The 57,671-nt window shown below is 43.8% G+C and carries 42 protein-coding genes (2 of these 42 running past the window's edge); 23 read left to right on the forward strand and 19 right to left on the reverse strand.

Features of this window, described 5'->3' with window-relative positions; translation table 11 throughout:
- On the reverse strand, positions 1-2,110 hold the 5' portion of the coding sequence (locus DN068_RS03050; protein ID WP_110997409.1) for a B12-binding domain-containing radical SAM protein. It extends 86 nt beyond the left edge of the window; the window shows 2,110 of its 2,196 coding nt (coding positions 1-2,110); its start codon is at positions 2,108-2,110; its stop codon lies off the left edge, out of view.
- 301 nt (positions 2,111-2,411) lie between these two features.
- On the opposite strand from DN068_RS03050, the gene DN068_RS03055 reads away from it, so the two are divergent.
- A complete protein-coding gene (locus tag DN068_RS03055; RefSeq protein ID WP_110997410.1) occupies positions 2,412-3,740 on the forward strand; it encodes a DEAD/DEAH box helicase in 1,329 nt (442 codons plus the stop codon).
- A 323-nt stretch (positions 3,741-4,063) separates the two neighbouring features.
- On the opposite strand, the gene DN068_RS03060 is transcribed toward DN068_RS03055, so the two are convergent.
- Positions 4,064-4,780 (reverse strand): LytR/AlgR family response regulator transcription factor, encoded by a 717-nt coding sequence (locus tag DN068_RS03060; RefSeq protein WP_110997411.1) that lies wholly within the window; start codon positions 4,778-4,780, stop codon positions 4,064-4,066.
- Complete coding sequence (locus tag DN068_RS03065; RefSeq protein WP_110997412.1) at positions 4,780-5,829, reverse strand: sensor histidine kinase; 1,050 nt, start codon at positions 5,827-5,829, stop codon at positions 4,780-4,782. The genes DN068_RS03060 and DN068_RS03065 overlap by 1 nt, the downstream gene beginning before the upstream one ends.
- Positions 5,830-6,427: 598 nt before the next feature.
- Between DN068_RS03065 and DN068_RS03070 the strand changes: the two genes are divergently transcribed.
- The 6 genes from DN068_RS03070 to DN068_RS03095 all read left to right on the forward strand — a co-directional run bounded on the left by DN068_RS03070 (position 6,428) and on the right by DN068_RS03095 (position 12,938).
- Positions 6,428-7,771 carry a TolC family protein gene (locus DN068_RS03070; protein ID WP_110997413.1) on the forward strand — a complete coding sequence of 448 codons (1,344 nt, stop codon included), beginning with the start codon at positions 6,428-6,430 and terminating at the stop codon, positions 7,769-7,771.
- Positions 7,772-7,808: 37 nt separating this feature from the next.
- Positions 7,809-8,993 carry an efflux RND transporter periplasmic adaptor subunit gene (locus tag DN068_RS03075; protein ID WP_110997414.1) on the forward strand — a complete coding sequence of 395 codons (1,185 nt, stop codon included), beginning with the start codon at positions 7,809-7,811 and terminating at the stop codon, positions 8,991-8,993.
- Positions 8,990-9,739: an ABC transporter ATP-binding protein gene (locus DN068_RS03080; RefSeq protein WP_110997415.1), complete on the forward strand. Its 750-nt coding sequence runs from the start codon at positions 8,990-8,992 to the stop codon at positions 9,737-9,739. Before DN068_RS03075 ends, DN068_RS03080 begins: the two co-directional genes overlap by 4 nt.
- An 11-nt stretch (positions 9,740-9,750) precedes the next feature.
- Entirely contained in the window at positions 9,751-10,980 is a 1,230-nt protein-coding gene (locus tag DN068_RS03085; protein ID WP_110997416.1) for an ABC transporter permease, read from the forward strand.
- Between the two features lie 464 nt (positions 10,981-11,444).
- Positions 11,445-12,125 carry an RICIN domain-containing protein gene (locus DN068_RS03090; protein WP_110997417.1) on the forward strand — a complete coding sequence of 227 codons (681 nt, stop codon included), beginning with the start codon at positions 11,445-11,447 and terminating at the stop codon, positions 12,123-12,125.
- Positions 12,126-12,251: 126 nt separating this feature from the next.
- On the forward strand, positions 12,252-12,938 hold the full coding sequence (locus tag DN068_RS03095; RefSeq protein WP_123985214.1) for an RICIN domain-containing protein: 687 nt from the start codon (positions 12,252-12,254) through the stop codon (positions 12,936-12,938).
- 78 nt (positions 12,939-13,016) lie between these two features.
- Here the strand turns inward: DN068_RS03095 and DN068_RS03100 are convergent, their stop codons facing one another.
- Positions 13,017-14,135 (reverse strand): S1/P1 nuclease, encoded by a 1,119-nt coding sequence (locus tag DN068_RS03100; protein WP_110997419.1) that lies wholly within the window; start codon positions 14,133-14,135, stop codon positions 13,017-13,019.
- A 326-nt stretch (positions 14,136-14,461) separates the two neighbouring features.
- Here DN068_RS03100 and DN068_RS03105 point away from each other — a divergent pair, with 326 nt between their 5' ends.
- A complete protein-coding gene (locus DN068_RS03105) occupies positions 14,462-15,319 on the forward strand; it encodes an MBL fold metallo-hydrolase (protein WP_110997511.1) in 858 nt (285 codons plus the stop codon).
- A gap of 19 nt (positions 15,320-15,338) precedes the next feature.
- On the opposite strand, the gene DN068_RS03110 is transcribed toward DN068_RS03105, so the two are convergent.
- The 4 genes from DN068_RS03110 to DN068_RS03125 all read right to left on the reverse strand — a co-directional run bounded on the left by DN068_RS03110 (position 15,339) and on the right by DN068_RS03125 (position 21,065).
- The gene (locus DN068_RS03110) at positions 15,339-16,817 is read right to left on the reverse strand and encodes a T9SS type A sorting domain-containing protein (protein ID WP_110997420.1); all 1,479 of its coding nucleotides are present in this window, start codon (positions 16,815-16,817) and stop codon (positions 15,339-15,341) included.
- A 23-nt stretch (positions 16,818-16,840) separates the two neighbouring features.
- Positions 16,841-18,316 (reverse strand): T9SS type A sorting domain-containing protein, encoded by a 1,476-nt coding sequence (locus DN068_RS03115; protein ID WP_110997421.1) that lies wholly within the window; start codon positions 18,314-18,316, stop codon positions 16,841-16,843.
- 125 nt (positions 18,317-18,441) lie between these two features.
- Positions 18,442-19,089 (reverse strand): response regulator, encoded by a 648-nt coding sequence (locus tag DN068_RS03120; RefSeq protein WP_110997422.1) that lies wholly within the window; start codon positions 19,087-19,089, stop codon positions 18,442-18,444.
- Complete coding sequence (locus DN068_RS03125) at positions 19,086-21,065, reverse strand: tetratricopeptide repeat-containing sensor histidine kinase (protein ID WP_110997423.1); 1,980 nt, start codon at positions 21,063-21,065, stop codon at positions 19,086-19,088. The genes DN068_RS03120 and DN068_RS03125 overlap by 4 nt, the downstream gene beginning before the upstream one ends.
- 167 nt (positions 21,066-21,232) lie before the next feature.
- Between DN068_RS03125 and DN068_RS03130 the strand changes: the two genes are divergently transcribed.
- Positions 21,233-25,996 carry a beta strand repeat-containing protein gene (locus tag DN068_RS03130; protein WP_110997424.1) on the forward strand — a complete coding sequence of 1,588 codons (4,764 nt, stop codon included), beginning with the start codon at positions 21,233-21,235 and terminating at the stop codon, positions 25,994-25,996.
- A 411-nt stretch (positions 25,997-26,407) separates the two neighbouring features.
- Here DN068_RS03130 and DN068_RS03135 read toward each other — a convergent pair whose 3' ends face one another.
- The gene (locus DN068_RS03135) at positions 26,408-28,396 is read right to left on the reverse strand and encodes a site-specific recombinase (protein WP_165836265.1); all 1,989 of its coding nucleotides are present in this window, start codon (positions 28,394-28,396) and stop codon (positions 26,408-26,410) included.
- Between the two features lie 78 nt (positions 28,397-28,474).
- Here DN068_RS03135 and DN068_RS03140 point away from each other — a divergent pair, with 78 nt between their 5' ends.
- Both DN068_RS03140 and DN068_RS03145 read left to right on the forward strand, forming a co-directional pair.
- Entirely contained in the window at positions 28,475-30,355 is a 1,881-nt protein-coding gene (locus DN068_RS03140) for an Nramp family divalent metal transporter (RefSeq protein ID WP_110997426.1), read from the forward strand.
- A 301-nt stretch (positions 30,356-30,656) separates the two neighbouring features.
- Positions 30,657-32,207 carry a hypothetical protein gene (locus tag DN068_RS03145; RefSeq protein WP_123985215.1) on the forward strand — a complete coding sequence of 517 codons (1,551 nt, stop codon included), beginning with the start codon at positions 30,657-30,659 and terminating at the stop codon, positions 32,205-32,207.
- A gap of 321 nt (positions 32,208-32,528) precedes the next feature.
- Here the strand turns inward: DN068_RS03145 and DN068_RS03150 are convergent, their stop codons facing one another.
- The 4 genes from DN068_RS03150 to glyA form a co-directional block, all read right to left on the reverse strand.
- On the reverse strand, positions 32,529-32,792 hold the full coding sequence (locus tag DN068_RS03150) for a hypothetical protein (RefSeq protein WP_110997428.1): 264 nt from the start codon (positions 32,790-32,792) through the stop codon (positions 32,529-32,531).
- Between the two features lie 310 nt (positions 32,793-33,102).
- Positions 33,103-35,340, reverse strand: a complete 2,238-nt coding sequence (locus DN068_RS03155) for a hypothetical protein (protein WP_207798843.1) — start codon at positions 35,338-35,340, stop codon at positions 33,103-33,105.
- Positions 35,341-35,572: 232 nt separating this feature from the next.
- The gene (locus tag DN068_RS03160; protein WP_123985217.1) at positions 35,573-37,219 is read right to left on the reverse strand and encodes a T9SS type A sorting domain-containing protein; all 1,647 of its coding nucleotides are present in this window, start codon (positions 37,217-37,219) and stop codon (positions 35,573-35,575) included.
- Between the two features lie 426 nt (positions 37,220-37,645).
- Positions 37,646-38,914: a serine hydroxymethyltransferase gene (gene glyA, locus DN068_RS03165; protein ID WP_110997431.1), complete on the reverse strand. Its 1,269-nt coding sequence runs from the start codon at positions 38,912-38,914 to the stop codon at positions 37,646-37,648.
- Between the two features lie 274 nt (positions 38,915-39,188).
- Between glyA and DN068_RS03170 the strand changes: the two genes are divergently transcribed.
- From DN068_RS03170 to DN068_RS03185, 4 genes are all read left to right on the forward strand, one after another.
- A complete protein-coding gene (locus DN068_RS03170) occupies positions 39,189-39,587 on the forward strand; it encodes a hypothetical protein (RefSeq protein WP_110997432.1) in 399 nt (132 codons plus the stop codon).
- A 6-nt stretch (positions 39,588-39,593) separates the two neighbouring features.
- Entirely contained in the window at positions 39,594-39,998 is a 405-nt protein-coding gene (locus DN068_RS03175) for a hypothetical protein (protein ID WP_123985218.1), read from the forward strand.
- A gap of 229 nt (positions 39,999-40,227) precedes the next feature.
- Positions 40,228-40,626: a hypothetical protein gene (locus DN068_RS03180; RefSeq protein WP_110997434.1), complete on the forward strand. Its 399-nt coding sequence runs from the start codon at positions 40,228-40,230 to the stop codon at positions 40,624-40,626.
- A gap of 184 nt (positions 40,627-40,810) precedes the next feature.
- Entirely contained in the window at positions 40,811-41,644 is an 834-nt protein-coding gene (locus DN068_RS03185; RefSeq protein ID WP_207798844.1) for a carbonic anhydrase family protein, read from the forward strand.
- Positions 41,645-42,656: 1,012 nt separating this feature from the next.
- Here DN068_RS03185 and DN068_RS22475 read toward each other — a convergent pair.
- The 6 genes from DN068_RS22475 to DN068_RS03215 all read right to left on the reverse strand — a co-directional run bounded on the left by DN068_RS22475 (position 42,657) and on the right by DN068_RS03215 (position 46,223).
- Positions 42,657-43,097, reverse strand: coding sequence for a hypothetical protein (locus DN068_RS22475; protein ID WP_394342321.1), 441 nt, complete (start codon positions 43,095-43,097; stop codon positions 42,657-42,659).
- A 108-nt stretch (positions 43,098-43,205) separates the two neighbouring features.
- Positions 43,206-44,108 carry a 3-hydroxybutyryl-CoA dehydrogenase gene (locus DN068_RS03195; protein WP_110997437.1) on the reverse strand — a complete coding sequence of 301 codons (903 nt, stop codon included), beginning with the start codon at positions 44,106-44,108 and terminating at the stop codon, positions 43,206-43,208.
- Between the two features lie 217 nt (positions 44,109-44,325).
- On the reverse strand, positions 44,326-44,760 hold the full coding sequence (locus DN068_RS03200; RefSeq protein ID WP_110997438.1) for a lipocalin family protein: 435 nt from the start codon (positions 44,758-44,760) through the stop codon (positions 44,326-44,328).
- Positions 44,761-44,833: 73 nt separating this feature from the next.
- Positions 44,834-45,244 carry a hypothetical protein gene (locus DN068_RS03205; RefSeq protein WP_110997439.1) on the reverse strand — a complete coding sequence of 137 codons (411 nt, stop codon included), beginning with the start codon at positions 45,242-45,244 and terminating at the stop codon, positions 44,834-44,836.
- Positions 45,245-45,397: 153 nt separating this feature from the next.
- Positions 45,398-45,793, reverse strand: a complete 396-nt coding sequence (locus DN068_RS03210) for a hypothetical protein (protein WP_110997440.1) — start codon at positions 45,791-45,793, stop codon at positions 45,398-45,400.
- Between the two features lie 37 nt (positions 45,794-45,830).
- On the reverse strand, positions 45,831-46,223 hold the full coding sequence (locus tag DN068_RS03215; protein ID WP_110997441.1) for a hypothetical protein: 393 nt from the start codon (positions 46,221-46,223) through the stop codon (positions 45,831-45,833).
- 243 nt (positions 46,224-46,466) lie between these two features.
- Between DN068_RS03215 and DN068_RS03220 the strand changes: the two genes are divergently transcribed.
- The 8 genes from DN068_RS03220 to DN068_RS03255 all read left to right on the forward strand — a co-directional run.
- Positions 46,467-49,079, forward strand: a complete 2,613-nt coding sequence (locus DN068_RS03220; protein WP_110997442.1) for a transglutaminase-like domain-containing protein — start codon at positions 46,467-46,469, stop codon at positions 49,077-49,079.
- A 139-nt stretch (positions 49,080-49,218) separates the two neighbouring features.
- The gene (locus DN068_RS03225) at positions 49,219-51,474 is read left to right on the forward strand and encodes a penicillin-binding protein 1A (protein WP_110997443.1); all 2,256 of its coding nucleotides are present in this window, start codon (positions 49,219-49,221) and stop codon (positions 51,472-51,474) included.
- A gap of 83 nt (positions 51,475-51,557) precedes the next feature.
- Positions 51,558-52,772, forward strand: coding sequence for an HD domain-containing protein (locus DN068_RS03230; protein WP_243630074.1), 1,215 nt, complete (start codon positions 51,558-51,560; stop codon positions 52,770-52,772).
- A 59-nt stretch (positions 52,773-52,831) separates the two neighbouring features.
- The gene (gene lpxD / locus DN068_RS03235) at positions 52,832-53,905 is read left to right on the forward strand and encodes a UDP-3-O-(3-hydroxymyristoyl)glucosamine N-acyltransferase (RefSeq protein ID WP_110997444.1); all 1,074 of its coding nucleotides are present in this window, start codon (positions 52,832-52,834) and stop codon (positions 53,903-53,905) included.
- Positions 53,906-53,956: 51 nt separating this feature from the next.
- The gene (locus DN068_RS03240; RefSeq protein ID WP_110997445.1) at positions 53,957-55,372 is read left to right on the forward strand and encodes a bifunctional UDP-3-O-[3-hydroxymyristoyl] N-acetylglucosamine deacetylase/3-hydroxyacyl-ACP dehydratase; all 1,416 of its coding nucleotides are present in this window, start codon (positions 53,957-53,959) and stop codon (positions 55,370-55,372) included.
- On the forward strand, positions 55,369-56,169 hold the full coding sequence (lpxA, locus tag DN068_RS03245) for an acyl-ACP--UDP-N-acetylglucosamine O-acyltransferase (RefSeq protein WP_110997446.1): 801 nt from the start codon (positions 55,369-55,371) through the stop codon (positions 56,167-56,169). The genes DN068_RS03240 and lpxA overlap by 4 nt, the downstream gene beginning before the upstream one ends.
- Positions 56,153-56,770: an ABC transporter ATP-binding protein gene (locus DN068_RS03250; RefSeq protein ID WP_110997447.1), complete on the forward strand. Its 618-nt coding sequence runs from the start codon at positions 56,153-56,155 to the stop codon at positions 56,768-56,770. Before lpxA ends, DN068_RS03250 begins: the two co-directional genes overlap by 17 nt.
- A 265-nt stretch (positions 56,771-57,035) precedes the next feature.
- Positions 57,036-57,671, forward strand: the 5' portion of a protein-coding gene (locus DN068_RS03255; RefSeq protein ID WP_110997448.1) for an MFS transporter. The gene runs 576 nt beyond the window's last position; 636 of the gene's 1,212 nt are visible here — the first part of the coding sequence; the start codon lies at positions 57,036-57,038; its stop codon lies beyond the right edge, outside the window.

Genomic DNA, 57,671 nt, shown 5'->3' on the forward strand with positions numbered 1-57,671 from the left:
CGTAATTTTCCTTTACTTGCTGGAGTGTGAAGGTTTTCGCGTTAGCGACGGATAAATCCAGTAACATGTTTGCCAGCCAGGTTCCCTTCTCTGGTTCTACTTTGATGTTCATCACGTCGTTCTTACTTTGGAAGGTCATTGAAGCAACTTCCCAGGTGGCTCCTTTTTTAGATTTGGTAGTAATTTCTAAAGAAGGTTTTTTACCGAGCCAAACTACTTTCGTTGTTGGTTTTGCCTGCATGTCTTCATCCTGTTCCAGTGCTTTAACGATATAATCCGGTTCCACTTTGGTTTTCGGAACTTTAAAATCAAACCATTTTTGCAGCGGATAATCGAAGCATGCGCCATGCATATAATTGAGCAATGATTTTTTCAGTCCATAGCTGAATGTATCATGATCGGCGCCGGTTGGATCAACGTGTACAATATCATTGTTGGCAAATGTGCCAATTGTTTCGGTTTCTTTTTGCACGCCGTAATATGCAGGGTCTAAACCGATGGGACTATGTGCAGTCATGGCAAATTGGTGCCAGAAAGCAGATTGCAGAATGCCTGCCTGAAACATCTGACGAACCATTTCCAGCGAATCAATTGTCTCCTGTGCTGTTTGCGTTGGAAAACCGTACATAAGATAGGCATGCACCATTATGCCGGCTTCGGTAAAATGACGATTCACTTTTGCCACCTGTGCAACGGTAATTCCTTTTTGAATCAATCCCAGTAAACGATCAGAGGCTACTTCCAACCCGCCCGAAACTGCAATACAGCCGGATGTTTTCAGCAACAAACAAAGATCACGAGTGAAAGCTTTTTCGAAGCGGACGTTTGTCCACCAGGTTACTGTCAGTTTTCTGCGAATGATTTCCAGTGCGAGTGCACGCATTAATGCAGGCGGTGCCGCTTCATCTACAAAGTGAAAACCATTTTGTCCGGTCTGTGTCATGATCTCTTCCATGCGATCACAAAGCATCTGTGCGGCAATTGGCTCATAAACTTTGATATAATCGAGCGAGATATCGCAGAAAGTGCATTTTCCCCAATAGCAACCATGCGCCATGGTTAGTTTGTTCCAGCGACCGTCACTCCAAAGGCTGTGCATCGGGTTTACCACCTCAATGGCTGAAATATATTGATCGAGCCAGAAATCACTGTAGTCGGGTGTTCCGACCTGACTTTGTTTGTAATCGTGGCAAGATGCATTGTTGATATAAGTGACTGAACTGTTTGCAATCGTAAACGTGCGCTTTAGATCCTGCAGTGGTTTTTCACCTTCCATGAATGCCAGCAGGTTTTCAAGCGGCGCTTCTCCGTCGTCGAGCGTAATGAAATCATAGAATTCAAACACTCTTTCGTCGGATAAGGAACGAAGCTCTGTATTCGGGAAACCGCCGCCCATGGCGATTTTTACATCTGGATAATTTTTTTTGATCCATTGCGCGCAGCGAAAAGAAGCGTACAAATTTCCCGGAAAAGGGACAGAAACGGCTACCAGCTTTGGTTGTACCGTTTGCATCCGTTCCGCGAGGATATTGATCAGAATTTTATCGATGAAAGTGTATTCCTGTTGCAGCGATTCGTAGAGTTCGTCGAAGCTATTCGCAGAACGGCCCAAACGCTCGGCATAACGGCTGAAACCAAAATGGGCATCTGCACATTCCTGAATCAGATCAGAAAGATCTTCAAGGTACATAGTGGCCAGATGTTTGGCTTTGTCCTGGATGCCCATTGAGCCAAAAGCCCAGTGCAGATCGTCGAGTTGGGCAAAACGGGAAGCTTCCGGAAGGAAGTTTCGCTTGCAGATCAGATGCGCCAACGTAGGATTTTTTCCCTGCAGGAATTGTACCGCAGCGTCGATTGTTTGTATATAATCATCCTGCAACGTCAGTATACGACGGATGTTTTCAGACCATTCCTTTGTTTCGTCAATGGCTGCAAACAGTTGAGTAAGACCTTGTTTGGAGAATAACGCCAACGTAACCTCAATACCCAGATCGGCCTGAAAAGAGGAAATATTCTTAGTATTCAGAAAACCTTTCAGATACGCTGTAGCCGGGTAGGGGGTATTTAATTGTGTAAAAGGAGGTGTTATTAAGAAAACAGAGGCACTCATGCCGCAAAAATACGTTTAAATGTGGGGAATGTGTTTTAATGTGATTGAATGTGGTAAATATGGGTAATGTGTTTTTTTGAGAGAAACAGTTCTCACATTCAAACAGTGCTCCGTATTAGTCGGAATTATCGCATTTAAAAAGCGCATTAAACACATTCCGCACATTCTCCGGAATTATCGCATTGAACAAGCACATTGAGCACATTAAACACATTCCACACATTCTGCGGAATTGTCGCATTGAACAAGCACATTGCCCACATTAAAACACATTCCCCACATTAAAGATTATCTTCGCGCCATGACTTTTGAAGATTTGAACCTGACGACTCCGTTATTGAATGCGCTGGATGATATGGGATATCAACATCCTACGACTATCCAGCAAAAAGCTTTTTCGATCATTAAGTCGGGGAGAGATGTATGTGGCATTGCACAGACCGGTACTGGTAAAACACTGGCCTATCTGTTGCCTACACTGAGTTTGCTGAAATATTCAAAAGACCGTTTTCCGCAAATGCTGATTGTGGTACCGACGCGTGAACTGGTTATTCAGGTTTTGGAAACGGTAAAGCAAATGACAAAATATATGAGCCTTGAGGCGATGGGCGCTTATGGTGGTGTGAATATGAAACCTCAGGCTGCAGCAGTCGAAAACGGTACGGATATCATAGTGGCTACGCCGGGCCGTTTGATGGACCTGATCCTGAATGGGCATCTGAAAACAAAAAATATCAAGAAACTGGTAATCGATGAAATGGACGAAATGCTGAATCTTGGCTTTCGTACCCAGATTACCCGTATCCTGGAATTATTGCCCGAAAAACGTCAGAACCTTCTGTTTTCGGCAACGATTACAGAGGATGTAGATACTATGATGGATGTTTTCTTCCAGAATCCGGAAAGAGTGGAAGCTGCACCGGCAGGTACTCCGCTGGAAAACATCAACCAGATGGAATATGATGTGCCGAATTTCAATACGAAAGCAAACTTGCTGGAGTTGTTGCTGCGCCGTCATGAGGACATGAGCAAAGTGCTGGTATTTGTCAGTACCAAACAATTGGCTGATGATCTTTACGAACGTATGGATCTGATTTTTCCGGAACGTCTGGGTGTTATTCACTCCAATAAAGAACAGAATCACCGCTTCAATACAGTAAAACAATTTCAGAATGGTACCTACCGGTTTATCATTGCTACGGATATCGTAGCGCGTGGTATTGATATTGCGGAAGTAACACACGTAATTAACTTTGATTTGCCGGAAGCGCCAGAAAACTATATCCACAGAATCGGCCGTACTGGCCGTGCAGATAAAAAAGGTATCGCCATTGCGTTTATAACCGAAAAGGAAAAAGAGCTGCAGGAGAACATTGAAGCGCTGATGAATTATAAAATTCCTGTGGTGGAATTACCGGACGGCCTCGTAATATCTGATGTGCTGATTGACTCGGAGATTCCGAAAGTATCTATGCGCAACAGTCTCATCCAACTTCCAAACATTGAAGACACAAAGGGTGCTTTCCACGAAAAATCTGCGAAGAATAAAAAGGTGAATGTGAAGGTGCGCCATGCGGATAAAATGATGGCGAAGTATGGCAAGCCAAAGAAGAGAGGGAAGAAACGTTAATTCGGCAATTAATGTGTTGAATGTGGATTAATGTGGGGAATGTGTTTTACTCGCGTCACTGCGAAAAATGAAGCATTCTGCACGTTAATGATAATGGTCGGTGAGCGCCCTTCGTCTCCGCTCAGGGTGACCCGCGCGGGTGTTTTTTCATATCACGTCGACCTAAGGAGACGTCTCACGTTATGTAGACTCATTTTATCGCGAGTTCCCTCTTTCATCGGGACAAAAGTGAGTAAAACATTCTATTGGCGCCTTTTGCGTCTTCGCGTAAAATAGAGTTAAAGCGCAGGCACTGTCAATTGTCAACTGTCCATTGTCAATTACTAAAGCCATCGATTCATCAAATCTCTGAACACATCCTTGTATTGCTCGCCAACTGTAATATTTACATCGCCGAGGTGAACGGAATTTTTGGTGATGGAATCGATTTTATCCAATGCTACGATAAAAGAGCGGTGAATGCGGATGAATTTTGCCGGTGGTAATTTTTCCTCGATAGAACGCAGACTACTTAATGTGAGAATAGGCTTTTTGCCTTCAGCAAGGTGAATTTTGATGTAATCTTTGAGCGATTCAATATATACGACATCTTCAAAATCGACACGCACCATTTTGTAGTCTGCTTTCACAAACATAAAATTGTCTTCGGGTGTAGCTGTTTTCTGGCTGTGCAGTAAATCAAAATAATGCTCCGCTTTGGTTGCTGCTTTTAGAAATTCTTCATAGCTAAAAGGCTTGAGCAGATAGTCGAGTGCGTCTACTTTATATCCTTCGATTGCAAAATTGTTGAATGCCGTAGTGAAAATAATGCGTGGCGTGTTTGCGTTGCCGGCTAATACCCGCGCGAGTTCTATGCCGTTTAAATCAGGCATTTGAATGTCCAGAAAAACGAGTTGAATATCATCGTTGCGAATTGCAGCGAGTGCCGCAACTGCATTAGAAAAACTGCCCGCCAGTGCTAAGAAAGGCGTTTGCTCAATGTATGAACTCACCAGGCGAAGCGCCAGCGGTTCGTCGTCTACGGCGATACAGCGCAACATTAGCTCAGTTTTATACTTAAATGTACAATATATTTTTGCTCGTCCTGCCGTTTCGTCTCCAGAGTATAGCGGCCAGGGTAGGTCAGTTCCAGCCGGCGTACGGTGTTCTGCAAACCGATGCCTCCGTCTTCCTCTATTTTGTTTGGATTTGCAGCAATCAGCGGATTACTCACCGTCATCGAAAAAACATCATCGTTTTCTTCCAGAATAATATCAATTGTTCCTTTGTCAATATTGCTGACGCCATGTTTAAAGGCGTTTTCGATAAATGGCATCAATAACATGGGGGCAATTGCTTCGTCTTTAAAATGCTGCGGTTTGACATAATGTACCTGCGTGTTTTCACTCAAACGCAAACGCATGAGTTCAATGTAATCGTCAATAAAAGAAATCTCTTTGCTCAGCAAAGTCGTGTCGTGCTGTGCTTCGTACAATACATAGCGCATCATGCGGGAAAGCTTTTGCAGTGCGTCTCTCGAAGCATTGACGTCGATGTAGGAAAGTGAATAGATATTATTGAGTGTATTAAAAAAGAAATGCGGATTGATCTGCGCCTTGAGAAAGGCAAGTTCCGCACTGATTTTTTCTTTCTCCAATTCTTCACGCAAAGCTGTAACCTGTTGCCAGCGCTCATAGGCGACAATAGAAGTACTGATGCCCATGATCAACAGCGAAGTGATCATCATAAAACCATCGAAATTGCCGGGCTTGTGTGGTGGTCGTCCCAGTGCGGTGGACATGGCCTCGTAAAAGTGTAAATGGTCATTGATCCACTGTCCCAGCAGTGTAACAAAGGTGACACTCACAAATGCCCAAAGTATAAACAACCAGATCTTCTTCCGGAAAAGCAATGCAGGTGCGGCGTAAATTGTGTTGGCATAATAAAGTGCAATGAGTATCACTAAATGATAAACCTGTTTGGTCCAGAATACTTCTGGCAGTTTTACGCCCCAGGTAAGCGGCTGCAGCAATAAAAATACAATGCCCACAATGGTCCACAGCAACACATAGTGTCGGGCCCTGCGATGTTTGGTAGCAATTGTATTCATAATACAATTTTAGAGAAATAGCTGCGTACCGGCTATTTTATTCGATGTACAGGGAGTGTTTACCGTTCGCGGGTCAATTATTGCCGTTGAAGTTGAAAGCTTCCCGTGCGATGTTATCCTGAGTGGAGTTGAAGGATGGGCGTGGGTATGATGTTTGATTTTCAGCAAGCAGTATTACCTTGATTTATCTGTACCGGCTTTAATTCATCTTCGAATTCTATCACTTTTTACTTGAACAAAAAGTAACCCAAAAATTCAAGGCTTAAGGAAACGTGGCTAAAATGAAAACGCATATAGCTACAATTATTAAAGCTTACTAGCAGCTTTTGTGCAATTTACCAGCCCGGCTATATCCGGGCATTGAACCTTTGGTAACCATCATAATTGCTTAACGCTGTCTGCATTTCATTTCTTAACGCCAAGTTTCCTTAGGCCGACGGCGTTGCGTAAATCTACCGCCGCATAATAGCCATCAGCGATCTCAGCGGTAAAAACCGGGAGTTTATCGGTAATCCCTTACTCCTGGTATAGTTGTTTTTTGCAGGTAAATGGATCGGCTTTCCTTTGTTTTGAGAACTGTAAAGCAAGAATCAAGGAAATGATGCAAAATGGCTGGTTGAAATATGGTATAAGCGCAACGCTGCTTTGGGCCGCAACAATTGCCGGTGCGCAGGATGCAACAGATACATTGCCCAGTGTCTGGAATCTCAACGATTGTATCGAATATGCCAACACGCACAATTACAATATTAACACACAACGCTATAGCAAAGAAAGCAGTCAGCAGAATCTACTTCTTTCAAAATCCGCTTTACTGCCCAATTTATATGGCAACGGAAGTTTTAGCGTGAATCACACCGGCGCCGGAATAGCTAATCCTTCGCAAGAATCCTCAACATCCACAACTGGTACCGCTTCTGTAAATACTGCCTGGACTTTATTTAACGGAGGTTATCTACGCAAGGATATTCAACAAAAAGAAATTGCCGTACAAACCGCTGGTCTTTCCATCGATGAAAATATCAATAACGTGGAGCTGCAGGTAACGCAGGCATATCTCTACATATTGCTGGATAAAGAAACGATCATTTATAACGAAGACCTCATTAAAACTTCACAGGCGCAGCTGGAACAAATGCAGCAGCAATTTGCTGTGGGAAGTGCGGCTAAAAAGGATGTGATACAGCTCGAAGCGCAACTGGCCCAGGATAAATATAATCTGGTCACCTCAAAGAGTACTGAACGTATAGATAAACTAACGCTGAAAAAATTATTACTACTACCGTCCGAAGTAGATTTCGATATCGTAAAACCGGATACTATTTTTTCTCTGGAATTACTACCGCCATTGCAGGACGTACAAGCAACGGCACTTGATTTCAGGCCAGAGGTAAAGATCAGTGAACTGTCGCTAAAGTCGCAAGAGTTAAGCCTGGCCAAAGCAAAAGCAGGCTATTTACCGACACTTAGTTTGTCAGGTGGTATTGGTACCAATATTGGCAATACTACATCCTACAGTTTAGGCTTTTCGCTCGACAACAGTTTTTATCAACAGGCCGGTGTGAATTTATCTGTTCCCATTTTTACACGTCGTGTAAACAAAACAAATGTCGCACTGGCCAGAATCGGTATCAAACAGGCAGAGCTGGATTTGCAGAATACGAAGGTTACTTTATCACAGACTGTAGAACAGGCATACATCAATGCGGTGAATACGCAGAATCAGTATGTAAGCGCAAAAGAGCAGCTGGTCTACAATACGGAGGCATTCCGGATTTCCAGCGAAGAACTGAAAATAGGATCATTGAATATGGTGGGTTACATACAGCAGCGCAATCTTTATGTGCAATCGCTGCAGCAATTCGTGCAGGCAAAATACAACGCTGCCATGTCATTGAAGATATACAAGTTCTATAAAGGCGAACCATTCACACTTAACTAAACAGAAGCGAATCCAACCAACGAAAAGTATTTGAACAATGAAGAAAAGGAAAATAATTATCTATTCTATTACTGCCGCAGTGCTGTTGTTCCTGGTATGGTTCTTCTTTCTGAAAAAGGAAAAGCAGGAAGTTCATTTCACGCTGGCCGGGCCTACTGTTGGTCATATCGCGGAAACGGTCACTTCCACAGGAACAGTGCAGATTGTAGATACGGTAACCGTGGGTACGCAGGTGTCGGGCATTATCAAATCGATCCATGTAGACTTTAATGATAAAGTGAAGAAAGGCCAGTTGCTTGCAGAGATTGATCCTACGTTATTGCAGGCTACTTACGATCAGATTAAAGGTTCGCTGGCGCAATCGCAGGCCAGTCTTACTTATCAGGCTGCCAATTACAACCGTCAGAAGCAACTATACGAAGTAGGCGCTATCAGCAAATCGGACTATGATAATGCGACTAGCACTTTCAATGCTGCTAAAGCAAACGTGGCGAGCATCACTGCGCAATTAAGATCTGCGAATCAGAATTTAGCGTACACAAAGATTTATTCGCCGCTGGACGGTGTTGTGCTCTCGCGCAATGTCAGCGTCGGACAAACGGTAGCATCTAGTTTCAGTACGCCGACCTTGTTTGTTCTGGCGAAAGACATTACCAAAATGTTAGTCAATGCAAGTGTAGACGAAGCAGATATCAGTCACGTATCGGTAGGACAGAAAGCTACTTTCACCGTTGATGCTTATTTGAATAATGTATTTAACGGAACAGTCGGTACGATCCGTATCGATCCGACAGTTTCCTCCAACGTCGTGACCTATCCGACATTGATCAATGTGGATAATTCTTCCGAAAAACTGATGCCAGGCATGACTGCAACGATTACTATTTTCTCGAAAGAAGCAGACAGCGCATTACTGATTCCCGTAAAAGCCACCAAGTTCACACTGATGGCAGATCCCGGAAGAGATTATAAAGTAGAGCCATTAAAAGAAGCAGTAGAAAAAGGTGGTCATGAAAAAACAGTTTGGGTGCTGAATGGAAATGTGCTGCAGCAAAAGAAAATTACAACAGGACTGAATGATAACACGCATGTACAGGTTTTGAGTGGATTAAATAAAACGGATTCTGTAGTAACGGATATGAACGGTGGCAAAGCTCAGGCTACGACTCAGGGACAATCAGCCAGTCCGTTTATGCCAAAATTCCCAAGCAGAAAAAAATGAGTGATAAAATCCTTGAAATAGATGACCTCAAGCGTGAGTTTGTAATGGGCAGCGAAACAGTACGCGCGCTCAAAGGTGTTTCTTTTGATGTGCTCAAAGGTGAGTTTGTAACCATCATGGGCAGCAGTGGTTCGGGTAAATCAACTTTATTGAATTTGCTGGGTTGCCTGGACAAACAAACTTCCGGCGAATATTTTCTTGATGGTATTGATGTAAAAACGCTTGACCGGAATCAGCTGGCAAAACTGCGCAATTTTAAAATAGGTTTTGTATTTCAGGCTTATAATTTATTGCCGCGGACATCTGCGCTGGAAAATGTAGAATTGCCACTTTTCTATAATTCAAAGATCTCCGGAAAAGAACGCAGAGAACGTGCGCTGCATGCGCTGGAAGCAGTGAAGCTTGCGGACAGGCAACATCATACGCCCAGCCAGTTGTCGGGTGGACAGCAACAGAGGGTGGCCATCGCACGGGCATTGGTAAATGAGCCTGTAATGATTCTGGCCGATGAAGCAACCGGTAACCTGGATACGCGTACTTCTTACGAGATCATGGCATTAATGCAGGAGTTGAATGAGAAAGACCAAAAAACAATCGTGTTTGTAACACACGAACCAGATATCGCGGCATTCAGCAGTCGTACCGTTTTTCTGCGTGATGGAAAAGTGGTAAAGGACTCACCGAATGCCAATAAAAAGAATGCTAAAGATGCTTTAGCTGCACTTCCTGTTTCCGATGACTATTAGAAATTGACGCGATGAACATTTTCAACCTCATAAAAATTGCTTTAAAAGCCTTGCTGAGAAATAAGCTGCGTGCGCTGCTTACCATGCTTGGTATTATTATCGGAGTAGGTGCGGTAATCACCATGATGTCGATCGGACAAGGATCCAAAGACAGTATTCAGTCTTCCCTGTCGGCAATGGGCACCAATATGATCACCATTATGCCCTACAATAATCTGCCCGGCGGCGGCGGTGGTGTGCGTCTGGGCGCGTCTTCCATACAAAGTCTTACGATTGCCGATGTAGAAAAATTGAAACGCGATGTGACTGATGCCACTGAATTTTCGCCGGCGGCTTCGGCATCCGGGCAGGCAATTAAAGGTACCGCCAACTGGCCGACAACGATTCAGGGCGTGGCGCCTTCTTATCTTGATATTCGTAAACTTTCTGTCAATTCAGGCATTGAGTTTTCAGACAACGATGTACGGACTTCTGCAAAAGTTTGTTTGCTGGGACAAACAGTGGTGAATAATCTGTTCGGTCCTAATGTGGATCCTATCGGGCAGATCATCCGCTTCAATAAAATTCCCCTGCAAGTAATCGGCGTATTGTCGCCAAAGGGTTACAATACCTTTGGTCAGGATCAGGATGATATTATTATTGCACCTTACACAACTGTGCAAAAGCGCATTCTGGCTACTATTTATTTTCACGCTATTTATGCATCGGCACGAACTGAATCAGTTTCGGATCTGGCTTCTGAGGAAATTTCCAAATCGTTACGTGAAAGCCATCGTTTACGCGAAGGTCAGGATGATGACTTTGTGGTGCGCACGCAGGCAGATCTTATTAAAACGCTGAGTTCAACGAGTGGTATGCTTTCGGTTTTACTGACAGCAGTAGCTGGTATTTCTTTGCTGATTGGCGGTATCGGAATTATGAACATTATGTACGTATCCGTAACGGAACGCACACGCGAAATCGGGCTGCGTATGTCGATTGGCGCACGTGGCATTGATATCATGTCTCAATTCCTGATTGAGGCTATTCTGATCAGTATTACGGGTGGCTTGATTGGTGTGATACTCGGCATCGCTGCATCGATTTTTATTTCATCGTTCCTGCACTGGCCGGTTATTATTTCGGAAACGTCTATTGTTATTTCCTTTCTTGTCTGCGCATTGACTGGTGTGTTCTTCGGTTATTATCCCGCACAAAAAGCAGCTAGATTAGATCCGATCGAGGCATTGCGGTATGAATAAGTTAAGAAGTCGAAAACAATTGATTGGAAGTGATGAATTAAAAGGAATGTATCTCTGCGAACAAAGAAACGGCACCGTCTCACAATACGAGACGGTGCTGTTTTGTTCTTAATAAAACAATTGGACATTTTTTATCACAACACTTAATTCCACCCGAAAATGAAACTTGTTTTTTTGATGATCCGGTGTGTGGAGATAAATTATTAGCATATCAAATAAATCTATTTTTTAGGAAAATCCCCACCTCCTAGTTAGATGACGCAATGCGGCTTTGATATCCATTTCAACCGTTCTAAAAGTCTTTTTTATTCTGATGTGCTCCTGTACGTTTGCAAACGAATAACATTTGCGGCATCATTTTACGTCAAGCAATTGCAATTACCTCAAAAGCCCCACACGCTGTCAAATTTTGTTTAATAAAATTTCAGGGCTTTCGGCTCATTTTTTAATAACAAGCTAGTATTATGAGAAAACAGAAAAATCTGTTGAAAATTGCATTGCTTGCGTCTATTTCTTTATCCATCGTTTCCTGTAACAAAGGAGATCGAATGGCGACAGACAGTCAAGTAAAAAATCCGAAAAATGTAAAAGGTGCCACCGCCAGGGTTGGTGCGACAACAGGCATAAGCGTGTTGCCACAATCTGGTGTGCAGGACCAGTATTACATTGTTTCCAAAGTATCGAACAGAGCGCTTACCAATCCGGGTTCAATCGGCGTGCAAATGCTGCAGACGGAGCTGGTGTCTCCTGGTACAGTGCCTTCATCAAATGCGGATCTCACAATCGCTTATTATGGCAATGTAACTAATCCTGCGAATTTCGATCCTGGCAGCTATACGGCCTACAGAATTCAATGGGGCAGCATGAATCCAAATACACTTACTAATAGTTTCTGGGACGTATTGTCTAGCTGGCAGGATGGTAGCAGCGCAGTTGTATGGTCGAGGATTGATCAGGATAGTCAGCTATTTGTTTTTCAAAGAACTGGCGCTGCCGATAGCAGCGTGTATATCCGCAATTTGTTCTCAGGGAAATATCTGCAGATCAGAGGAACGCAGGATGTAAATATCACTTCTGGCGCTGTTGTGGAACAGTGGAGCTATTCGGGAAATCCAAATCAGAAGTTTTTTATTAACGTGAGATAGGGATAACCTCGTTGTTTTTAACGGTATGAAACAACCTCTTTTTGCGAAGTGGTTGGAAGCGGCATGCGCAATTTAAACCGTCTATATTTTATCCAATATTAAAGCTTACGTAACAAAGATCAGATTATGAGAAAACATAAAAATTTGTTGAAAATTGCATTGCTTGCGTCTGTTGGCCTTTTTATAATCTCTTGTAACAAGGGAGATCGAATGGGGACGGATAATCAGGGAGAGAAAAATGGAGACACCAAACGGTCAATCGCTGTAGGTGGTGTGTACTCTGGTATGAGTTTATTGCCACAGTCGGGACTGGCAGACGGGTTTTATATCGTTTCAAAGTTGTCTAACAAAGCGATTACCATTGTACCTGAAGGGGTTCAATTGCAGCAAACTGAGTTGACATGGCCGGGTAATGAACCATCATCTGACGCAGATCTGACAATTGTTTATTCGGGTTCGGTGACTAATCCTGCAAATTTTGCGGCGGGTACTTACAATACCTATAGAATTCAGTGGGGTAGTATCAGTCCGAGTACTTTAATTAATGAGTTCTGGAGTTTACAAGGCACGGCAGCTACATGGGGGATGCCAATTGTGTCTATGCCAAGCGCGGAGCTGGATAATCAAAGATTTATCATTCAGCCAACAGGGAATGCAGATACCAGTATATACATTCGCATCCTTAATACCGGTAGATATGTGCAGATTGCAGGCGGTTCAGACGTAAATACCACCGTAGGCGCCAAAGTAGAACAAAGTGATTTCTCAGGAGACTTAAATCAGAAGTTTTTTGTCAAAAAGAGAGCATACTAAACCAAGGTATTTAAAGACTGGCTCAGAACCTGAGCCAGTCTTTTTATTGCTATAAATGTGTGCCGAAATTCGGTTTCATTAGTGATCTGAGAATTTGATCTGCTCCGGTTTAGATACAACGATCTCCGCTTTGCCTTTATATTCCTTCACTTTCCCGGTGATGCAGATATTTTTCCCGTCGAGATATTCTTCCGGTTTGTAAGAAAACAGACCACGGTCGCTGCCGAAGATGACGACTGTAAACCGACTATTTGGATAAGCTGCACCAATATTTAATAACGTGGGTGTACCGTTTGATTTTTCGAGAAATTTCCCGCCAAATACTTTGCCACATACAGTGACCTCTTGCCCGATATGTTGCATCGCTTCTTCCGCGGAAATATTGCTTCCCGGAGCAACAACCTGTGTATTTTGTTGTACCGCTGCTGCATCGCTGAATAATATTTCCAGCACAGCGCCCAAACGTAAACCCGCTTGCAGCAAGCGTTTTTCAATGATGGTTTTATTGCGTGTACAATAGGCTTCATCGATAGCGTTGTTCTGAAAATTATAGACATCACCGAGTAGTGCACGTGATTCATTCATCCAGCGCACCACATCAATTGTTTTCATTTTTGCAATTTCCTCTGCTGACATTGTTTGGTACAATTTCTCGACGTCTGCTGTTGCAATTTTTTGTTGCTGAATGATTTCATCATCCCAAACCCAGTGCAGGTTTGATGGCTTTGAAAGAAAGGTTACTTCCACATTGTTGCCGCCATGATCTGCGCCATAACCTGCATGCAATGGTTGGTGTAAGTCGCCGATCAGGTGAAAAAGTTCCATTACGTCTGTCTTTGCTTGTTCGCTGCAGATGGTCTTTTTGTGCTTTAGTTCGTTGATCGCAATAGTGATTTGGTTGACCACATTTTCATCGTTGTTTGGAACATAGTCTTTTCCTTTTTCCACGTTGACATAATGCCATGGTTTCATGAAATCATAATCGTGATTGGATCGCATTTCGTCCATCCATACACTGGCTTCGTCCGGAGTAGTAGTTCCCAGACAATTTTGTACTTTTTGTTTTACAGATTCTGAAATATGCGCCATTGCAATTTCCGCAACAATCTGGTGGCCGGTTTTTCCCCATGCAAAAAGATATTGAGGAAACAGGAATGTAGCCGCACATGCAGCCCATAATAACAGTGATTTTTTCACGACAGAAAAGAATTATTTATAAACTAAAAATGGTTTGCCCTGGAAGCAAAGGAAGGGACAATAACCGCCTCTACGGCTGGGAATGGGGAGAAATAACCTAATTATAATATGGGTGAAAGCTAATGGTTTAAGGTATAATGCTTTTTTGAAATGTGGATAATGTGTTTGATGTGATTAATGTGCTTGTGTTTTTGTAGATGTTTAATATGCCTAATGTCTTTGATGTCGAATGTTTTTGATGTGCTTTTTTTAAATTTGAAAACAGGAGCCAGCTTTAGGCTTTGGGCGTTGAGCTTTCAGCTTTTTTCACCATTTTTGCAGGCTCTATGTCACTTTATATCGCATCGCTTAACTCAGGTAGTAACGGGAATTGCTATTATATCGGCAACGACCGTGAAGCGGTGTTTATTGATGCTGGTATCTCTTGCCGGGAGACAGAGTTGCGTATGAAACAGCTTGGTCTTTCAATGGACAAAGTGAAGGCAATTTTTGTGTCGCATGAACATTCGGATCATATTTCTGGTATTCCGACGTTGGTAAAGAAATACGGCATCCCGGTGTATATCACGAAAGAAACTTTGCGCAGCCGTAAATTATACCTGGATAAAAAGTTGATTCTTTTTTTTGAGACAGATGAAATAATAACCATCGGCGGATTATCGATCAAGTCGTTTTCAAAAGCACATGATGCAGCCGATCCGCATAGTTTTACGGTTTCGGGAAATGATGTGACGATTGGTGTGTTTACGGATATCGGTGTGCCTTGTCAGAATCTGGCGACACATTTTCAACGGTGTCATGCTGCATTTTTAGAGTCTAACTATGACGAAGAAATGCTGGCGAATGGTCGTTATCCTTACTTCCTGAAAAGCCGCATTACCAATGGTAAAGGGCATTTGTCGAACACACAGGCGAGAGAAGTGTTTGTGCAAAACCGTCCATCGTTTATGTCACATTTATTGTTGTCGCATCTTTCTCATGACAACAATAATCCGGAACTGGTATTGAATCTTTTTAATGAAGTGGCTCCGGATATGCACGTAGTGGTTGCATCCAGACACGAAGCATCGCCTGTATTTCATATTAGCCCTTATCCCCAGTCTTTTTTGACTGTTGCAAAGAAGGAGCGTCTCAGCACGAGTGCCGGTGATGTGCAGCTTTCTTTGTTTATCCCCGGCACCTAACGGATTCCCCTTTCGGGAGCTATGGGTGTACAATTTCTATTTTCTGGTAACTCATTTCGCTGCCATTGTTCATCGTCAGCATATAAAGACCAGCAGCAAGTGCGCTTACATCAATTTTGTTTTTCGATGAAGTAATTTCTTGTTGCAACATGGTACGACCGGTAATATCACTGATGCAGCATTTTATGTGTTGCAGATTAGCAGGTAACGCGAAATGGATTTCATTATTAGCCGGGTTAGGGTAGATGCTGATCGCTGCATTGACCTGGTTGATTGCAGCTACACCCGTTGGATTATAAGTTCCGTACGACTGGCCGTTTTTGCGTGCGTAAGTCATGAGATATTTCCATCCTTGCCCTCCGGATCCGACGCCGTAACAACCTTCACGATCAAGATCGCCAATGCCGTTTAAGGCTTGTATAATATGGTAACATGGTTCAAAGGTGACCACGACATAACCATTTGCCGTAGGTGTTATGTTAGTCGCATCGAATTGGTAGCTACTATTGGAATAGCCATAAAAATCTTTCACCGGATAGTAGTGAATGAAATTAGTTTTATCATGCTCCGGAATATGATAAGTTGCGAGATCGTAGTTCTGGTATAGATACTGTATCTGTGAATGCGTTATCGAAGAAGCACCGCCGTTAGCGTTATATTGATAAATGGTTTCGTCGATGTTTATCTGAATACCGCCTGTGGTATGGTTTACGCTGGTTACAGAATCGGAGAAAAATTCAACCTTGTTGCCAAATACAGTGTACTCGTACTGGAAAAGATCGCCCGCATAAACATCGTAGATGCCCGCGATGGTTGGTCGTCGGTAGTTGGTATACCCGAAAGCAATACCAGGATTGCTGGTAGGATAGGTGTATGGATTTTCACCGGAAGTTTCGGCATAGAGATCGCCAAACCAGCCGAGCTGACGAAATGGAAACATATAGAGGTTTATCACTTTTGCGAAGCCGTGATTTTTACTGAGCCATATTTCCTGGTCATTCAGTGAATCAGTTGTATTAACCGTTCCGTTGTTATAGGCCGTGATGCGTATTTTCTTGATGCTGTCTAAAACGCCCGAGAACGAAAATGTATCGGCGGCATAAATCGTAGCCGTATAAGAGTAGCTTGAAGTATCATCGTACAAGGTCCAACTATCGCCTGCAATGCCTTTTGTTTTAATTACAAGGGTGTCGCCCCAGTAAGAATCAAAAAGCCAGGTGCCATCGCTTTGTGCGATTACATTTTTGCCCAGCCAGCTGCCGCCGTTGCTGTCCAGTATCTGATTTTGGTCGTAGTGGCCTCTTAAGGTCCGGAAAGGGTGGTATATTAAATCAGTGCCTACTGTCGTTACACTATCTATCGTGATTGCGCGCAAATAGTTATTGCTGTTGATAAAATAGGATGTATCGCCGGGGATCAGGCAGCGGTAAGGTGTTTGTGCGTTTGACTGCAGGAAGAATACGCAAAAGCAAAGTGTAAATAGATGTTTAAGGTTCATACTGTTGGTTTTTAAATCGCTTATTAATGCACGATCTCTATTTTTTGATAACTCATTTCATTGCCATTGTTCATCGTCAGAATATAAAGACCAGCAGCAAGTGTGCTTACATCGATTGTGTTTTTCGATGAACTAATTTCTTGTTGCAACATGGTACGGCCGGTAATATCACTGATGTGGCATTTTATGTTTTGCAAGTTGGCTGGCAGCGAAAGATGCAATTCATTGTTTGCCGGATTTGGATAAACATTGACCGAACTATTTGAATGCACTTCCGATATGCCTAATCCGTAGTAGTGTCCGCTTTTAAAAGCAGATGTCATGTAACTTTTCCACTGCCCGTCGGGGTCTGCACCATAGCAACCGCCTACGAGTACATCTCCGATGCCGGTAATTGGGTCCATATAACCCAAACGTGAACACGGTTCAAAAGTGTTTACCTCGTAGCCACTCGGATTCGGTTCAAAATCGATATTGGTAAAATGATAGCCGATGTTGGTATAACCTTGAAAATTATCGACCGGATAGTAAGCGAGTGTCCATGGTTTATTATGTTCGGGAATAAAGTTTTTGAATTGATCATAGTCCTGGCAGGTGTACGTAGTTTGTCCATTGCCCTGTGAGTAGCCCTGCGGTGTATAATGAGAAGTTCCTCTATTTACAAATATTTCAACTCCTGCCGCCGTCAGATTAATGCTCGTTACCGTATCATCGGTGTACCAATAGTTATAATAGTTGTTGCCGTTTTTAAGCGTATAGCTAAAAACATCTCCCGGATGAACGTCATAGATGTTGGCATTAGTAGGGCGCACGTAATGCACGTAGTCGAAACTGGTATATGCCTTTCCCCAGTTGGAGTAGGGATTTTCGTTGGAAATATCCATATACAGATCAGCCCGGTAAGGATTTATTGATTGTCCGGGTGCGTGAAACGGGAACAGGTATAAGTTAAACACTTTAGCAAAGCCATGGTTTCTGCTGAGCCAAATATCCAGACCATCCAGCGAATCATGCGGATTGATGATCCCGTTATTATAGGCTGAGATGTGCATTTTTTTGATACTGTCTAAAACTCCTCCAAACGAAAAAGTATCGGTCGCATAAATGGTAGCGGTGTAAGAAAGGCTGGTGGAGTCATTGTATAATGTCCAGCTATCGCCGAGATCAGCCTGCGTTTTAAGAGTAATGGTATCACCCCAATAGGTGTCGAAAAGCCAGGTCCCATCGTTCTGTGAGATTACATTTTTGCCCAGCCAGCTGCCGCCGTTGCTGTCCAATACCTGATTCTCATAAGGTCCCCTTAGGGTCTGGAATGGATAGTACAGCGTATCATTTCCAGATGAAGCGACGCTGTCTATGGTGATAGCGCGGAGGTAGTGGCTCGTTTGGTTTATAAAAAAAGAAGTATCACCGGGAATAAGACAGCGGTAAGGTGTTTGTGCGTTTGACTGCAGGAAAAAAACACTTAGGCAAAGGATGAAAATGTATCGAAGGGGCATTTGGTTAGGTTTCCGTAAAGATAAATTTTTATGCTAATTTATTTAACGGGAAGGCAAGGTAGGGATTGTCATTGGGGTGTCAGTTGTTTCTGACTGGAACCGAATAATCGCGCAGAGATTCCCCTTTAGTGGTTAGGGGTATCCAGTCCCATCATAATCGCTTTTCGAACCAGTCCTGCCATGTTTTTCACTTCCAGCTTTAATGAAAGATTCAGACGATAGTTCTCAATAGTACGGAGGCTCAGGTTTAGCTGCTCAGCGATCTCCTGACTGCTGCATTCGTTGATGATCAGTTGCAGGATTTGTTTTTCGCGCGGTGTTAGAGAAAATTTGGAAGACGTCTGACGTTTCAATTGCCTGCGAAACTCTTTTAGCTTTTCCAGCATTTCCGGTTTCAGAAACTGTTTGTTCTGGTAAACCGTTTCAATCGCAGTAACCAGCGTTTGTTCGTCGGTGTTTTTCAGCAAATAGCCCAGCGCGCCGTTTTGCAGCATATTGTTTACATACAGTGTATTGTCGAAATTAGTGATCGCCAGTATCCTTACAGAAGGATATGTTCTTACAATTAAAGGCGTTAGTTCATCACCGCTTTGACCGGGCATTTGTATGTCGAGCAGCAGTACATCCGGCAATGATTCTTTCAGACCATTCATCAGGTCCGTGCCATTCTGGTAAGTGCGCCCGATCTCAATGTGCTTATAGTGCGAAAGCATGTCTTTAATGCCATTAATGACCATCAGGTGATCGTCTGCAATATTTATGCGGATGTTCATACGGTTGCTGTTTTTAAGAGTTCATGAAGGTTGAATTCGATATAGGTCGTAGTGCCGTGATCTTTTTCTGATTCTACCGAAAAAATGCCCTGTAATGTTTGTACACGCGATTGCAGATTTTTCATACCGATGCCGCCCGCGGCTTCGTCTGTGTCAAATCCGGTACCATTATCTTCCACCATGATTACTAGCGCATCTTCCAATTGGCGGATCTGAATAGTGACATCAGTAGCCTGCGCATGTTTGATAATATTCTGGATCAGTTCCTGTACAATGCGATAGATGTGCAGTTCTACAGAAGTATCGAATGCACTGATTTCGTTGTGCACTTGTAAGTCCACATGGAGGCCCGTTCCCGAGCTGATATTGGCACAGTAAATACGAAGCGATTGTATCAGCCCATGGCGAAGTAATATATCGGGCATCAGGTTGTGCGCGGTTTTTCTTACTTCGGTTATTGTGTCGTCTATCATGTGCAGGATTGGCTCTGCGTCTACGTTCTTGCCATCTGCTGCTCTTTTTTGTGTCATGCTTAAGTGCATGCGAATGGCAGCGAGCATGCCACCGATTCCGTCGTGCAATTCGCGTGCAAGTCTTGTCCGTTCCTGTTCTTCACCATGCATGATGGATTTCAGTTGCAGGATCTCGCGTTGTTGTTGCAGGATATGAATGCGGTCCGACTGTATTTTTTGTTTGTTACGATAGTTGCGATAAATACCGATGATAAAAAGGAATAGCAAAGCAATGCTGCCCGCAGCAATCGCGATCCAGATATTTTTCTGCTGCAGTTCATTTTGCTGTGTGTTGATAAGTAATTGTTTTTCTGCAAGCGATTTATCTTTCTGGGCAGAATTGTATTTCATTTCAATCTGCGCGATCGCTTTCATTTTGTCCTTGCTGAGCAGACTGTCTTTGAGTTTGGTGTACACGTGATACTTTTCCAGCGCTTCTTTATAGCGGCCGGTTTGCTCGTAGAGATCTGCGATGGCTTCATAAATATCGGCTTCGTTGTCATGAATGCCGGATTGACGCAAACGACTTTCCGCTTTCCGTAAAGCTTCCTCCGCCTTTTGATAATTTTTCAGTTTCAGTTGTACCAGACCAATATGATAATTCGGTTGGATAGAGCCGAAAAGTGGATTGGTACTGTCGCTGACGCGCAGCGATTGTTCAAAATAACTCAGTGCTTTTTCCGGTTGATTGGCATCCAGCATTAAATCGCCGAGGCTATTGAGCTGCGCTTGCTCTTCCTCTTTAAACTTATGCTGGCGCGATATTTCCAGCGCTTCCGAAAAATTCTGATAGGCCAGTTGTGGTTGATTAAGTTTCTGATAAGCTGTGCCTTTATTATTGAGTATGTAGGTGAGGGGATTGTACAATTTGTATTTCCGCGCTACGGCTTCACCTTCTCTGGTATAATCCAGTGCTTTCTGGTATTGGTCTGAAGTGAGCATCACCGCGGCGATATTGGCATACAGGATCGCATAGTTGGCATCAATGATGTTTCGCTGTTTCAGATATTGAAGCGTGAAATATTCTACTGCAGCGGCTTTGTCGTACAAACCCTGGTAATAGTAGGTTGTACCGATGTTGATAAACAGCGTTGTGAGATAAGATTTATTGGTGGATATTTTACAATAAGGATAAGCCTGCTGGTAATAAATATAACTCTGCTTGTAGTTGTCCTGACTCATGGCTGTAATGCCCATATTCATCAGCGATTTTGCAATACCATTGATGTAATGAATCTGTGTGCTGAGTGTTTCTGCTTTCTGCAATAGCGCCATCGAACTGTCTGGTTTTATCCAGCGTAGTTTCATGCCCGCATTGATCAGTTTTTTGATGTAGACAGTGTCCGCAGGTTGCACATCCGTAAATGTCTGCTGCCGCACTTTTTTAAAATCCTGAGCCATGGCGTTTCGGCTGGCAGATACCAGCGAAAAGATCAGGAGAAATATATAAAACAGCTTCCGCATCAGCCTTTCACGTTCAGGTAAAATGAAGGGATTAAAGATAGAAGTTCATTTAAATTTTTTGTTATTTAAAATAGGAGTAGTTCTACTCTATGGCTCGGTTTGGCGAGTAAATACATTTGAAATGATCTGATAGGATCTCCCCTTTGTTCATTATTTATTCCAAACTTATGAGTTACAGACTACGTCTTTGCGCCCTATTAATGGCAATGACCTTGCCGGGCATGCGTTCTTTGGCCCAGCTAAGCGGAACCATCACCGTTCCGAGTTCAAGCTACCCTGATCTCGCGTCTGTAGTCAGCGCCCTCAATACGCAGGGTACTGCCGGAAACGTCACCGTAAACATTCTTCCGGGAAATCCGCAAACGGCACCGGCCGGTGGTTACCAGCTCGGCAGCACATTGTTGAATGCCACTGTTTCCCCAACCAAACCGCTTATTATCAACGGTAAAGGAAACACGGTCACAGCTTTTACCGGAACGGGTACAACAGATGGTATTTTCAAAATTCTCGGAACCGACAACCTGACCATCGATAGTCTTAATCTTTCGGAAAGTGCATCAAACACCACTGCTACCACCGCAATGGAATGGGGTTATGCTTTGCTGAAACTCAATAGTATAGCGCCGTATGATGGATGTCAGCATGTTACAATCAGTCACAGTACTATTTCGTTAGGTACCATAGCAACGGAAGTAACAGGTATTTATGGGAACACACATGTCTCTTCCAGCACAACGGCGCTCGCCGCCGCATCGGCTGTGACGGGAGATGCCAACAGCTACAATAATTTTTACGGCAATACAATCAGCAACTGTCACCGCGGTATCAGCATGACGGGTTTTAATGCGGCCGGCGTGTACGATTATAATAACGTGTATGGTACTACAGCAGGTAATACGGTCACTTTCACCGGTACCTCCACAAACGGTTATGGTATTGCAGTGAAGTACGATAGTCTGGTAAATATTTCCAACAATACCATTGGCACAGCCGCAACAAATGCCGACAATGCTTACGCGATTTATCTGAGCACAGGTAAAGGAAATGCAACGGTAACTGGTAATATCATTACGAATATGCAGAGCGCAGGTACCACACAGACATTAGCTGGTATCTACAACGCTGGTCACGCTGATAATACAGTGGGTGCCACTTTGCAAGTAAGTAATAATACGCTCAGCAACTGGTCGTACGCCACAATGACGACGGGCAATATGTACGGTATCTATCACGCTGCATCGCTGGCGATGGATACGATCAATTTCGTGAAAAACACGGTGAGCAATCTTTCCGGTGGTTCAGGCGTATCTGCTTCTCTTGGCGGTTTTCCACCAGTAACAGCTGCTTATGATATGATCTACGTTACTTCGGGTGCTACGCCGAACATCAATATTAAGTACAACAGTGTAACTGGCATCGCATTGAGCAATACCAATGTGCAGACGTTCTGTATTTATGCGAATGGCAGTGGCCTGGGTAATACTTACATTCAGAACAACTATGTAAATAACATTACGACCGGCGGTTCTATGTATGGTGTTTATGGAAGTGCAGCCACAACCAGAATGGTGTATATCACCGGTAACCGGATCCAGAACATGACCTCAAATGCCACATCGCAGAGTGCCGGTCAGATCTACGGTATCAATGGTCAGAGCGGGGGGGCGAATAGTATTATTGCCAACGATACAATCTCCAACACTTCCAGTATTGCCACGTGTTATGGCATTGGTGCTGCGTTTGTAGTATCACTGGTGCATGACAATATCATCAGCAACATGACAAACACAGGTATTACCAACCTTTATGGTGTGAATATTTCTGGTGGTACAGGACAAGTGTATAACAACCGGATCTATGGCCTGAATATGACGGGTACCTCGGGTGGCGCTTATGGTATTAGCATGAGCAGCAATACAGATACCGGTCTGGCGTATAATAACAACATTTCTGGTTTCACGGTGAGCGCGGGTTTCAGCACTTCAGGTACTGGTGTTGCTCCGGCGTTGTATGGTATTGATGCGTCTGGTGGAGGTAAATACAGGATTTATCATAACACTGTTGATATTGCCACAACGACCACAACCGGTGCGAATTTTAGCGCCGCTGGTGTATATTATAGCAGCAGCTCTATTTATTTTGATCTCCGCAATAATATCCTCAACATTAATTGTCCACCCGTGGGTGCCGGCTATACGACAGCTTTACGCCGCAATAATGGTACGACGGGTACAGTGCCTGCCAATCTTTATGCAGGTAGCGGTGGTAATATTTATTATGTGCCAAATACCAGTCCTAAGTGTTTGTACTATGGCGAAGGTATTACGGCCGCAGGTATGGCCAACCTTTTTGGTCCTGCAAATGATCCTAATTTCAACACATCTTGCGGTGCGTACAAAACCTTTATGGGTAAAGATCTGACGTCTTACACAGAAAATAATCTGGTAGCCGGTTCTGTGCCTGGTACATTTGTGCCTGCAGGTAGTTCTTATGCAAAAAGCGGTGGTATTCCAACAAATTTTCCACCAACCGCAACCGATTATGCAGGTACAACACGTCCGGTAAATACACCAGATGCGGGCGCACTGCAGTTTACAGGCACGGCGGTAGATATAGCACCACCGGTAATTACTTACACTGCTTTGCCAGCTGTGGTATATTGTACTACACCTCCTGTATTAAGCGCCAACATCACTGATGTAACAGGTGTCAACGTAGCGGCAGGAACAGCACCACGTTTATACTACAAAAAAGCTTCAGAGAATAATGCATTCGGCAGCTATCCTTTAGATAACAGCACTTCTTTCAACGGCTGGAAATATGTAGAAGCAACAGGCACTGCGCCCAACTTCTCTTTCACGATCAATTACAACAAACTGGCATCTGCACCGGCGGTAAATGATTCTATCTCTTACTTCGTGGTGGCACAAGATGTTACTGCTGCCATTCAGGTAGGCGTAAGTCATGTTGGTTTTGCACCGGGTTATTGCCCATCAAGTGTCAATCTTACACCTGCTGCCGGTCCGCTGAGTGCTACACCAGTGGCCAGTGGTTACAGAATCGTTGCACCGGTTGCTTACACTGCTACTGCTTCACAAACGCTTTTCTGTACCGGCGGTACCACTAACTTAAGTATCACACCTGTGCCAACCGGTCTTACGGTCCAGTGGCAGGAAGATAACGGTGGTGGTTACAACAATATTTTTGGTGCGACTACTGCGAACTATACTGCGACTGTAAATGCGACTGCAAATTATCAGGCAGTCCTGAGCTGTAGTGGTACCCCGGTGGCTACTTCTACTGCAATTACGGCTTCTGTTACAAACCCAACTGTAGCAAGCACTGCGCCTGCATCTCGCTGTGGCTTCGGTACGGTGACTTTGGGTGCTACCGGCTCTACCGGTACTACGATCAACTGGTACAATGCTGCTATCGGCGGTACTTTACTGGCTACTGGTAATAGCTATACAACACCAACTATCGGCGCAAGCACTACTTATTATGTTGCCGCAAGCAGCAATATCGCGGAAACAACACCGGCGCCTCCGGCAAATAACTCTGGCTTTGGTTTTTATACGGCTACAGTTGGCTGGGGACTTGTGTTTGCGGTAAATAATCCGGCTACGATTAATAGTGTGAAAATGTATCCTTACGCTACTACTTCAGGTCCTGCAACTTTGCAGATTGTTATTACGGACATGTCTAATAACGTAGTGGCAACAGGTCCTGTGTACAACTTTACAGCACCAACTACTGCCGTCGCACAAACGGTGCCGGTAGGTATTTCTTTGACGCCAGGTAATTATAAAATGGCGATGACTGCAACTGGCATTACGAAATTGTACAACGAATACAATGCCGTATTCCCATATACAACCGCTTCCAATTCTGTTTCTATTACAGCTGGCGCAACTGGCGGTACTACGACTACATCGGAATACTACTGGTTTTATAACTGGTCGGTAACGCCTGGTTGTATCAGTGCGCGCACACCAGTTGTAGCAACGGTTACACCGGCTCCGGCTATCGCGCTTCATGCAAGCTCAGCGCCTGATCTTTGTGCCGGCAGCAACGATACGTTGACGGTAACTTCTGCTAACAGTGGCTACACTTATTCATGGGCGCCTGTTTCAGCTACTGGCAGTACACTCATTACATCTCCGGCAACAGACACGGTTTATCATGTTACGGCAACAGACAATACTAGCGGTTGTGTAGCGATCGATTCTGTAGCGATTCATATTGCGCCGGTGCCGCAAGCTATTATCAATTCCACAGGTTCTTCAGTTTGTCAGGGTGATAGCTTAACGCTGAATGCACTGTTCGGTGTGGGGTACACTTATCAATGGATGTTTAACAGCAACACAATCGCTGGTCAGACGGCACAAACATATGCCGTACATAATGCAGGTGCATACACGGTGAAAGTGACACAAGGTGTTTGTTCGGCTGTTTCCACGCCGGTAAATGTTACTGTAAGTCCATTGCCAACGCCAACGGTTACGGACAATGGCACGCAGCTCCAAACCGGTACATTCACTACTTACCAATGGAATCTGAATGGCAATGCAATCAGTGGTGCTACTGGTCAGAATTATACACCGACGCAGGCAGGCAGCTATACCGTAACTGTCACAAATAGCAATGGTTGTGAAGCGGAATCTGCTCCTTATAATTACAACGTAGGTATACCAGGTATTTCAGGTCCGACTGCAGTTTCTGTTTATCCGAATCCGGCGGAAGACCGTGTGCATATCACTGCAGCATTCAAAGTGAATGTAACAGTTACAGATCTGCAGGGTAAAGCATTAATTCAGCAAAACAATGCAGTTGATATTGATCTGAAAAATCTGCCAGGTGGCGTCTATCTGATGCAAATCCGTAACGGAGATAATATCATGGTTAAAATTGAAAAACTAATTAAACGATAGGCCTAAGGCCTAAAGCTTAAAGCCCTCGTGTTATTACATAATAGGAGCAGTTTTAAGCTTTGGGCTTTGAGCCTGAAAGACGCTTTGTATGTACGGGGTCATCTCAGTCTTGAGATAGCCCCTTTTTTTCATTTGACAGTCGCTCTTGTGCGATGAATGCAACGCCCGCGCCCTAAAAAAATTGGGCGTGTCCCTCCGGGTCAGGCTATCCGCTGCAAGTCCTCGCTGCGCTGCGGGCTTTCCGCTGCTATCCTTCACGCGATCGTCATCAGTTATAGACCCGATACAATCAGGCAGAATTCTGTAGACATCAATGGTTTTTCAAAACGCTCGCACCAATATGATAACATAAGCTTTGTGCCATCGCGTGGCCTTTCGACTCTGTTCGAGGTGATAAATACGTGCAAGCTTTTAACTTTTAGTTTTTTTCGGTGGCATAAAGAAATCCCAGGGCCGCATGATGAAATGACGCAGCACCAGCGGAATCAGTCTTGTGTAATGACGGAGATACAAACCGCGCGAACGCAGTGCCACCCAGAATGCCAATCCAAAGCTTGTCATGAAATTGCAGAAACCGATACCCAGTACGCCAATGATTACTGTAATCAATTCGCGAAGCGGCAACTGATTATCTAAGCCGTAAAGACCCATTGCAAACTGCGCAGTAGAGATGGTGATGTGACGAATATCAAACGGGATGCCAAATATTTTTCCGATCACCGGCGCAAAGCCAAGTGCAAAACCCAGGAAAATATTACCAGCCCATCCACCCAGGTTATGATCAATATAACTGGCCAGTTTATTTCTTGTTGGGCCGCTCAGAACCCTGGTCAGCAGCGGTTGCTCGCGGACACGTGCTGCGATATTGCTAAAGCGGACTTTGTTATCCACATAGCCCATTACCAATCCGGATAAAAACAAAAACACACCTGTAAAACATGCGTACAGCCAGGCCAGCGATTTTGTAGGGTTTTGATTATTTAAATAATCCCAGGCTGCCTGTCCTGCTACAAGTTTATGTCCCGATAAATGATGCCAGCCGAATGCGAGCAGATAGGAGAGTGGAAATACAATAATCAGATTGCCGACAAATGAAGCGGTTTGGCTGCGCCATGCCAGTACAAATGACTGCGCTACATTTTCCAGCGGATTTTTATACTTACGTTCATCCAGATAAGAGGCGAGTGTAGAAGCCGTCATGGCAGGTTGTTTGGTGGCCAGCGTTGTATGTGTGACCTGTAGCAATACAAAACCGATTGCGTAGTTGAGTCCATACATGAAATACTCCCAGAACGGAGCAAAAGGTACATGATGCAACAATGTTTTAAACATCGCGATCACGGAGATAATAGCGCCACCGCCCATTGCGGTATTGAAAAATGTCACATACTCGCGGCGTGTAATAGTGATATAATGTTCGCCCGTATTTCCTTTGTGCTCTGCAATCTGGTACGCCAGCATACCGATGTTTTGCTGTAGCAGATCAAATATATTATGGCGACGATTTTCCGCTTCTATGATTTCTTTAAAAAATTGAACTGTTGTTTTTAGTTCTTCTTGGTGATCATCATGACTACTGAGCAGGTATACGATATAACGCATACGCTGAACCTGTTGCCTGGTGCGCCCAAGCAGATATGTTTGCTCGAGACTGGTACCGAAGCGATGACTATTTGCTTTGATTTCTTTTAAAACAGCTTCGCATTCGTTTAGCTTATTAATAATGTTGTCTGAAAGCATTATCCGGTATGCCTCCGTGGCTGAATTGTCGAGTTGTGTAAATTGAAGCGTCAGGTTGTTTTGCTCCAGAAACGGCGATTGCAGATTCTGATCGCTGAGAAAACGCTTGTTGATATCATCTTCCATTCCCAGCGAAGACACGCGATAGGAGAGTATTGTAAGCGCATTGTTCAGATAAGTGCGCAAAGGGGTATTTGGCGCATAGACCTCAATCTGAATATTGTTGAATAACCGCATCCACACTTCATCCGGAACTTGCTGTACCCAACGGTAATCATTCTTTTTATAAAATGCTTTTTGCAAAAGATAATTCAGACTTCGTTTATCAGCGAGCGGCGGCAGTATTCTGTGTTTGAGCTGGCGGAAAAATTGTGCGGAAAACCCAGATCCTGTAGGAATGCCAGACTGTGTAAACAAGGTATGGCAATCGCGCTGGTTGAGTAGCGTATTGAGCATTTTCGAAAATGCCTCTCGCAGATGGCTCTCATTTTCCAGCCGGTCAGCAATATAATTTACACCATCAGTTACGCCCGGTAGGCCGCGTTGCCGCAGCGATTGCACTAAGTTTCTAAAGAGTTCATTATGTCGGTTGCTGTCTGTGTTTGTTTGTATCTCCTGCAGGACAATTCCAATCTTAGTGTTATCTACCGTCGTCACCATAGGCATAAATTTTTTGAAGTTTAAACTTTAATTAGCAAATAAAGATTTAGGTTTGTCTAAAATATTTTATCAGAGCTGATGAACTCTAAAATTACACATACCTCACTCAGCGACGTACATGAAAGTATAGACCCTTCCAAAGCCAAAAGTAAATGGCGTAAAATCTTTGCTTTTTTTGGTCCGGCTTACCTCGTCAGCGTTGGTTATATGGACCCCGGCAACTGGGCCACCGACCTTGCGGGCGGCAGTCAGTTCGGTTATAAGCTCATTTGGGTATTGCTGATGAGTAACCTGATGGCTGTATTGCTTCAATCACTCAGTGCGCGCCTCGGTATTGTGCAGGGCCGCGATCTGGCGCAGTGCAACAGAGCCATTTATCCTAAAGGTATCAATTTCATTTTGTACGTGCTGGCGGAAATTGCTATTGCTGCCTGTGATCTTGCTGAGGTGCTTGGTATGGCCATAGGCCTCAATTTGCTGATAGGTCTGCCGCTGATCTGGGGCGTTTCAGTGACATTATTGGATACATTTTTGTTGTTATATCTGCAGCGGTTAGGCATGCGGAAAATGGAAGCATTTATCATTACACTTATTTCTATAATAGGCTTGTGCTTCCTGATTGAGATGTTTTATTCGAAGCCTGATTTTGGTGATGTAGCGAAAGGTTTTGTACCCTCGTTGCCCAATTCCGCAGCATTGTACATAGCTATCGGTATTATCGGCGCTACGGTAATGCCGCATAACCTCTACCTGCATTCGGCGCTGGTGCAAACCCGCAAAATCGGACGTGATGTGACTTCGCTCAAAAAAGCCATCAAGTTTAATATTATTGATAGTGTGCTTGCGCTGAATATGGCCTTCTTCGTGAATGCTGCGATACTCATTTTGGCCGCGTCGGTATTTTTTAAAACAGAACATTTTGGCGTTGCTTCTTTGCAGGATGCGCATCAGTTGCTGGCGCCTTTGTTAGGTAGCAAATGGGCGTCTCATTTATTCGCCATTGCATTGATTGCTGCGGGACAAAGTTCTACAGTGACGGGCACGCTTGCCGGACAAATCGTGATGGAAGGTTATTTGCGTTTACGTCTCAATCCCTGGGTAAGACGCCTGATTACGCGTTTGCTGGCCATTATTCCGGCAGTCATCGTCATTCTCTGGATGGGCGACAAAGAGGTGGATAGCATGCTTGTGTTCAGCCAGGTTTTATTGAGTATGCAGCTGGCATTTGCGGTGATTCCGCTGATCCATTTCGTCAGCGATCAAAAGCGCATGGGACAGTTTGCCATTGGTCCTGTAACGAAAACTGTTGCCTGGCTGGTCGCTTGTGTGATCGTTTATCTGAATCTGCAATTGGTATATGATGCCATTGCAAAATGGGAAATACTGACCTCGCATCTGGCATTGAAAATGCTGATCTGGGCTGGTTTTGCGGCGCTCTGTGTCTTATTGTTGGTTACCTTTATATATCCGCTGGTGTTACGCCGGAAAGAGCATTCCATCAATATCCACGGAGAGATTATCATGGACAAGCTGCAACATGCGTCTCCGCAGCCTTTTAAGGTTATTGCACTCGCGCTCGATTATTCAGAGAAAGACGAACAGGTCATTCAGTACGCCTGGCAACTGGCACATGATGACACACGTTTTGTACTGATGCATATCGTGGAAAGCGCCTCTGCAAAGATGATTGGGGCCGAAGTAAAGGATTTTGAAACTGTCGAGGATCAGAAGCGCATGGATCAATATGTGCAACTATTTGCAGACAAAGGTTACCTCGTTAATGGTATGCTGGGCTTTTATGACCGTGCTAAAGAAATTGCCCGCATCAGTAAAGATGTAAATGCAGATCTGCTCATCATGGGTAGTCACGGACACAAAGGCATTAAGGATTGGCTGCTGGGAGAAACCATCGATTCGGTACGTCATATTTTGCCTATTCCAATCTTTATCGCCAGATAATGCCGGTACTGGGAGCATAAGCACCGGCAAAGCAGCTTGATGGTAAACATGGTGGTAGTGCGTACTACAGGGACTGGCTTTGCGTTTTTTAGATCTGTCTTAAAATTTTGCCGACAGGACTGTAAAAATAGGATCAGTTTCTACGAATAAAAATTATTTTCAGATATTCTTTTTAGAACTCAGTTCCCGCAATACACTCCCTGAAATAATAATAGAATATTGACACACAAGGATAATATTTATATGTTTTTTTGCTAAATTTATATCTCAGAGGGAAACGTTGGCACTAATTCATTCGCGCATGGCATCATCTATACCAAATAATGACCTTTTCTTCTTAATTAAGGGATTGAGCGGCAACGAGAAGTCTTATTACAAGAAACTGGCTAAACGTCATGCAGCTAACAACAACTCATTGCACCTCCGGCTTTTTGATCTGATTGATCGCGAACAACTCAAGGATGAGAAGAAGGCGTTGCAACAGCTCGGTATCAGTAATCCGGCACAATTTTCCAGTCTCAAAAATTATCTGACGAAGGATGTGCTTGATTCTATTGTGTTTATGAAGCGCAACGAAGATATCAACGTCCAGCTCAGTTTTATCATTATTCAGCTGGACCAGTTATTGGAAAAAAAACTGTTGCATTTTGCCCGCCGACTGCTCAAAAAAGCCTGGGAGCTGGCCGAATATTTTGAACATTTCGACGTACAGCTACAGTTACTGCAAATGCAAAACCGTATGCTGGACTATAAGTCGTATAAAGAATATAAAACGGAAGCAATCGATATCACCGCTCAAATGCGGGAAACACTGCAGCAACAACATTTACAGCAACAGGTATATTTTCATTTCGAACAGCTGCAGGTTTTAAAGAAAATATCATTGCTGCGTTTTACTGACGAGCAGGTGGAGGAGGTGAAAGCAATCCACAATTCCCTGCTTTCGCTAAATATGGATAGCCGTCGGCCAAATAGCTGGACAATGGCGCTTTATCACAATGCGCTTGCCTTAGGTGAGTATATGTTGTTCCGGTTTGCTGAATGTCGTCAGTATAGTGCGCGCTTGCTTGAATTCTGGAAAAATAATCCAACATTCATCAATGCATATCCTATCTATTTTCTGAGTGCAGCCAATACCACTTTTTACAACAGCTTCGCGATGCAGGAAGTGGAAGAGGTCGCACATGATCTTAACACCTATCAGCGTCTGGCCGATCTGCACATTAAAAATGAATTTTACCAGAAGCAATGGCAAATTATTTCTTTTAATACCACGCTGAAAATTCATCATAAAACTGCTCGCTACGATAAAGTCGGAATGCTGATTGATGATGCTGCGAAGAAAATATTACAACACGCGCAGCAGGTTACCTCGCCATCGGAAACCTTGCCGATTATGACCTCTGTAGCTATCTCTTATTTTGTGCTCAATAAATGGCAGGACGCTGACGAAATTCTCTTGGAATGTAAAACGCTGAGCAGGGAAGTGAACAGGGAAGATATTATGTTGTTTACATTGGTTTTTCACTTACTGGTGCTTTATGAAAAAAAGGAATGGTACCGGCTGGATAATGCTGTAGAGGCCGCTTATCACTTGCTGTATTCACGCAAAAAACTGCATCCGTTCGAAAAGGAGTTAATGTTATTTCTGAAAAGACTGCCGACTGCACGTTCTAAAAACAGTGCTGTGGAATTGATTCAAGGCTTCCTGACAAAACTGGAATCCTACAAAAATGATCCGGTAAAAAATTTGTATTTTCTCTACTTCAATTATTACGGCTGGCTGGAAAGTAAAGTCATCGGGATACCGTACATGGAGTATATGCAACGGAAAGTAGCGAATACATTATAAACACCCCATCCCCTGAAGGGGCGTCTCTGGGTGATTCACAGCTCGCGTAACGTGTTTGTGACTCGTGTTTGTCACGCTGCGGAACGAAGCGTACACTGAAATGGAGTTCTATACCTTTTTCTGAGTGATGATCTATGAGTGCTTTGCTTCTTTGCTACCTAGCGTCTTTGCGGGAAACTTTCTCGCGATAGGTGAGCTTGGAGTACAGTTACATTCACCACATTTTCGCTCATTCATCACTATGGTATAAAAGGTTAAGTGCGCTAGGAATAGCGCACTTTTTTCATAACCACACACATCAAAACATTTTAAAAAATTTCTTTATCGTGAAGCAGGTCTGTTGCCATGCTGTTGTCCCTGATTGGGATTGTTAGGCATTGGCCTGTTTGCTCTTTCACTCTGTGACTTATCGTCGGTTTTTCTCTGATCGTTTTCTTTGTTAGTCTGTTGTTTGTCTGTCTTCATTCCCTCTTCGCGGTTAGAACGCTGTTGTTGTTGTTCAAGATCCTGAGGCGTTTTTTGTTGTTCTTGATCTTCAGGATTCTGATTTTGGTTCTGTTGCGGATTCTGCTTGTTCTGTGACATAGTTTTCAGATTTTAGTGTTAGGTAAATATTGTCTTCACATATTCATCATAGGTTTGTACGCTATTAGTTAAAAAACCTGTGCCAGAGTTGATTTATAGAAAGAAATTAAATTAAAGTTATTTGTAAAAGACTGTAAGCTCTACAGTCTGAACAGGATAGGGATTCAGGTGCATTTCAGGATAAATTTTCCGTTATCATTTTTGTAGATATTCTTACACTGGACATACCCAATTGTCACATTTTGTGCCCCAAAGCAAAACAGGGCCAATCTGTGAAGACTGGCCCTGTTTTAACGGTCGTTTATTAGTATTATCGTTCAGTACTGTTTGATATTCTGCGATATGCTTTAATGAAGATCGCGCCGAGGTTTTTGTATGGCGGTACATAGTCGCTGAACTTGTCTTTATCGGCAGGTTTGGTGTCGAAATACAATCTCAGGCTAGTCCACATGGCCACCCAGTCAATATCATTACCACCCAGCAACTGTGTGTTGATCGCTTTAATGATTGGTTCATTTACAGACATAGAACCGGTTTGTTTGCTCGAAATGATGTGTGCTTCAGGAGAATGATCCAGTACGGTTGCAAGGTTGTGATAACCACCGCAAGAACCCAGCATGACTATTTTGTTTTCCGGTGCCATTTTATCAATTGTCAGCGGCAGGTGATAGCTGTGACCGCGGTGAATAATAACCGTCGGGTGAATATCACGGGCACTCAGGTATTGTGCCAGTTTATCCTGTGCTTCTTCATCACCCGGTTCCGGAATTGGAAGGTTGGCATAGATCACAACAGGTTTGCCGGCCGCCGGAGTGGATGTAATGGTCGTCCAATATTTATCATTGGTTACTTTCCATTTGCCATCTTTGAAATTGCTCATAAAGCCGGTGTACGCAGTTTTACCATCATCATCTCCGAAGAAGAATATCTGTTCGTACACAATTCCCGAATCATTGATCAGGCTTTTATAAGGCACCAGGCTGATTGGCGGAAGATTCAGTTCCGCAGATACATTACCTACATTGTTGTCGCCGCCCTGAGAGCCTTTAAAAAGTGTTGCCAGGAGTCCATAAACAATCACACCCTTTTTACTTTTGATCTGCGCACAACGTTCATAGTTGGCACGAACCTGATTCAAAAGGAAATCAGAAAGCGTAGAGTCTGCGATACTGCCGAAAGCGTCGGCCACATCTACGGCGTCTTCCAGTTCGTTTTCCTTGCCCTTTTCCAGATCAGCAACGAAGTCTTTCATCAATGCGCTTTTCTGGCTTTCATCCATTGTCTGCAGGAAAGTGCTTAGTGTGTTGTAACCTGCGCACATCCGGATAAACGTACGGAAGTGGTCATAGTGCACTTTCGCCAGCAATTCATCACCTTTTGCAGGCTTCATGCGTTCCATCATACGTTTGTACGTACCGAGGAAAGAGCTGGTATAAATTTCATCCTGACCATAAACCATCAGGAAGTATAATTCTTCTGGTGTAAAACCGTCAATACATTTAAAACGGACAGCATCCGGAGATTCATGCAGATCGTTCATGTCGCGCACATACTTCAGACCGCGATATTGTAATTCGTCAGTATAGGTATCGCCGCCCAGGCTGTCATTCTGCAGTTTCAGACGAACTAGGTTTTTGTAAAACAGATCAGGATCTGAAGTGATTTTGTCAATTTCCGCAATCGTTTTGCGTTTGTTGTAGATATCACTCAGGAAAGGCATTGCTTTCAGCGGCGCTTTTGATTCAGCATTGATGCGTACAATTGTTTGCACCAGCGGGTCTTTACAGCGTTTCACCGCACTGCTCAAAGTATAATTGGTAGAAGCCGCGTAGTTGTACACTTCATTTGGTACCACCCGGGCAGCAGATGCAATGATATCATCGGCAAACGGTTCGTTGGCAAACTGGCTCAGCCTTTTTATCATCATTTTCGGATTTTGCTTACCCATTTCTGTAAACAGGTAGTTGCGGGCATCCGGATATCCGTCCAGTAGTTCGGCATTCGCCAGTGTGTATTCGTTGGTATTGTCTTTTACGAAGGCCATTAAACGGTCTTCGTTACGGGCAATGATCAGTTGTTTGAGATTGGCAACTGTACGTTTGTAATAAACGGCATCTACTCTGGCATCGTTGTTGAAAGAACGGACAAGCGAAAGTACTGCACGCAGATAACGGATACGCGTCTGGTTTTCCATCATCTTGTCGGTATTATTCACCGGCATGTTTTCGATCATTACCTGAATCTGGTCAATATCGCGCAGCATGGTGCGGGAAAGCATGGCCGTCAGCGTAGTGTCAGCAGCATAAACGATCACGCCGTCTACTTTGCCATCCATTGCATCGGCATGTTTCTGCTCTTTATCAATGTTGATATGGAAACTGGCCCTGTTGTTCGGAATCGGATGCGATAATGTGTCAATATCGTAGATACTGATCTCTTTTTTTTCTTCTTTGTTCTTTTTCTTCTTCTGGGCATGTACCGGCTTGTCGGCAAATAGCAAAACAGCTGTACACATGCAAAAACAAGAGAGCAGGAGTCGTTTCATCAAAAAATTAATCTTTTAGGCGGAAATGAGCATTTTGAAGTACCGGAACTTATTAGTACAAATCTCATGCCATTAGCCAAAACCCGTCTTTTACAAATAATTAGAACACAAAAATAGTGTTTCCTATTGTGTGCGTTTTGTTATAAAAATCTAAGCTGCAATATACGGTAAATAAAAAGGAGCCGTCTCGGGGAAGACGGCTCCATGCTTCAAGAGGGGCTGCTTATTTAACGACTTATTGTTTTACGATTTTGTATTTGAAAGCTTCGGAGCCGGTTGTTACCTGCAGGAGGTAAATACCTGGCGTCAGATTTTCGAGACCGCTGATGCTGAATGCATTGGTACCAGCTTCTCTGTTTTCAACAGTTGCTGAAATTGTTTTGCCAGACAGGTCAATTACTTCAAGGCGAACGCTTTGTGCTTTACCCAGTGTTACGTTTACGGACAGGTTGCTGCTAAATGGATTTGGTGCATATGAAACAGTAGCAGCGGTGTTGTTGCCGTTGTTTTCAGATTGCAGACGAACCACGCTGCTATAAGTTACCAGCCCTCTGTTGTCTGTGAATTTGATACGGTACAGTGCAACATTTGTAGCTTTTGAATCCTGATAGTTGTATGATTCGTTGCTCACGCCGGCGTTTTCGAGGCTGATCAGCTGCAGTGTTTCGAAATTTTGACCGTCAGCAGAATATTCCAGTTCCATGCTCTGCATGTCTTTTACATCGGCAACAGTCCAGTTCAGTTCGTTGTAATTATTGTTTGCTTTACCTGTAAAGCTTACCAGACGGATCGGGAGTGGTGTAGCACCGCTGCCGCTGTTGTTGGAGCTGCTGTAGCAATTCAGTACGAGGAAAGAAGCTGTCTGATAGTTGGTTGTATCATAAGCGTTGATCGGATAAACGGTAGCGGTGTTGTTTGTACCAGGGATATCCATATTGTAGTGATTGTATGCATCACTGATGTAACCGTTGGTGATGGTACCGTTATTTTGAGATTCATCACTGCCAGAGCCACCTTCGATACGGATATAACCTTTGCGGTTGATATTGTTTGTGTTGCTGTTCGTTGCGTTGTTAACGATAGTACCGTTATTTACAAAAGTGGCAGTGCGGAGATAACCGGCATTGATCATATTGCCGCTGTTTTGGTAGGTACCCCAGCCAGAACCAGTTACCCAAAGGAAACCGTAGTTACCAGCGTTGTTTGAGCTGTTTACAAATTTGGTAACCACCATGCGGCAGCTGTTAGAAAAAGTAGCATTGTTGCCTACAGAAAACTGACTGCCTGTAGAAATCAGCAGACCTTTATTAGTAAAAGTACCGGTGATATCCATCTGGTCAACTCTTGCAGTACCGTTGTTTACAAAGCTACCTGCTACTGAAGCGTAAGCTGGCATCAAGAGCGTACCTGTATTCGTTACGATACTGTTGTTGCTCACATTCATACCGTTGGTAGTCAGGTTAGCGTAGTTGTTTACCGTAATATTAGTCAGACCCATATAGGCTGCAGTCATCGAGTTGTAGTTGTCGATCTGGCCGCCCTGGCTGCTGAAGCTCTGAATGTTTGCATTACCGCAGTTGATGATCGCACATCCGTTGGTAAAACCGCTGATGTAGCTGTTCAGCACTACGTTAGCACCGATGTACAATGTATCTTTTGATTGGAAGCTGATGTTACCGCTGAATGTCAGGGTGCCGGTGCCCGTATTTACGATGCCGATTTTTTTGCCGCTGCCAGAGAAAGAATAACCGCTGGTAGTAGATGCTGAAATCTGATTAGCTGGTGCGATCGTTACAGTAGGACAAGTTTGAGCAGATGCTGCGAATGTTGCAGTTGCTAACGCCAGAGTGGCAAAAACGTGGGTAAAAAATTTTGGTTGCATTTTGTTGGTTGGTTGCTTTGTTTCTAATGTTTTGTCAAGCTTTCGTTGATTGACAGTGCGAAATAACAACCCCAAAACGGACCTAGAAATAATGGTATTTTTTAATATAAAAACTTGGTTAATAGCTCGCAAATGAATTGTAAACCGAAAAAGTTCTATGGTTGCTTTTATCGATGAAAACTATTGACTGTGGCGGGTTTTATAAGTTTTGTTAATAAGGTTTGTTAACATTTAACAAAATGAATTTTGCCTGACGACAGCTCCGTTTAACGACGGAATAACAGTTAATTCTGGTCCGGGAGCCTGTTTTTATGGCTTTTTGGTAATAATTCGTCTTCAGTGCACAAAAAAATCCCTGATCGACATTGCGATCAGGGATTTCTTTATTTTATTTGGTCAATGAGGGGTACTCTCTTGACCATCAAACTAGTACAATGGGAATTGCAGCATAAATGTGTTTACTTCAGTTTTTACTGCGTCAATCAGCACTTCGTCGTCAGCGTTCATCAGCACTTTGTCAATCCACTCAACGATCTGAGACATATGCTCTTCTTTCAGGCCGCGGGTAGTAACAGCGGGAACGCCAACACGGATACCTGAAGTGATAAACGGAGATTTATCATCAAACGGAACCATATTCTTATTCAAGGTGATATCTGCTTTTACCAGCGTGTTTTCTGCCTTTTTACCGCTAATACCTTTATTTCTCAGGTCAATAAGCAGCAGGTGGTTATCAGTACCGCCGGAAACGATATCGTAGCCTTTATCGATAAATGCTTTCGCCAGTGCCTGTGCGTTTTTGATGATCTGTTTTGCGTAAACGGTGTATTCGTCCGACAGGATTTCGAAGAACGCAACTGCTTTAGCAGCAATTACATGTTCCAGCGGACCGCCCTGTGTACCAGGGAATACAGCCAGATCAATCAATGCGCTCATCATACGGATTTCGCCTTTTGGACCAGTAAGTCCCCAAGGGTTTTCGAAATCTTTTTTCATCAGGATGAGACCGCCGCGAGGACCACGGAGTGTTTTGTGCGTAGTAGTAGTAACGATATGACAATGCTCAAACGGACTGCTCAGCAAACCTTTTGCAATCAGACCGGCAGGGTGGGAGATATCAGCCAGTACCAGCGCGCCTACTTTATCGGCGATCTGGCGGATGCGGGTATAATCCCAGTCGCGGCTATAAGCAGAAGCACCACAGATGATCATCTTTGGTTTGTGCTCCAGCGCCTGCGCTTCCATCATATCATAGTCCACATGGCCGTTTTCTTTCTTTACACCGTAGTGAACCGCCTTATATAATTTACCAGAGAAGTTTACCGGAGAACCATGTGTCAGGTGACCGCCCATGCTCAGATCCAGACCGAGAATAGTATCTCCCGGTTGCAGACAAGCCAGCATCACGGCAGCATTTGCCTGAGCACCGCTGTGCGGCTGCACGTTGGCATAAGCGACATTAAATATTTCTTTTGCACGGTCAATCGCCAGTTGTTCACTTTTATCTACCACTTCACAACCGCCATAGTAGCGACGGCCAGGATAACCTTCAGCATATTTATTAGTCATTACATTGCCCATCGCGTCCATTACCTGTTGGCTGGTAAAGTTTTCAGAAGCGATCAGTTCCAGACCACGACGCTGGCGTTCCAGTTCTTCGTGGATGAGATCAAATAAAGCGGTGTCGCGTTGCATATTTTCAGATTAACGGCTGCAAAGTACTGCAAATCCTTGAAAAGCGTGAATGGTGAATGGTCAATGGTGAATAGGGTGAAACGTCAAACGTGAAACGTCAGTTGCGCGCGTAGGACAATCACTCGCAAGAGTGTCTTTCTCGTTATAACATGTTTTACTCGCGTTTATCATCCCGATGCAAGAGGGATCCCGCGTAATGTTGGAAACACTCCTAACAATGTGGGATCTGATTTCGCGGCGGAAATAATTAATTTTACCACATAATCTTTAACCCTTGACGGAGATACCCGAGTTGATTCCCAAAATGAATGATGATGGCGCTCATTTTCGCCGGTTGCCGTTGCCTCTGAAAATTCTTGTGACAGGGGCCATCGTAGGCTGCGTCATCTGGGCAGCTGTTATACAACCATTCAAGGAACATCGGAATATAAAAAACTTCTACGACCAAAAAATCACTTCTCTTGTGGTGTCGTTTTCAGATGATGGGAGGTTTACATCGTGGAAGCTTAAAAATGGCTTGTACGTAGACTTTTTCTGCGCTGCAAAAAATCAATTGACGCTCGGCGACTCCATTGTGAAGGAACCTCAGACTTTTTTGTACAAAGTATACAGAAAGGATATTGCCGGAGAGTATCAGTTTTTTGCCGATTTTGATTTTATGGTTTTGAAATAAATGATAATGTGGTACTACTACCTTAATTATAAAATCTATTCTTTTTACAGAAGAAAAGAGCGAAACGGTATTCCGGCGTTCTACGCATTTATGGTTACAGTGATGCTCATCTATATCAACATTTTTTCGGTGTGGGTAATGTTTGCGATGCAGGACGAAATTCTGAAACGGAATGTTGCTAAGGGAACAGTTCTGATATTCATGGCAATAATTGGGTTGGTAAATTATCTTCTGTTATATCGCAGAGGGAAATATAAAGAAGTCTTTGATCAATTTGACAAGACCTTTGAACAATATAAAAAATGGGATCTGTCAGTAAAACTATACATCATCGGTTCAGTTCTGTTTTGGCTGATCATGCTGTTTTTAATGGATCGTCAAAATCATCTCCAGCGGTTAAAAGCGCCATAATGCGGCTTCGAATATTTTCCTCGCAAATGGTCAATCTTTATGTTGCCAGCTTCCGGTCTGTGATTAAAATTCGTTGCGACGCTCCGTTCATCGACAGTACTACTATTGATTGCCTGCATTAACCCACATCCTACGGGTCATCCTGATGACGACGAAGGAGGAAGTGGGGATCTGATTTCGCGGAGGAAGTAATTAATTTTACTGAATAGTTTCAAGCTTATTCCTGCTTATGGGAGAGATACCCCAATTGATACCAAAAATGAATGACGGCGGCGTTTCCTTTGGTCGATTGCCGTTGCCGCTGAAAATTCTTATAATAGCGAGCATGGTAATCCCCGTGATCTGGACCGCCGTAATAATGCCAATAAAAGAAAGCCGCAATCAAGAGGACTTTTACGCCCAAAAGTGCAATTCGGTCGTTGTTTCTTCCTCTGACGATGGAAGGTTTACCGCTTATAAAATGAGAAACGGTCTTTGGATTAAATTTTACTCCTCAGCCAGAAATCAATTAGCTGTTGGAGACTCAATAGAAAAAACGTTCCAGACATTTTTGTATAAAGCGTATCGGAAAGATATTATGGAGGAGTATCAGTTTCTGGGAGATTTTGATTTCACAGTATTTAAGTAACACCGACCATGCTTAATAACTGCACCGCCGATGAACGGAGCGTCGCAACTTCGCCGGATCGGAGTGATCACCGCTGACGACAAAATGCTTTTTATTTTTATATTATAAATATTTAACTTGTATGGTGATGGCTTGAACTTAATTCTTCAACGGTTTTCTTATGATACCTATACAACATTGCAAAATGTCGGCCGCTGCAATTGGTGTTGCCTTGATTCTTATTTCAGGCTGTAATAGCTCCGGTCAGGAACATAAGGAAACGTCTGTAGTTGCTACTCGCGGCCATCATGCAATAGACACCGTCGCCGGTAATAATGAAGTGAAATCTGTGGCGCCTGATGCCGAGATCAAAACAGAACAAGGGTATGCCTTTCCGCGAAACACCAGTAGTCGCGCACAATCGCCGATTGATATCATTTCTGACAAGACGGATAAAGTGGGCAAAGAAAAAATCTCTTTTACGTTTCATTCCGAAGTGGAAGCCGCAGAAAATCTCGGTCATACGATTGAACTGGAATTTAAAGCGGGCAGCCGGTGCACCTTCAATGGCAAAGATTATGCAAGCAAACAATTCCATTTTCATACGCCCTCCGAGCATTTGATGGATGGCGTGACTTATCCGATGGAAATGCATATCGTCAATGTGTCGCGTGATTCAACAAGCGGCAAGGATGCATACGTTGTGGTTGCTGTGCTGTTCAGGATGGGAGCGGAGAACAAATTCCTCAAAGAATTTCTGGATAAGATTCCGGCACAAGAAGGTGGAAAGACGGAATTGAAAAGTGGTCAGGTAAATCTGGACGATCTGGTCAAACAATTTACCAGCAATGGCGAAAAATCTTACTACACGTACAATGGTTCACTGACTACACCACCATTTACCGAAGCGGTGCAATGGGTGATCATGAAACATATTGTAGAAGCTTCCGAAGATCAGATTATGACCGTAGAAAAAATGGAAGGCAACAACGCGCGGCATGTGCAGGCAGTGAATGGGAGGGTGGTGTATTCGCGATGAAGCGGTAATTGGGTAAATGCAAGAAGCAGATGCGTTAAAGGCATCTGCTTCTTGCAAATATTTAGATAGAAATGTTTTAAAATTCACCCACCAAAGTAGTTTTTAGTTGATGTTTTAGATTGTCGATTGCCTTTATGAATATTGGGTCGCTGTTGTCATACTTACTTCTATTTACAAACTCTTCAAGTGGGAAATTTCTTACATCACTTGCGCTGAACTCCACGAATCCGGAAGAGGAACTTAACCCGAAAGCATTGTTTCCCGATGCACCCATATAACTACTTGTTCTGCCTTTACTTTTATTTCTTGGAGGTCTCACGAATTCAAGTACTTTAAAGTCGGTAAATCGGTAACTGTACTGGTTATTTTCTACTCCTATCTTATATTTAAATGTAACTACGAAACGCTCTTTGTCTCTATACTCGAAATTTATAAATCCGTTTCCAATATAAATTCCCTCATCTGCATCTGAATAAAGAACTGGTTTGTTTATTATCTGAACATCAATGTGAGATTTGTCCTTGCACCGGATGTTTTCCGCCCTATCAAAATTTTGTGTGAGTAGGAATTGTGCTACTCTTTTGAAAAGCTTTTCTTTTGGAACATTTACTTTAACCGTGTTTTGATAAGTAATTTTGCCAGTTTCTTTATCAACTGGATAATCGTATTGATTTTAGCAAAAGGAGTAAATAGGAAGGAGCACGATAAGGAATAACAAAAATGTGTGTTTCATTTTTCGGTTTGTGTGTTTTATTGTTTTTATATTTTGGCAACTATTTAAATGCTAATAGGATCAAGATTTTTTTCATGAGAGCTGACTAATTCGGGCGCAAATAAACAGAAAAAATCGCATGAAAATAATTTTAAAATCATCGTTGCCAAAAGCCGCAGGGCGCAGTGGTTTTGACGAATAGGGTATTATTATATCTTTTGGAGCCAGCTCTAATACGCTATTAAGCTGAGTTGCGTCGCACCCTTCAACGCTTGAATCACTGTTCAATTTTATGTTTTATCAATTCTCTGAGCCAGGAATTCCGACCTCTGGACCAGGATGTTGAACTTTCAAGGTAGAAAGTCGTACCTCTGGGGTAGGATGTTGAACCTTTAAGGTAGGAATTCCCACCTCGAAGCTAGGAATTGCTACCTCGGAGGTAGGATATTGAAACTTTAAGGTAGGAATTGCTACCTCTGAGGTAGAATGTTGAACCTCTGAGGTAGGAATTTCTACCTCTAAGCTAGGATTTTCTACCTCTGAGGTAGAATGTTGAACCTTAAAGGTAGAACGTTGTACCTCTGAGCCAGGAATTGCTACCTCTGAGGTAGGAATTTGAACCTTTAAGGTAGAACGTTTAACCTCTGAGCCAGGAATTCGTAGCTCTGAGCTGGATAAGTGTAAAGAACGCCGATTGGGAACTGCCGAATAGTAAACCGGACGATGCAGTGTGCGACGCAAGGGAGTTTGACCGGAGCTACGATGCCGGTAACAAAAAGAAAGAAAAAATCCCTCCGCGATACCGGGAGGGATTTCTGTTATTTAGTTATTCTGCTGAACAGAGTGTTCTTATTTCGTAAAACGGTCGCTCACTACCAGGTCTTTGCTGCCTGCAGTGTATTTGTAGAAACCTTCGCCGGATTTTACGCCGAGGTAACCAGCCTGTACCATATTTACCAGAAGCGGACATGGTGCATATTTCGGATTACCGAAGCCTGTATACATAACATTCAGGATGTTCATACAAGTATCCAGACCGATGAAGTCAGCCAGTTGCAGCGGGCCCATCGGGTGCGCCATGCCAAGTTTCATGATTGTGTCGATTTCGTTGACACCACCTACACCTTCGTGCAGACTGATGATCGCTTCGTTGATCATTGGCATCAGGATACGGTTGGCGATGAAGCCAGGGTAGTCATTTACTACAGATGGCACTTTACCGATAAATACAGACAGATCGTGGATCAGCGTAGATACCGCTGCGTCTGTTGCATAACCGTTGATGATTTCTACCAGCTTCATTACCGGCACCGGATTCATGAAGTGCATACCGATCACTTTTGCCGGGCGTTTGGTAGCCGCTGCGATTTTAGTGATGGAGATAGAAGATGTATTGGAAGCCAGAATAGTTTTTTCCGGAGCCAGTTCGTCGAGTTGTTTGAAGATTTTCAGTTTCAGATCTACATTTTCAGTAGCTGCTTCAATGACGAGGTCGGCATCGGCGATTGCTGTTGCCATATCTGTATAGGTAACGATGTTGCCGAGTGCAGCTGCTTTGTCCGCTTCTGTAAGTCCGCCTTTCGCAACCTGGCGATCCATGTTTTTACCGATAGTAGCCAGTGCTTTGTCGAGTGCAGTCTGGTTGATATCCATCATATGCACTTTAAAACCTTTCTGTGCAAAAACGTGGCAAATACCATTGCCCATTTGTCCGGAACCAATAACGGTAACTATTTTGACTTGATCTAACATTTGCTGATGTTTAAAAAACGCGGCAAAATACGTCTAATCGGCGAAAGTTGGTTATTTATCGCTGATGGCTGGTTTTCGGCCGCCTCTGATTCCTTTTAGGGAGGAGTACTTCCGGCGGGACTTTGTTAAACTTCAGGTTTCACTTTGACCTGAAACGGGAATAAAATGCAAAACGGCCGCTGAACAAGCGGCCGTTTCATATAAGTTGGTTATCCGATTACTTAATCAAATCAGATTCCGTTACTGTTATTTCAGTTCCCGCGCTGGTAACAGATGTGTCACGTGAACGTATACTGAGATGCTGGCCTGTCAGTGTAATGATATCGCTCGCATGCCAATCTCCGGCCGTTGCGGTATAGAGTGTATTTCCCTGAACACGGTATTGCAAGGTGTCGCTTATTTCTACTGGAAATGGTGCCGTGGTATCTTTCATATAACTATACACTGTGCCATCTGAATGAAAATCTGCATAACAAACGGATGCAAAGTTGAGGGTATCACGGGTGTCAACGCCATTTACGGTAGTGACACTCCGGTCTTGCACCATTGTCCATTTGCCCATAATTTTTGAGGAATTATCATCGCTGTCATTTTTCTTACATGCGGGCAACAGGCTGATAATACCGATAGAGAGAAGGATTAATTTCTTCATTATTTATTAAGGTTAAGGGGACAAAATAACAGGTTAATTTGACAATTCCGTAGTTCGGCTCCGGATGAAGCGGCTACAGCCGCTTAAAAAACGAAATAACTTGTAAACTGCTGGTATCGCTATAATGCAGCACAAGCATGGTATCATTGAGCACATCAATGTTTTGCTTATAGAAAGGATTCGTTCCGGGACCGCTGAACCAGTTGAGCGTTGTTCCGGTAATTGTGTATAGTCCCGTGTCCGGAATCTGACTGTAACCGATCCGCACAAAATGGGTTGAATCGTAGACCCAGATAAACGGTTGGTTGGGGTCAAAGAATGTGCTGTCAGGTACATTAGAGCCTTTATGGTGGGTTATGTCGAGTACTTCAGACCATCTGCCATATAGTTTATTTTTGTTGATTGTTATATCGTCAGAACCGTTCTTTTTACATGCTGCTAATAAAATGACAACACCGATAACGGGCAAGATTAGTTTTTTCACAAAAGTTTAGATTGGGTGGGCAAAAGTAGGGCAATCCGGCAAATCGATAATGCCCGGAGTGTTTCCCGCAAAGATGCTGCGGAGCAAAGACGCAAACACTGACTATTGGCAACGCTCCACTCACAAAAATCATCCAGCGGGAAATCAGCGATGCTAAAGTCGTTTTGCAACTGCGATGATGTCCGTAGTTGTATAATGCTGACTAAGTACAAGCATACTGTCATTCAGAACATTGATATTTTGTTTGAAGGAGATATTGCCATTAGAATCCAGCCAGTTCAAAGTTGTTCCGTTCACTGTGTATCGGATAGAATCGTAAGGGGGAGCTACCATAAATACCAGGTAATCGGTTGTGTAGTTATAGAGGAATGGATTGGATGGCTGCCATTGCGTATCCGGAGCTGACCCTTGCTCTTTTAATACTTCAAAAGTTTCGACCCATTTGCCGTATAACAGGGTTTTATCGATTGTAGGATTATTGTTGTCGTTCTTTTTACAAGCAGATAGCAAAGTCATCAGGCCAATAGCGGAAAGGATTAATTTCTTCATTTGTGTTTTTTAAAATGGTTGGTTGTGGAGTCGCCGATTACATTTTTTTAAGCACAGAAAGGACGTCCCCTTGTGTGCTATGTTGGCTTAATACAAGCATTGTATCGTTGAGTACATCTATATCTTGTTTAAGAAAGGCGTTTCCATTAGAATCCAGCCAATTCAAAGTTGTTCCGCTAAGGGAGTATTTGCTGGTGTCGGGTGGAGAGTTGGGAACGATTGAAATAACATATTCTGGTTCGTAGTCCCAGATGAATGGCTTGTTGGGGTCGTAGTAAAAGGTGTCAGGCACTTGTCCCGGGATGGTTGATACATCAAATGTCTGGGACCATTTCCCTAAGAGTTTATTTTTATCGGTAGAGGGACCGTCATCCTTTTTACATGATAAAAGGCTGATAGCGCAGACAGGGCAGAGAAGTAGCTTCTTCATTGTTTTAGATTGAGGGTGGCAAAAATACTAGGATGGTTTTAATAGGACGAATGTGAGAAATGTAAAATGTGATATGTAACATTGTCGTCACCACTCAATCGACCATAATTGACCACTCACAAAATCAGCGATCAGCGATCGGGAAATCAGCGATTTTTAAGAATTCCTACAACATTTATTCTTTACATTTGAATACTACCGTTTTAAAAGCAAGAGAACTGCGGTATCCACTGAGACTGAACTATGAACATCCAGCGCGCGACACCATTCAACGAATTTTTAGCCAAGCTCCTGTTTCTGATCTTACCGACCGCGGTGGTGGGCTATTTCCTGTTGATGGGGGCCAATCATTATTATACCATTCTCAACAATCAGGAAATCAACCAGACGCTTTATCTGGTAGCTGGTATGGCTGGCGGCGCTATTTTATATGCATTCCGCTTTCGTTTTCTGCCCACGTTTATTGTGCTGATGCTGGGGCTTTTCGCGGTGTATGAAGGTTTGGATCGTATGGCAGTTGGTGAGTTTGATGCGTTTTTTATCTCTGTACAATTTCTTGTTTTCTCCATATTATTTACCGCTGGCTGGCTGATCGGCTGGGGCTTTATCAGGTTGCGTTACTGGTCTGTGGGAATTGCGGCTACGGTTTTGATTTGTTGTATTTTCCTGATTGCAAAAACCAACATAGACAGCGTAGACGGCTTGCTACGCTTGTTTGCGCCGGTGGTACTGTATGCTGTTTATATTGTATTTACCGCTGAGCAGATCTATAACTATAAAGACAAGTCGCAAAAATTCTGGTGGTTTCTTACGCGACGCTTATTCTTTTTTAGTGTGCTGGCAGTAGCATTACTGGCTGGTGTGTTTTACCTGATGCGCGGCACGATCAAAGAAACCATCGATAATTACGGTGGCGGCGGTAAAGAAGGGAAGAACAGCATGCTGAAGCAAAACAAAGACGGAACGTTTGATCTGAAAGATTATTCCCGTTTGAGCAGTAGTCTTGGTCGCAGCAATGATCTTTTGTTTTGTGCGCATATCGATAACTTCTTTCCGGGTACCGATATTCCGAATCCGCTTTACCTGACCGCATTTTACTATACCAAATTTGATACGCTCACCGAAACATTCGAGCGCGATTCTACCATTCCGAAAAACGATCTGTTCGAACCGAATCCATCGGCGTTGCCATTGTTTGCAACCAAAACAGATTCTACTGTAATTGGTAACAGCCTGGGCGAAAAACTGCGCCGGACGGTAGAAATGGAAGTGTATAGCAAAAAGCTTTCGCCAAATACATACCTCGCGCCAAGCACCGGATTTTTCGTACAGCCGATCACTATTGATAAGGATTTCAGAGAGGAGTTCAAATCGGCTTTCCGGGCAAAAAGCTACGTGAGTGAGCTCAACAGCGCCTATTTTGTCTACAATGCACCTGATCCGCAGATTCGCCAGTTTCAGGAAAAACGTTTTGAGGTGTTGCGCAAAGTGCTGACTTATGAAGGGACGGATGGTCACTTCATGAAATATTATACCCATATGCCGGGTGATGCCAAATTTCAAAGCATTGGTGCGCTGGCACAAAAGGTAACCGCAAATGCGAAAACTCCGGTTGATAAAGTCATCGCAATCCGGGATTATTTCCTTTCAAAAGATGAGAATGGCGAACCGCTGTTTAAATACACGGATAATCCGGGTGTGCCGGACATTCCGAATGCATCCAAACTGATGAACTTCCTGTTTGAAGGGCATAAAGGATATTGTGCTTATTATGCCGGTGCAACATTGTTTATGTTGCGTTCACTGGGAATCCCTTCGCGTATTGCAGTAGGATTCCTGACGGTAGACCGCAGTGATAAAAACAAAGGCTGGTACTGGTATTATGCCGATCAGGCGCACGCCTGGGTGCAGGTTTATTTTCCGGGTTATGGCTGGCTTGATTTTGATACGACCGTGGGCAACAGCGATGCGCAGGAAAGTCCGCAGCCCGATCAGACACCGCCAACACAGCCGCCGAAAGCATATTTTGCTGCCGATGGTATTGTGCAGGATATTGACACGGCAAAGAAAATAATGGTGATGAAAGTGAAGCAAATTGTGTTTCACGACAAAGAATATAAACCGGATACCGCGCTGACGGTAACGATGGATGTGCACATTGCGGCCATTCGCCGGGATAGTGTGGACGTGCCTCTGGCTTCGGTGCAGAAAGGTGATGAAGGAACGGCTGTTTCATATGCGGAAGCTTTCAAGAATATGGAAGCGAAAAATGGCGAGACTGCACTGGCACTTAAAAAACGTTTCCCGGACCCGGCGCCGATTGATGAAGTGTATCTGAAACGGAAGGATACAGCTACGCCAGAACCAAAACCAGAAACGCCGCCGCCGGCCAAGCCTGTCTCTGTAAAACATGTATTGGCGGTCATCGGTATCATATTGGCAGCGCTGCTGCTGCTCTGCCTGCTGGCACCAACGTTGATCTATAAATATTATGTGTCGCGCTACCGCGGTGCGAAGACTGATGGCGGTAAAGCATATTGGGGTTATCGGGGAATGAGTTTCTACATGCATCAACTTGGATTTTTACGTGGAGATCAGACGCCGATGCAGTATGCCCGCACTATGATTGATCCGCAGTTTGGTACGAATTTTACAGGTTTTATGATCATTTATCTGAAACAGAAATATGCCAAACAGGAATTGACAACTCAGGAAAAACAATTCCTCGACGGGTTTATGAATGGCTTTATAAAAACCGTGAAATCTAAAATGAAAGCCGGCGTCCGCATGAGGGCGTTCCTGAACCCGCTGAGGAGCGTGAGCTTTTTTGTGCAACCGGAAGATAATAACCAGTAAATGATTGTGTTTTTGTGTGGAAAACGCAGCTTTCTGAGTTTTTAAACGCTGCGAAAGGGTTGCTATCAACCATCAATTAAAAAAAGTAGTTTTGCAATGGCTTTTTGGCCCGATCATTGAATCTCAAAAATATATACGAATGAAGCGTTCGGTGCGCATATTGTGGCGGACATTTATTATAGGTGTTGTTTGCTTTAACGTTTTTATCCTGCTGATCAATTTCGGCTTGCTGGGCTATATGCCGCCGAAAGAGGCGTATGAAAATCCGAGCAGTGCACTTTCTTCTGAAATCTATGCGGCGGATGGCACTCTCCTGGGTCGTTATTTTGTACAAGACCGGTCTAATAGTAACTACAGCGAGATTTCTCCTAACGTCATCAATGCATTGGTGGCAACAGAAGATGAACGTTTTTACGATCACTCGGGTATTGATCCGATTGCGACGGTTGCCATTCCTTTGTATATGCTGAAAGGGGGCAAACGTGGTTCGTCTACGATTACCCAGCAGTTGGCTAAAAACCTGTTTGGCCGCCAGCATGCCAATATTTTTACCATGCCTTTCATTAAGCTGAAAGAATGGGTAATGGCGGTGCGTCTGGAACGTAATCTGACTAAAAACGAGATCATTACTTTATATCTGAATACTGTTCCTTTTCCGGATAACGTATATGGTATCAAAAATGCCGCGCTTACCTTTTATAATAAAACACCGGATAAGCTGACGGCCGATGAAGCTGCTGTTTTGGTGGGAACATTGAAAGGAAACACGCTGTACAATCCGCGTACACACCCTGAGCGTGCTTTGGACCGTCGTAATACGGTGCTGGCGCTGATGGCAAAAAATGGTAAGATCGGCAGTGCCGAGGCCAGTGAATTGCAGAAAAAGCCGATTGAGCTGGATTATCACAAGATCGATTACCATGAAGGTATCGCGCCTTACTTCCGTCAGGTCGTGGAACAGGATGTAAAGAAAATGCTCAAGGATATTAAGAAACCTGGTAGTGATGAAAGCTATGATCTCTATAAAGATGGTCTGAAAATCTACACCACGCTTGATATGCGCATGCAACGCTACGCCGAACAGGCAGTAGAACAGCATATGACACAGTTGCAGAAATTGTTCATTGCACAATCTGGTTATAAAGATGGCAGTATCTGGGCAAAAAATGCGACTGCTTCAAAAACACTTGGGCAACAGATCAAATCATGTGATCGCTATGACGACCTGAAAGAGCAGGGGATGGCTGATGATCAGATCCTGAAGGAACTGGCGAAGCCTATCAAAATGAAAGTTTTTGCCTGGAATAAAACGCATTTGAAAGACACGGTCATGAGCCCGATCGATTCGATCAAGTACATGCGGATGTTCCTGCAGGCTGGCTTTATGGCCATGGACCCTTATACTGGTGAGGTAAAAGCATGGGTAGGTGGTATCAATCATGATTACTATCAGTATGATCACGTAAATATTAATACCAAACGTCAGGTTGGTTCTACGATCAAACCTTTGTTGTATTGTCTCGCAGTTGATAATGGATTTTCTCCTTGCGGAACGGTTTCGACGTTACCTCAGTTGTTTGACGGTTATAAAACTCCGTATAACGCAGGTGGTGGTAGTTCTACACAGACAACCATGAGTCGTGCGCTTGCATTCTCCATCAATAACGCGGCGCTGTATTTGCTGAAGCAAGTTGGCATCAACGCGTTCGTTGATTTTGTACATAAATGTGGTATTCAGGCTAATATTGATAAGGTACCGGCGTCTGCTTTGGGTGTTTCTGATATTTCACTGTATGAAATGCTCGGTGCTTACACCATGTTCCCTTCGGGCGGTATGAATACACAGCCATTGTACATCACCAAGATTGAAGATAAAAATGGAAACCTGCTGAAAAGCTTTGTGCCGGTTCAGAAAGAAATCATCAATCCGAACACCGCTTTCAAAATGGTGAAGATGATGCGTGGCGTGGTTGATTTCGGTACTGGCCGCCGTATGCGCTCGATGTACGGATTGCGTGGAGATATTGCGGGTAAAACAGGTACAACCAACAGTCAGGCAGATGCCTGGTTTATCGGATACACACCGCAGATTCTCGCTGGTGCATGGGTAGGTTGTGATGACCGTTTTTTGAGCTTCCGTAGTGAGGCATTAGGGCAGGGGTCTGCTGCTGCATTGCCAATCTGGGCGTTCTTCATGAACCGCGTTTACAACGACAAATCGCTCGATATTAAACAAGACATTCGTTTTAAAGAGCCAGAAGGTTTCGATGATTGTAATGTCACTGATCCTACAAGTCTGGAACGTTCTGGTTTAAATGATACTGGTGGCTCTAATGATAGCTCCGTAAATGAGCAGGCGCCAGTTGTGCCTGGTGTGGATGATTACGGGCAATAAATTCAATTGACAATGGACAGTTGACAATTGACAGTTCGCAAAATGTGTGTAACTCACAATTGACAACTTACAACTGACGACTTTTGAAAGGAAAAATTATAAATGATCCGGTGTATGGGTTTTTGAAATTCCCGGAGCCGGAACTGATGCAGGTGATAGAGCACCCGTGGTTTCAGCGTTTACGGCATGTGAAACAAATGGGTATGGCGAGTCTGGTTTACCCGGGAGCGGTACACACCCGTTTTCATCATTCGCTGGGCGCCTGCCATCTGATGGGAAAAGCGCTGGATGAATTAAGGGCAAAAGGTGTCGAGTTCAGCAAAGAAGAATGTGTGGCAGCGCGATTGGCAATCCTGATGCATGATATTGGTCACGGACCTTTTTCGCATGCATTGGAATACAGCCTGGTAGCCGGCGTAACCCATGAAACGATTTCCCGCCTGATTATGGTGCGTATCAATGAGCTTACCGGTGGTTTACTTTCCAAGACGGTTCAGATATTTCAGCATACTTATCCGCGCAAATATTTACATCAGTTGGTTTCCAGTCAGCTGGACGTAGACCGTATGGATTATCTCAACCGGGACAGCTTTTATACCGGCGTTTCGGAAGGAGTAATTGGTTACGACCGCATTTTGCAGATGTTGACCGTTCGTGAGGACGAATTGATGGTGGAGGAGAAAGCGGTACATTCGGTAGAGAAGTTTATCATCGCCCGTAGATTAATGTATTGGCAGGTTTATCTGCATAAAACCGTTCTGGGCGCTGAGAATCTTATTAATAACATTCTCCGCAGGGCAAAATATCTGGCGCAGAATGGGGAAAATCTGTTTTGTACCCCAGCGTTGCATTACTTCCTTTACAATAAAGTAGATGGCGAGAACTTCAAATCAGATCCGGCGCATCTCGAGTTGTTTTGCCAGCTGGATGATGCCGATATCGTCAGTGCGATCAAAGTCTGGCAGACGCATCATGATTTTACATTATCGCTTTTGTGTAAAATGATGATTGAGCGGAAACTTTACAAAGTAATGCTCAGTTCAGCGCCGTTAGATCATATGCTGGCTGAAAAACAGGAGATTGCCATGAAGAAATATGGAATTCTACCGGAAGACCTCTATTATTTCGTCTTCACCGGCACCACCTCTAATAACACCTATGATATCAACGACGAGAATATCCAGATAGCGATGAAAGACGGCTCCGTCCGCGACATTTCAGAAGTGGAAAATGCACTTGTGAACCAAACGCTTGCAAGGCCCGTACATAAAAACTACATTTGCTATTTGCAAGGCTAAGCCTTATAAGGTTTTCATAATATATTAATATCAGCAATAAGTTATAACTTCGTTGGTTCATGCAATTTACAGCGTTACAAATAGCAACACTTCTAAAAGGGCAGATTCAGGGAGATCCTGAGGCTAAAGTAAGTCATGTTGCAAAAATCGAAGAAGCGGGAGATGGATCGCTGAGTTTCGTGGCAAATCCTAAGTATGAAGAGTTCCTTTACACTTCCAAAGCGTCTGTTATTATCATCAATGACTCACTGGAACTGACGGGGCCGGTTAATCCTACGCTTATTAAAGTTAAAGACGCATACAGCAGCTTTGCTTTTTTGCTGGAAAAATACAATGAGATCATTTCACGTAGTGGAAAGAACGGTATTGAACAGCCGTCATTTGTTTCCAAAACAGCATCAATCGGTAAAGATGTATATGTAGGAGCATTTGCCTATATCGGTGAAAATGTGATGATTGGAGATCGTGTGCAAATTTATCCGGGTTGCTACATCGGCGACAATGTTGTAATAAACGAAGATTCCAAAGTATTTCCGGGAGCTAAAATCTACAATGGTTGTTCGCTGGGCAGTCGTGTGATCATTCACGCAGGCAGTATCATCGGTGCCGACGGTTTTGGTTTTGCGCCGCAAAAAGATGGTTCTTATAAAAAAGTGCCCCAAATCGGTAATGTGATCATTGAAGATGATGTGGAAATTGGTGCGAATACAACGATCGACCGCGCAACAATGGGGGCAACGACGATCCGCAAAGGTGTGAAGCTGGATAATCTGATTCAGATTGCGCATAACGTGGAAATCGGTGAAAACACAGTCATTGCAGCACAAACCGGTGTTTCAGGCAGTACGAAACTCGGTAAAAACTGCGTTGTAGGCGGACAAGTTGGCATCGTAGGTCATATTCAACTGGCTGATGGTACCAAAGTGAATGCGCAAAGCGGACTGTCAAAATCGACAACCGCTCCCAATACGGCATTGAACGGCTCACCAGCCTTCGATTATAAAAGTTCATTAAAAAGTCAGGCAATTTTTAGAAATTTGCCGGAATTACAACAACGCCTTCTTAAACTGGAAGAAACGGTACAGATACTTACTGATATGCTGAAAGAAAAAAACGGCATCGAGGAAAAGTAAAAATCGGATTGAACACCATTATTTAAGAAAGGATAAAAAATTATATAAGCTGTGCAGTCAAATACCTCTGCTCAAAATCAACAAACGCTCAAAGGAAATATCGAACTGTCTGGCGTGGGCCTTCACACCGGTTCGGAAGTGAACATGACGCTGAAACCTGCTAATCCGGGTTTTGGTATTCGTTTTCAGCGTGTTGATTTACCGGAAAAGCCAATCGTAAAAGCTGACGTGGATTATGTGGTAGACACATCACGTGGCACTACTATCGAGCACAATGGCGCTCGTGTAAGCACTATCGAACACCTGCTCTCTGCATTCGTAGGTCTCGGCATCGACAACGTGCTGGTAGAACTCGACGGACCAGAAATTCCAATCATGGACGGCAGCGCTATTCAATTCATCGAAGCAATTGAACGCGTAGGCATCCAGGAACAGGAAGCAAAAAGAGTGGTGTACACGATCGACACGAATATCCATTTTTACGATCCTGTAAAGAATGTGGATATGCTTGCCGTTCCGGCCAGTAATTACCAGATCACTACACTGATCGATTTCAATTCTCCGATTCTTGGAACGCAGCACGCGCAAATGAAACAGCTTTCTGATTTCAAATCGGAAATTGCTCCTTGCCGTACTTTCTGTTTCCTGCACGAACTGGAATATTTGCTGCAGCACGATCTGATTAAAGGTGGTGACCTGAGCAATGCGATCGTTGTGGTGGATAAACCGGTTACAGAAGAAGAACTGGCGCGTCTTGCGACTGTTTTCAACAAGCCAACTATCGAAGTAAAACACGAAGGTATTCTGAACAATATCCAGATGCACTTCCCGAACGAACCATCACGTCACAAACTGCTGGACGTAGTGGGCGATCTGGCGCTGATCGGATATTCTATCAATGCACATATCATCGCAAGCCGTCCGGGTCACGCTTCCAACGTGGAGTTTGCCCGTAAGATCAAAGCGTATATCAAAAAGAATAAACACCTTTCCGATATTCCGCATTATGATCCGAATCAGCCCGCGATCTATGATATCACCGCTATCGAAAAAGCGTTGCCGCACAAATATCCGTTCCTGCTCGTTGACAAAATCATTGAGCTGAGCGATAAGCATGTGGTAGGTATCAAAAACGTTACATTCAACGAACATTTCTTCCAGGGTCACTTCCCGGGTAATCCGGTAATGCCGGGCGTGTTGCAGATTGAAGCAATGGCGCAGGTAGGTGGTATCCTTGGCCTGAATAATTATACAGACCCTGAAAATTACGACACGTATTTCCTCAAGATCGACAAGGTAAAATTCAAACAGAAAGTTGTACCTGGTGATACACTGATCCTGAAACTGGAATTACTGAGCCCGATCCGTCGCGGAATCTGCGAAATGCGCGGTACTGCATATGTAGGTAATAAAATTGCTACCGAAGCTGAGCTGGTGGCGCAAATCATTAGAAAAGACAAAAAATGATCCATCCACTTACATATATTCATCCCGACGCAAAAATCGGTCCTAATGTAAAGATCGATCCGTTCACTACAGTGCATAAAAATGTAGAGATCGGAGAAGGTACCTGGATCGGTTCCAATGTCACCATTATGGAGGGCGCACGTATCGGTAAAAACTGCCGCATTTTTCCAAGCACAGTTATTTCCGGTATTCCGCAGGATTTAAAATTTAAAGGAGAAGATACACTTACGATCATCGGCGATAACTGTACGATCCGTGAATGTGTAACGATCAATAGAGGTACATCAGACCGCAATCATACCAAGATCGGCAACAATTGTCTGATCATGGCTTATTGCCATATTGCACACGATTGCGAAATCGGTGATTATTGTATTTTTTCAAATAATACTACGCTCGCCGGCCATATTCAGGTGGGTGATCACGTAGTACTCGCAGGGCTTACAGCAGTGCAACAATTTGTGCGCATTGGTTCACATGCTTTCGTAACTGGCGGTTCGCTGGTGCGCAAAGATGTGCCGCCTTACGTAAAGGCTGCACGTGAGCCACTTTCTTATGTAGGTGTAAATTCGGTAGGTCTGAAACGCCGTGGTTTCAACCTGGATCAGATCAATCATATTCTGGACATTTACCGTATTCTGTATGTTCGCGGTTACAATGTTTCCAAAGCGCTGAGCATTATCGAAGCTGAAGTTCCGGTGTCTGATGAACGTGATGAAATCGTAACATTTATCCGCGAAACCGGACGAGGTATTATGAGAGGTTATACGCGCCGCCACAATGAAGATATCTCTTGAGCATACCAGTAAACGCTTTCTGCGCCACTGGATATTTAAAGACATAAACTATACTTTTTCTGCGCCCGGCGCCTATGCACTTTTAGGCGCCAATGGTAGCGGAAAGTCCACACTGCTGCGCATTATAGCCGGCATGCAGAATCCTTCCCTCGGTAAAGTTTTCCATTTTGATAATGATAAATTGATTGAGAACAGCAATCTGTTTCCATACATCAGTTTTTGTGCGCCGGGCATGGAAATCGTCGAGGAATTTACGCTCCACGAATTTTTAGAATTTCACTTCTCTTTTAAAAAAATGCTGCCGGGTCTCAGCATTTCGTCCATCATTGAATTGTGCGGTTTACAAGCGGCCGCAGACCGCGTTATCGGAGAATTTTCTTCCGGCATGAAACAACGCGTAAAACTCGCGCAAGCCATCTTCGCCGATACACCGATGTTGTTGCTCGATGAGCCATGCACCAATCTGGATCAGGCTGGGGTAGAACAATATACCAACTGGATGGAACAATACGCTAAAAACCGTCTGGTAATCGTTGCTTCGAACGATGTGCGGGAATATTTTTTCTGCAAAGAACAACTCACGGTTGAGGATTATCGTTAGCGCAATGCGTTAATTGGATAATGTGTTTTAATGTGATGAATGTGGCTGAATGTGTTTGTCCGTTGCATTCTTCACTTTAATGTGCATAATGCGAAATTGATGACACGCGAGGAAAAGTATAGTTATCATATTTCATCGGCGCATTGTAAAACACATTAATCACATTAAAACACATTCCCAGATTCCATTATTGTATTGTCGCATTTTAAAACACATTACCCACATCAAACACCTTCCCCACATTTAGTTTCGTATTTTTGATGACATGAGTCAGGCGCTGCGTTTATACCGTAATGCATACAGCGGCTTATCTCCTTCTACATGGCTCCTTTCCTTCGTGATGCTGGTGAATCGTTGCGGTACCATGGTGGTGCCGTTTATGACGCTCTATCTTACCGAAAGCAAACATGTCAGCTTGGGCAAAGCCGGTCTGGTGATGGCCATTTTTGGCGCAGGTGCAGTGTGTGGTGGATTTATTGGTGGTAGACTTACTGATAAGATCGGCTTTTATTTTATTCAGCTGTATGCTTTAGTAGGCGGCGGCCTGATGTTTATCCTGTTGGGTAAGATCGATAGCTATCCGCTGATTTGTGTGACCACATTTTTTCTAAGTGTCGTCAATGAATCCTTTCGCCCGGCGAATGCTACTGCCATTGCACATTACAGCAAAGAAGAAAACAGAACACGTTCTTATTCGCTGAATCGGCTTGCTATTAATCTCGGCTGGGCTTTAGGCGGCACCATTGGCGGCTTTCTGGCTTCGCACAATTATCATTTATTGTTCTGGGTTGACGGGATCAGCAATATTACTGCGGCGGCGTTGCTATGGTTATTTCTGGCACCTTCCAAGAATACGGCAACCGTTCAGAAAATCGTTCGTCACAGCGAAACGGAGGTCGTA

The organism is Taibaiella soli, assembly GCF_003236175.1.
GTDB lineage: Bacteria > Bacteroidota > Bacteroidia > Chitinophagales > Chitinophagaceae > QKTW01.

What these genes read in the sequence shown, in the direction of transcription:
- DN068_RS03055 (WP_110997410.1), top strand. Translation starts at nt 2,412, where the DNA reads ATGACTTTTGAAGATTTGAACCTGACGACTCCGTTATTGAATGCGCTG.
- DN068_RS03060 (WP_110997411.1), bottom strand. Translation starts at nt 4,780, where the DNA reads ATGTTGCGCTGTATCGCCGTAGACGACGAACCGCTGGCGCTTCGCCTG.
- DN068_RS03065 (WP_110997412.1), bottom strand. Translation starts at nt 5,829, where the DNA reads ATGAATACAATTGCTACCAAACATCGCAGGGCCCGACACTATGTGTTG.
- DN068_RS03070 (WP_110997413.1), top strand. Translation starts at nt 6,428, where the DNA reads ATGATGCAAAATGGCTGGTTGAAATATGGTATAAGCGCAACGCTGCTT.
- DN068_RS03075 (WP_110997414.1), top strand. Translation starts at nt 7,809, where the DNA reads ATGAAGAAAAGGAAAATAATTATCTATTCTATTACTGCCGCAGTGCTG.
- DN068_RS03080 (WP_110997415.1), top strand. Translation starts at nt 8,990, where the DNA reads ATGAGTGATAAAATCCTTGAAATAGATGACCTCAAGCGTGAGTTTGTA.
- DN068_RS03085 (WP_110997416.1), top strand. Translation starts at nt 9,751, where the DNA reads ATGAACATTTTCAACCTCATAAAAATTGCTTTAAAAGCCTTGCTGAGA.
- DN068_RS03090 (WP_110997417.1), top strand. Translation starts at nt 11,445, where the DNA reads ATGAGAAAACAGAAAAATCTGTTGAAAATTGCATTGCTTGCGTCTATT.
- DN068_RS03095 (WP_123985214.1), top strand. Translation starts at nt 12,252, where the DNA reads ATGAGAAAACATAAAAATTTGTTGAAAATTGCATTGCTTGCGTCTGTT.
- DN068_RS03105 (WP_110997511.1), top strand. Translation starts at nt 14,462, where the DNA reads ATGTCACTTTATATCGCATCGCTTAACTCAGGTAGTAACGGGAATTGC.
- DN068_RS03110 (WP_110997420.1), bottom strand. Translation starts at nt 16,817, where the DNA reads ATGAACCTTAAACATCTATTTACACTTTGCTTTTGCGTATTCTTCCTG.
- DN068_RS03115 (WP_110997421.1), bottom strand. Translation starts at nt 18,316, where the DNA reads ATGCCCCTTCGATACATTTTCATCCTTTGCCTAAGTGTTTTTTTCCTG.
- DN068_RS03120 (WP_110997422.1), bottom strand. Translation starts at nt 19,089, where the DNA reads ATGAACATCCGCATAAATATTGCAGACGATCACCTGATGGTCATTAAT.
- DN068_RS03125 (WP_110997423.1), bottom strand. Translation starts at nt 21,065, where the DNA reads ATGCGGAAGCTGTTTTATATATTTCTCCTGATCTTTTCGCTGGTATCT.
- DN068_RS03130 (WP_110997424.1), top strand. Translation starts at nt 21,233, where the DNA reads ATGAGTTACAGACTACGTCTTTGCGCCCTATTAATGGCAATGACCTTG.
- DN068_RS03135 (WP_165836265.1), bottom strand. Translation starts at nt 28,396, where the DNA reads ATGGTGACGACGGTAGATAACACTAAGATTGGAATTGTCCTGCAGGAG.
- DN068_RS03140 (WP_110997426.1), top strand. Translation starts at nt 28,475, where the DNA reads ATGAACTCTAAAATTACACATACCTCACTCAGCGACGTACATGAAAGT.
- DN068_RS03145 (WP_123985215.1), top strand. Translation starts at nt 30,657, where the DNA reads ATGGCATCATCTATACCAAATAATGACCTTTTCTTCTTAATTAAGGGA.
- DN068_RS03150 (WP_110997428.1), bottom strand. Translation starts at nt 32,792, where the DNA reads ATGTCACAGAACAAGCAGAATCCGCAACAGAACCAAAATCAGAATCCT.
- DN068_RS03160 (WP_123985217.1), bottom strand. Translation starts at nt 37,219, where the DNA reads ATGCAACCAAAATTTTTTACCCACGTTTTTGCCACTCTGGCGTTAGCA.
- glyA (WP_110997431.1), bottom strand. Translation starts at nt 38,914, where the DNA reads ATGCAACGCGACACCGCTTTATTTGATCTCATCCACGAAGAACTGGAA.
- DN068_RS03175 (WP_123985218.1), top strand. Translation starts at nt 39,594, where the DNA reads ATGTGGTACTACTACCTTAATTATAAAATCTATTCTTTTTACAGAAGA.
- DN068_RS03180 (WP_110997434.1), top strand. Translation starts at nt 40,228, where the DNA reads ATGGGAGAGATACCCCAATTGATACCAAAAATGAATGACGGCGGCGTT.
- DN068_RS03185 (WP_207798844.1), top strand. Translation starts at nt 40,811, where the DNA reads ATGTCGGCCGCTGCAATTGGTGTTGCCTTGATTCTTATTTCAGGCTGT.
- DN068_RS03195 (WP_110997437.1), bottom strand. Translation starts at nt 44,108, where the DNA reads ATGTTAGATCAAGTCAAAATAGTTACCGTTATTGGTTCCGGACAAATG.
- DN068_RS03200 (WP_110997438.1), bottom strand. Translation starts at nt 44,760, where the DNA reads ATGAAGAAATTAATCCTTCTCTCTATCGGTATTATCAGCCTGTTGCCC.
- DN068_RS03210 (WP_110997440.1), bottom strand. Translation starts at nt 45,793, where the DNA reads ATGAAGAAATTAATCCTTTCCGCTATTGGCCTGATGACTTTGCTATCT.
- DN068_RS03215 (WP_110997441.1), bottom strand. Translation starts at nt 46,223, where the DNA reads ATGAAGAAGCTACTTCTCTGCCCTGTCTGCGCTATCAGCCTTTTATCA.
- DN068_RS03220 (WP_110997442.1), top strand. Translation starts at nt 46,467, where the DNA reads ATGAACATCCAGCGCGCGACACCATTCAACGAATTTTTAGCCAAGCTC.
- DN068_RS03225 (WP_110997443.1), top strand. Translation starts at nt 49,219, where the DNA reads ATGAAGCGTTCGGTGCGCATATTGTGGCGGACATTTATTATAGGTGTT.
- lpxD (WP_110997444.1), top strand. Translation starts at nt 52,832, where the DNA reads ATGCAATTTACAGCGTTACAAATAGCAACACTTCTAAAAGGGCAGATT.
- lpxA (WP_110997446.1), top strand. Translation starts at nt 55,369, where the DNA reads ATGATCCATCCACTTACATATATTCATCCCGACGCAAAAATCGGTCCT.
- DN068_RS03250 (WP_110997447.1), top strand. Translation starts at nt 56,153, where the DNA reads ATGAAGATATCTCTTGAGCATACCAGTAAACGCTTTCTGCGCCACTGG.